General features: G+C 45.7%; 56 protein-coding genes (1 of these 56 running past the window's edge). 7 read left to right on the top strand and 49 right to left on the bottom strand.

Annotated features, from left to right (window positions below; all coding sequences use genetic code 11):
* Positions 1 to 446 carry the 5' portion of a phosphohistidine phosphatase SixA gene (gene sixA / locus R7P74_RS09165; RefSeq protein WP_005380537.1) on the bottom strand. It extends 19 nt beyond the left edge of the window, so only the first 446 of its 465 coding nucleotides appear in the window; its start codon is at positions 444 to 446; its stop codon lies off the left edge, out of view.
* Between the two features lie 374 nt (positions 447 to 820).
* Here sixA and R7P74_RS09160 point away from each other — a divergent pair, with 374 nt between their 5' ends.
* Positions 821 to 3,598, top strand: coding sequence for an insulinase family protein (locus tag R7P74_RS09160; RefSeq protein WP_318122815.1), 2,778 nt, complete (start codon positions 821 to 823; stop codon positions 3,596 to 3,598).
* 167 nt (positions 3,599 to 3,765) lie between these two features.
* Positions 3,766 to 4,020 carry a hypothetical protein gene (locus R7P74_RS09155; RefSeq protein WP_005384444.1) on the top strand — a complete coding sequence of 85 codons (255 nt, stop codon included), beginning with the start codon at positions 3,766 to 3,768 and terminating at the stop codon, positions 4,018 to 4,020.
* A gap of 62 nt (positions 4,021 to 4,082) precedes the next feature.
* Here the strand turns inward: R7P74_RS09155 and fadJ are convergent, their stop codons facing one another.
* Positions 4,083 to 6,194, bottom strand: a complete 2,112-nt coding sequence (fadJ, locus tag R7P74_RS09150) for a fatty acid oxidation complex subunit alpha FadJ (protein WP_318122814.1) — start codon at positions 6,192 to 6,194, stop codon at positions 4,083 to 4,085.
* Positions 6,194 to 7,501 carry an acetyl-CoA C-acyltransferase FadI gene (fadI, locus tag R7P74_RS09145; RefSeq protein ID WP_005384447.1) on the bottom strand — a complete coding sequence of 436 codons (1,308 nt, stop codon included), beginning with the start codon at positions 7,499 to 7,501 and terminating at the stop codon, positions 6,194 to 6,196. The genes fadJ and fadI overlap by 1 nt, the downstream gene beginning before the upstream one ends.
* 723 nt (positions 7,502 to 8,224) lie before the next feature.
* Between fadI and R7P74_RS09140 the strand changes: the two genes are divergently transcribed.
* The 4 genes from R7P74_RS09140 to R7P74_RS09125 all read left to right on the top strand — a co-directional run bounded on the left by R7P74_RS09140 (position 8,225) and on the right by R7P74_RS09125 (position 12,725).
* On the top strand, positions 8,225 to 8,800 hold the full coding sequence (locus R7P74_RS09140) for a sigma-70 family RNA polymerase sigma factor (RefSeq protein ID WP_005380528.1): 576 nt from the start codon (positions 8,225 to 8,227) through the stop codon (positions 8,798 to 8,800).
* Positions 8,793 to 9,524 carry a DUF3379 domain-containing protein gene (locus R7P74_RS09135; RefSeq protein ID WP_005380527.1) on the top strand — a complete coding sequence of 244 codons (732 nt, stop codon included), beginning with the start codon at positions 8,793 to 8,795 and terminating at the stop codon, positions 9,522 to 9,524. Before R7P74_RS09140 ends, R7P74_RS09135 begins: the two co-directional genes overlap by 8 nt.
* Positions 9,525 to 9,821: 297 nt before the next feature.
* Positions 9,822 to 11,099, top strand: a complete 1,278-nt coding sequence (locus R7P74_RS09130) for an outer membrane protein transport protein (protein ID WP_149192451.1) — start codon at positions 9,822 to 9,824, stop codon at positions 11,097 to 11,099.
* 309 nt (positions 11,100 to 11,408) lie between these two features.
* A complete protein-coding gene (locus tag R7P74_RS09125; protein WP_054576273.1) occupies positions 11,409 to 12,725 on the top strand; it encodes an outer membrane protein transport protein in 1,317 nt (438 codons plus the stop codon).
* Between the two features lie 74 nt (positions 12,726 to 12,799).
* Here the strand turns inward: R7P74_RS09125 and R7P74_RS09120 are convergent, their stop codons facing one another.
* The 31 genes from R7P74_RS09120 to R7P74_RS08970 all read right to left on the bottom strand — a co-directional run bounded on the left by R7P74_RS09120 (position 12,800) and on the right by R7P74_RS08970 (position 41,637).
* Complete coding sequence (locus R7P74_RS09120) at positions 12,800 to 13,573, bottom strand: MlaA family lipoprotein (RefSeq protein WP_005380523.1); 774 nt, start codon at positions 13,571 to 13,573, stop codon at positions 12,800 to 12,802.
* A 216-nt stretch (positions 13,574 to 13,789) separates the two neighbouring features.
* Positions 13,790 to 15,004, bottom strand: coding sequence for a c-type cytochrome biogenesis protein CcmI (gene ccmI, locus R7P74_RS09115; RefSeq protein WP_318122813.1), 1,215 nt, complete (start codon positions 15,002 to 15,004; stop codon positions 13,790 to 13,792).
* Complete coding sequence (locus R7P74_RS09110) at positions 15,004 to 15,489, bottom strand: cytochrome c-type biogenesis protein (RefSeq protein WP_005380519.1); 486 nt, start codon at positions 15,487 to 15,489, stop codon at positions 15,004 to 15,006. The genes ccmI and R7P74_RS09110 overlap by 1 nt, the downstream gene beginning before the upstream one ends.
* Positions 15,486 to 16,040, bottom strand: coding sequence for a DsbE family thiol:disulfide interchange protein (locus R7P74_RS09105; protein WP_005380518.1), 555 nt, complete (start codon positions 16,038 to 16,040; stop codon positions 15,486 to 15,488). The genes R7P74_RS09110 and R7P74_RS09105 overlap by 4 nt, the downstream gene beginning before the upstream one ends.
* A gap of 1 nt (position 16,041) precedes the next feature.
* Positions 16,042 to 18,018 (bottom strand): heme lyase CcmF/NrfE family subunit, encoded by a 1,977-nt coding sequence (locus tag R7P74_RS09100; protein ID WP_017635943.1) that lies wholly within the window; start codon positions 18,016 to 18,018, stop codon positions 16,042 to 16,044.
* Entirely contained in the window at positions 18,015 to 18,500 is a 486-nt protein-coding gene (gene ccmE, locus R7P74_RS09095) for a cytochrome c maturation protein CcmE (protein ID WP_005380516.1), read from the bottom strand. The genes R7P74_RS09100 and ccmE overlap by 4 nt, the downstream gene beginning before the upstream one ends.
* Positions 18,497 to 18,703 carry a heme exporter protein CcmD gene (ccmD, locus tag R7P74_RS09090; RefSeq protein WP_005380515.1) on the bottom strand — a complete coding sequence of 69 codons (207 nt, stop codon included), beginning with the start codon at positions 18,701 to 18,703 and terminating at the stop codon, positions 18,497 to 18,499. The genes ccmE and ccmD overlap by 4 nt, the downstream gene beginning before the upstream one ends.
* A gap of 11 nt (positions 18,704 to 18,714) precedes the next feature.
* Positions 18,715 to 19,458: a heme ABC transporter permease gene (locus R7P74_RS09085; RefSeq protein ID WP_005380513.1), complete on the bottom strand. Its 744-nt coding sequence runs from the start codon at positions 19,456 to 19,458 to the stop codon at positions 18,715 to 18,717.
* A 109-nt stretch (positions 19,459 to 19,567) separates the two neighbouring features.
* Positions 19,568 to 20,236: a heme exporter protein CcmB gene (ccmB, locus tag R7P74_RS09080; RefSeq protein ID WP_005380512.1), complete on the bottom strand. Its 669-nt coding sequence runs from the start codon at positions 20,234 to 20,236 to the stop codon at positions 19,568 to 19,570.
* A gap of 1 nt (position 20,237) precedes the next feature.
* A complete protein-coding gene (ccmA, locus tag R7P74_RS09075) occupies positions 20,238 to 20,855 on the bottom strand; it encodes a cytochrome c biogenesis heme-transporting ATPase CcmA (RefSeq protein ID WP_005380511.1) in 618 nt (205 codons plus the stop codon).
* 290 nt (positions 20,856 to 21,145) lie between these two features.
* Positions 21,146 to 21,640, bottom strand: a complete 495-nt coding sequence (locus R7P74_RS09070) for a DUF2802 domain-containing protein (protein ID WP_031777229.1) — start codon at positions 21,638 to 21,640, stop codon at positions 21,146 to 21,148.
* 13 nt (positions 21,641 to 21,653) lie between these two features.
* Positions 21,654 to 22,148, bottom strand: a complete 495-nt coding sequence (locus R7P74_RS09065) for a chemotaxis protein CheW (RefSeq protein WP_005380507.1) — start codon at positions 22,146 to 22,148, stop codon at positions 21,654 to 21,656.
* Between the two features lie 35 nt (positions 22,149 to 22,183).
* A complete protein-coding gene (locus tag R7P74_RS09060; protein ID WP_318072773.1) occupies positions 22,184 to 23,260 on the bottom strand; it encodes a chemotaxis protein CheW in 1,077 nt (358 codons plus the stop codon).
* Positions 23,250 to 24,029, bottom strand: a complete 780-nt coding sequence (locus tag R7P74_RS09055) for a ParA family protein (protein WP_005380505.1) — start codon at positions 24,027 to 24,029, stop codon at positions 23,250 to 23,252. The genes R7P74_RS09060 and R7P74_RS09055 overlap by 11 nt, the downstream gene beginning before the upstream one ends.
* Before the next feature lie 8 nt (positions 24,030 to 24,037).
* A complete protein-coding gene (locus R7P74_RS09050) occupies positions 24,038 to 25,150 on the bottom strand; it encodes a protein-glutamate methylesterase/protein-glutamine glutaminase (protein ID WP_005380504.1) in 1,113 nt (370 codons plus the stop codon).
* 29 nt (positions 25,151 to 25,179) lie between these two features.
* Entirely contained in the window at positions 25,180 to 27,414 is a 2,235-nt protein-coding gene (locus tag R7P74_RS09045) for a chemotaxis protein CheA (protein ID WP_262681168.1), read from the bottom strand.
* A 9-nt stretch (positions 27,415 to 27,423) separates the two neighbouring features.
* Positions 27,424 to 28,164, bottom strand: a complete 741-nt coding sequence (locus tag R7P74_RS09040; protein WP_005380502.1) for a protein phosphatase CheZ — start codon at positions 28,162 to 28,164, stop codon at positions 27,424 to 27,426.
* Positions 28,165 to 28,282: 118 nt separating this feature from the next.
* Positions 28,283 to 28,651 carry a chemotaxis response regulator CheY gene (gene cheY / locus R7P74_RS09035; protein ID WP_017635949.1) on the bottom strand — a complete coding sequence of 123 codons (369 nt, stop codon included), beginning with the start codon at positions 28,649 to 28,651 and terminating at the stop codon, positions 28,283 to 28,285.
* Between the two features lie 45 nt (positions 28,652 to 28,696).
* Complete coding sequence (locus R7P74_RS09030; protein ID WP_005380499.1) at positions 28,697 to 29,431, bottom strand: RNA polymerase sigma factor FliA; 735 nt, start codon at positions 29,429 to 29,431, stop codon at positions 28,697 to 28,699.
* Positions 29,424 to 30,311 (bottom strand): MinD/ParA family protein, encoded by an 888-nt coding sequence (locus tag R7P74_RS09025; protein WP_005380498.1) that lies wholly within the window; start codon positions 30,309 to 30,311, stop codon positions 29,424 to 29,426. The genes R7P74_RS09030 and R7P74_RS09025 overlap by 8 nt, the downstream gene beginning before the upstream one ends.
* 14 nt (positions 30,312 to 30,325) lie before the next feature.
* Complete coding sequence (gene flhF / locus R7P74_RS09020; protein WP_033907111.1) at positions 30,326 to 31,843, bottom strand: flagellar biosynthesis protein FlhF; 1,518 nt, start codon at positions 31,841 to 31,843, stop codon at positions 30,326 to 30,328.
* A gap of 28 nt (positions 31,844 to 31,871) precedes the next feature.
* Positions 31,872 to 33,971, bottom strand: a complete 2,100-nt coding sequence (gene flhA / locus R7P74_RS09015; protein ID WP_025998722.1) for a flagellar biosynthesis protein FlhA — start codon at positions 33,969 to 33,971, stop codon at positions 31,872 to 31,874.
* A gap of 210 nt (positions 33,972 to 34,181) precedes the next feature.
* On the bottom strand, positions 34,182 to 35,312 hold the full coding sequence (gene flhB / locus R7P74_RS09010) for a flagellar biosynthesis protein FlhB (RefSeq protein ID WP_005380490.1): 1,131 nt from the start codon (positions 35,310 to 35,312) through the stop codon (positions 34,182 to 34,184).
* Positions 35,313 to 35,315: 3 nt separating this feature from the next.
* On the bottom strand, positions 35,316 to 36,098 hold the full coding sequence (gene fliR / locus R7P74_RS09005; RefSeq protein ID WP_005384463.1) for a flagellar biosynthetic protein FliR: 783 nt from the start codon (positions 36,096 to 36,098) through the stop codon (positions 35,316 to 35,318).
* 8 nt (positions 36,099 to 36,106) lie between these two features.
* Positions 36,107 to 36,376, bottom strand: a complete 270-nt coding sequence (gene fliQ, locus R7P74_RS09000; protein WP_005380488.1) for a flagellar biosynthesis protein FliQ — start codon at positions 36,374 to 36,376, stop codon at positions 36,107 to 36,109.
* 24 nt (positions 36,377 to 36,400) lie between these two features.
* Positions 36,401 to 37,270: a flagellar type III secretion system pore protein FliP gene (gene fliP, locus R7P74_RS08995; RefSeq protein ID WP_005394311.1), complete on the bottom strand. Its 870-nt coding sequence runs from the start codon at positions 37,268 to 37,270 to the stop codon at positions 36,401 to 36,403.
* Entirely contained in the window at positions 37,257 to 37,670 is a 414-nt protein-coding gene (fliO, locus tag R7P74_RS08990) for a flagellar biosynthetic protein FliO (RefSeq protein ID WP_005380480.1), read from the bottom strand. Before fliO ends, fliP begins: the two co-directional genes overlap by 14 nt.
* Before the next feature lies 1 nt (position 37,671).
* The gene (fliN, locus tag R7P74_RS08985) at positions 37,672 to 38,082 is read right to left on the bottom strand and encodes a flagellar motor switch protein FliN (protein WP_005380479.1); all 411 of its coding nucleotides are present in this window, start codon (positions 38,080 to 38,082) and stop codon (positions 37,672 to 37,674) included.
* A 58-nt stretch (positions 38,083 to 38,140) separates the two neighbouring features.
* Positions 38,141 to 39,187, bottom strand: a complete 1,047-nt coding sequence (gene fliM, locus R7P74_RS08980) for a flagellar motor switch protein FliM (protein ID WP_005380478.1) — start codon at positions 39,185 to 39,187, stop codon at positions 38,141 to 38,143.
* A 7-nt stretch (positions 39,188 to 39,194) separates the two neighbouring features.
* A complete protein-coding gene (gene fliL, locus R7P74_RS08975) occupies positions 39,195 to 39,698 on the bottom strand; it encodes a flagellar basal body-associated protein FliL (protein ID WP_005380477.1) in 504 nt (167 codons plus the stop codon).
* An 85-nt stretch (positions 39,699 to 39,783) separates the two neighbouring features.
* Positions 39,784 to 41,637: a flagellar hook-length control protein FliK gene (locus tag R7P74_RS08970; protein ID WP_213868026.1), complete on the bottom strand. Its 1,854-nt coding sequence runs from the start codon at positions 41,635 to 41,637 to the stop codon at positions 39,784 to 39,786.
* Positions 41,638 to 41,917: 280 nt separating this feature from the next.
* Between R7P74_RS08970 and R7P74_RS08965 the strand changes: the two genes are divergently transcribed.
* Positions 41,918 to 42,232 (top strand): NIPSNAP family protein, encoded by a 315-nt coding sequence (locus tag R7P74_RS08965; protein ID WP_213868025.1) that lies wholly within the window; start codon positions 41,918 to 41,920, stop codon positions 42,230 to 42,232.
* A 40-nt stretch (positions 42,233 to 42,272) separates the two neighbouring features.
* Here the strand turns inward: R7P74_RS08965 and fliJ are convergent, their stop codons facing one another.
* The 15 genes from fliJ to R7P74_RS08890 all read right to left on the bottom strand — a co-directional run.
* Positions 42,273 to 42,716, bottom strand: a complete 444-nt coding sequence (gene fliJ / locus R7P74_RS08960; RefSeq protein ID WP_005380474.1) for a flagellar export protein FliJ — start codon at positions 42,714 to 42,716, stop codon at positions 42,273 to 42,275.
* 6 nt (positions 42,717 to 42,722) lie between these two features.
* A complete protein-coding gene (gene fliI / locus R7P74_RS08955; RefSeq protein WP_213868024.1) occupies positions 42,723 to 44,042 on the bottom strand; it encodes a flagellar protein export ATPase FliI in 1,320 nt (439 codons plus the stop codon).
* Positions 44,043 to 44,045: 3 nt separating this feature from the next.
* On the bottom strand, positions 44,046 to 44,846 hold the full coding sequence (fliH, locus tag R7P74_RS08950; RefSeq protein WP_005394317.1) for a flagellar assembly protein FliH: 801 nt from the start codon (positions 44,844 to 44,846) through the stop codon (positions 44,046 to 44,048).
* 71 nt (positions 44,847 to 44,917) lie between these two features.
* A complete protein-coding gene (gene fliG, locus R7P74_RS08945) occupies positions 44,918 to 45,973 on the bottom strand; it encodes a flagellar motor switch protein FliG (RefSeq protein WP_262657874.1) in 1,056 nt (351 codons plus the stop codon).
* The gene (gene fliF / locus R7P74_RS08940; protein WP_005380462.1) at positions 45,966 to 47,708 is read right to left on the bottom strand and encodes a flagellar basal-body MS-ring/collar protein FliF; all 1,743 of its coding nucleotides are present in this window, start codon (positions 47,706 to 47,708) and stop codon (positions 45,966 to 45,968) included. Before fliF ends, fliG begins: the two co-directional genes overlap by 8 nt.
* A gap of 14 nt (positions 47,709 to 47,722) precedes the next feature.
* Complete coding sequence (gene fliE / locus R7P74_RS08935) at positions 47,723 to 48,034, bottom strand: flagellar hook-basal body complex protein FliE (RefSeq protein WP_005384482.1); 312 nt, start codon at positions 48,032 to 48,034, stop codon at positions 47,723 to 47,725.
* Between the two features lie 122 nt (positions 48,035 to 48,156).
* Entirely contained in the window at positions 48,157 to 49,566 is a 1,410-nt protein-coding gene (locus R7P74_RS08930) for a sigma-54-dependent transcriptional regulator (RefSeq protein ID WP_005380460.1), read from the bottom strand.
* Positions 49,567 to 49,602: 36 nt separating this feature from the next.
* Positions 49,603 to 50,634: a sensor histidine kinase gene (locus R7P74_RS08925; protein ID WP_171344359.1), complete on the bottom strand. Its 1,032-nt coding sequence runs from the start codon at positions 50,632 to 50,634 to the stop codon at positions 49,603 to 49,605.
* Positions 50,635 to 50,833: 199 nt separating this feature from the next.
* Positions 50,834 to 52,300, bottom strand: a complete 1,467-nt coding sequence (locus tag R7P74_RS08920; protein ID WP_005384490.1) for a sigma-54 dependent transcriptional regulator — start codon at positions 52,298 to 52,300, stop codon at positions 50,834 to 50,836.
* 287 nt (positions 52,301 to 52,587) lie between these two features.
* Positions 52,588 to 52,998, bottom strand: coding sequence for a flagellar export chaperone FliS (fliS, locus tag R7P74_RS08915; protein WP_005380457.1), 411 nt, complete (start codon positions 52,996 to 52,998; stop codon positions 52,588 to 52,590).
* A gap of 12 nt (positions 52,999 to 53,010) precedes the next feature.
* Complete coding sequence (locus tag R7P74_RS08910) at positions 53,011 to 53,316, bottom strand: flagellar protein FliT (RefSeq protein WP_005380456.1); 306 nt, start codon at positions 53,314 to 53,316, stop codon at positions 53,011 to 53,013.
* A 3-nt stretch (positions 53,317 to 53,319) separates the two neighbouring features.
* On the bottom strand, positions 53,320 to 55,314 hold the full coding sequence (gene fliD, locus R7P74_RS08905; RefSeq protein ID WP_213905641.1) for a flagellar filament capping protein FliD: 1,995 nt from the start codon (positions 55,312 to 55,314) through the stop codon (positions 53,320 to 53,322).
* A 21-nt stretch (positions 55,315 to 55,335) separates the two neighbouring features.
* On the bottom strand, positions 55,336 to 55,770 hold the full coding sequence (flaG, locus tag R7P74_RS08900; protein WP_158174118.1) for a flagellar protein FlaG: 435 nt from the start codon (positions 55,768 to 55,770) through the stop codon (positions 55,336 to 55,338).
* 92 nt (positions 55,771 to 55,862) lie between these two features.
* Positions 55,863 to 56,993, bottom strand: coding sequence for a flagellin (locus R7P74_RS08895; protein ID WP_005380449.1), 1,131 nt, complete (start codon positions 56,991 to 56,993; stop codon positions 55,863 to 55,865).
* 288 nt (positions 56,994 to 57,281) lie between these two features.
* Positions 57,282 to 57,671, bottom strand: a 390-nt coding sequence (locus tag R7P74_RS08890) for a flagellin (RefSeq protein WP_318122812.1), incomplete at its 5' end; no start/stop codon positions are given.

Raw genomic sequence — 57,671 nt, 5'->3', positions numbered from 1 at the left:
AGCACTTCACCATTTTGTGTTTGTAAATCATATTCAATGCACACTAGGCCTGATGTAGGAAACATCGGAGGTGTCATGTCTTTTACAAACTCTGAAGTCAGATAACCGACCAAAGGCAAATGCGATACGAACAAAAGCGAGTCCAATTGTTCGACTTCGATTAACGCACTTGCGAAATCGAAGACATGCTCGGACTGGCCATAAGGTGTAATATCTTCACAAGTTTCAATGCTTTTTGCAGAGAAATACGCACTGATCTCTTGCCAAGTTTGTTGAGCTCTAATGTACGGACTCACCAACACTTTATCGAATTGCGCAAAACCCTGTTCTTTACAGGCTCTCGCAACCGCTTCTGATTCGACTCTGCCTCTTGGGGTCAATTGTCGTGCTGCGTCTGAATCTGCAAAATGCTCGGCTTCACCGTGACGCATGATGAATATTTTCATGTTATTTCCTAGGGATAGCTAACGCTACCAAAAGGTTGACTGCTATCTTTATTAGATAGACGGGGCTAACTTTAACAATGACGAAACAAAAATACTGATATAATTATCTGTTCATTATACCAATTCGCTTGTTAAAGATAGCGACTTTCTTAACAATCTATTAAAAGAATGTACTCAGTTCATCACACTATTTAACTGTGCAATGAGTTCAGAGCATTCACTCAAACAGTTCTTCCCCATACGCAAACGCGATGGGCCTGTGCAGAAGTCTACGAATAACAAAAATACGGCAAGCAGTATTTGTCGAAACGCAAACTTTGCGCCCCCCGCGAGGGGAGCCTAAATTACTGTAATGCGAAATCTGGAGACGCATCGTGCATCTAAGTCCTAACGATTCAAATCAATACCGCTACATTACCTTGAGCAATGAACTGCGTGTACTGCTGATTCATTCCGATACAGCTCAACAGTCGGCAGCTGCTCTGGCAGTGAACGTTGGACACTTCGACGACCCAAACGATCGCCAAGGTCTGGCACACTATTTAGAACACATGCTTTTTTTGGGTACGGAAAAATACCCTAAAGTGGGCGAGTTTCAAAGCTATATTAGCCAACACGGTGGAACAAACAACGCTTGGACTGGTACAGAGCACACTTGTTTCTTTTTCAATATTGCTCCAAATGCCTTTGAAAGTGCCTTAGATCGATTTAGCCAATTTTTTACCGCACCTTTGTTTAACGAAGAAGCATTAGACAAAGAACGCCAGGCTGTCGACTCCGAATACAAGCTCAAACTCAATGATGATTCTCGTCGCCTGTATCAAGTTAACAAAGAAGTCATCAATCCAGAGCACCCGTTTTCAAAATTCTCTGTCGGAAACTTAGATACTCTTGGCGACCGAGATGGTAAATCCATCCGCGACGAAATTGTGGAGTTTCACCACTCTCAGTATTCCGCCGATTTGATGACACTGACTCTATTTGGGCCACAGTCGCTCGATGAACAGCAAGCTTGGGTAGAAACCATGTTTGCTGACATCCCAAATCACCACCTTCGTGGAAAATCGATTGATGTACCGATAGGCACTGAGGAAAGCACGGGCATTTTGGTTCAAGTCGAGCCGCTCAAAGAGTTCCGTAAACTGATTCTCACATTCCCCATGTCGGGAATGGATGCGCATTATAGCGTGAAGCCACTCTCCTACTTTGCTCACCTGTTGGGTTATGAAGGAGAAGGCAGTTTGATGCTTCAACTCAAAGAAAAAGGCTGGATTACCTCTCTCTCAGCGGGCGGCGGCGCGAGTGGCAGTAACTACCGAGACTTTACCGTAAGCTGCACCCTGACGCCAAACGGCTTAGATCATGTTGATGATATCGTTCAAGCGGTTTTTCAATACCTCTCGATGATCAAACAAGACGGGTTAGATGAATGGCGCTATCTCGAAAAACAAGCGGTATTAGAATCGGCTTTCCGCTTCCAAGAGCCATCGCGCCCAATGGATCTCGTCAGCCATCTGGTGATCAACATGCAGCACTATCAACCGGAAGACACGGTTTATGGTGACTACAAAATGGCGGGCTACGATGAGGAGTTACAGCGTTCATTGCTGCGATACTTAACCATCGATAATGTACGCGTCACTTTGATTGCTAAAGGCCTGGAATACAACCGTACTGCCGAATGGTACTTTACCCCGTACTCCGTCACACCTTTTAGTGAAGACCAACGTCGTTTCTATCAACAAATCGACCCAAGCTGGCAATTCGTCTTACCGGAAAAGAACCCTTATATTTGCTACGATCTCGACCCCATGCCACTCGAAAATGGTGATTCACTGCCAGAGTTGATTGAGGATCTCGAAGGGTTTCGGCTGTGGCATTTGCAAGATGACGAATTTCGCGTGCCTAAAGGTGTCGTTTATGTCGCTATCGACAGCTCTCATGCCGTTGCATCACCAAAGAACATCGTCAAAACGCGCTTATGTGTAGAGATGTTCCTCGATTCGCTAGCAAAAGAAACCTATCAAGCAGAAATCGCAGGGATGGGTTACAACATGTACGCTCACCAAGGTGGCGTGACCTTAACCCTCTCAGGGTTCAGTCAAAAGCTGCCTCAGTTGCTAGAAATGATTCTGCACCGTTTTGCTTCTCGAGATTTCAGCCCTGCTCGCTTTGAAACCATCAAACAACAACTGTTACGAAACTGGAGAAATGCTTCACAAGATCGCCCTATTTCGCAGCTGTTTAACGCACTTACTGGGTTACTTCAACCCAATAACCCGCCTTTCGCAACCTTAGTCGAAGCGCTAGAAGAAATCGAAGTCGATGAACTCTCGGTATTCGTAGAATCCATTCTTGCAGAACTGCACGTTGAAATGTTTGTTTACGGAGACTGGCAACGCCAGCAAGCCCATGACATGGCAACGACTTTAAAAGATGCTCTAAGAGTTAACGAGCAACGTTATGAAGAAGCACTTCGTCCGCTCATTATGCTAGGTAAAAATGGCAGTTTTCAACGTGAGGTGCATTGTAATCAGCAAGATTCCGCGGTCGTTATTTACCACCAGTGCGAGGATATTGAGCCTCGCAGTATCGCGCTATACTCATTGGCCAATCACCTTATGTCGGCAACGTTTTTCCACGAAATCCGTACCAAGCAGCAATTAGGTTACATGGTAGGCACTGGCAATATGCCGCTAAATCGTCACCCTGGTATTGTACTGTATGTGCAGTCACCTAATGCAGCACCTGCCGAGCTGGTTACCTCAATCGATGAGTTTTTAAATGCCTTTTATATGGTGCTGTTAGAGTTAAACGATTACCAATGGCACAGCAGTAAGCGCGGCTTGTGGAACCAAATAGCAACGCCGGACACCACACTTCGAGGTCGGGCTCAACGTCTTTGGGTTGCGATAGGAAACAAAGACACTGAGTTTAACCAACGTGACAAGGTACTGGCGGAGTTGAAGAAGCTGACGCGCGCAGACATGATTCGCTTCGTTGTGAACGAATTGAAACCTCGTACTGCAAATCGTTTGATCATGCACTCTCAAGGTCAAGCGCATTCGGAGGCTCCGCGCATCCATCTAGGACAAGAAATAGGATCGATTGAAGAGTTCCAACTTCGGCCAAAAGATTGCGGCTTGGGGTGATCTAGTTGCGCAGAAATAAAATTGTCGATTACTAGAATGAACCTACAAACCCATGAGGTTGTCGGTCTCATAGATTGAATCGGCACCATAATTGGCAGAAAATTGAAATTACGCCATTGCGGCTTATGCTCTAATTACCGCACTAAAAATAACTTAATGAGGTAATCATGAAAAAAGCACTTTTACTTGTGGCTCTTATACTGCCATTGGCATCTGCTCACGCTGAAATCTCAGTCAAAGGCGATGGTTTCGAACTAAGTGACGACTGTGTGCGCCTTAGCGGAGACAATGTATCCATCAAATCAGATGATTGCTCTTCAAAACAATGGAATGATAAAGACAAAAAAGGTAATAGCAGCGTTCATGGGGACGACAACCCTGGTAAAGGCCACAATAAAGATAAGAAAGACAAGAAGAAGTAACCATTTCTTATTTATGAAAAAGGCTTGCCACTGGCAAGCCTTTTTCTCTACCGAAGCAACGTTTAATAAAACGTTGTCCCTTCACCAGCTCGAGTAAGCAAACCATCACACGGCGCGTAACGATCGCCATATTTCGATGCAAACTCATTCATTTTCTCTACGAGCTCTTTAATACCAAATTGGTCCATGTAACGGAACGGACCACCCAAGAACGGTGGGAAACCAATACCAAATATCGCGCCAATATCACCGTCACGTGGCGAGCGAATGATGCCATCATCCAAACAACGTACCGCTTCATTCAGCATTGGCAGCACACAGCGCAACGCAATATCGTTATCGCTTAGCTTAGATTCAGGATCGAGCTTAAGCAGTTTGTAAACCGATTTGTCGACATCTTTCTTCTTGCCCTTGTAAGTGTAAAACCCCTTACCACTCTTGCGTCCTTTACGTCCATCATTTAACAAGATATCAAACACATCCGGGCCTTTGAATCGGTCACCTAACTCATTAACCAGAATCGGCATAATTTTCGCGCCAATGTCGACACCGACTTCATCCAGTAAGGTAATCGGGCCGACAGGGAAACCAAAGTCAAGCAACGCCGTATCAATCTTTTCGATCGGTTCGTTAGCCAGCAGAATATGCGCCGCTTCGTTCATGTATGGCGCAAGAATGCGGTTCACGTAAAAGCCCGCTTTGTCTTTCACTACGATCGGGGTTTTACCTTGCTTCTTAGCAAGTGCAACAACTGTTGAAACGGTTTCATCTGACGTCGTTTCATGCGGAATCACTTCCACCAAAGGCATTTTTTCTACTGGGCTGAAGTAATGCAAACCCACTACGTTTTCTGGACGCTCTGCTTTTTCTGCAATTTTGTGGATAGGCAACGAAGAAGTATTGGTCGCAAAGATAGTTTCTGACTTAGCGTTCGCTTCAATGTCCGCCACCATTTTTTGCTTAAGATCTAAGTCTTCAAAAACGGCTTCAATTACGACATCAATATGATTAAAACTGGTAAAGTCGACACCACCAGACAGTTGCAGCATTTTCGCTTGCAGGTCGGCCTTGGATAGAATGCGACGTTTGCGCTGTTTCTCAAATAACTTGTAGTTGTAGTTGAGCGCGTTTAAAACGCCATCGTTGCTAACGTCTTTGATGCGAACAGGTACTTTTGCTTTTGCAACAGACACATGGCTGATTCCGGCGCCCATCAGACCACCACCAAGCACACCAACTTTATGAACTGGTGCTGGTTTCGCATCCGTGCCATTTTCTTTCTTCATTTCTGTTGTGGCAAAGAAGATCGAACGGAGCGCTTTTGACTCTGAGCTCATCACAAGCTCACCGAAGCGCTTCGCTTCAAGTTCTTGACCTTTAGCGAAGCCTTTCTCTAAACCATGTTGAATAACTTCTAGAATTGCAACCGTTGCTGGATAGTTACCGCGAGTTTTTTGATTCGTTTTCTTCGCAGCTTGCTCAAATACAAACTTGCGCCCTAGCCCGCTACCAGACATCACCTTTTCTTTCGTCGATAGCTTTTTCGTGCCCTTGTTTTTACCTTTGTCGATAAACTGTTTTGCTACGTGGAGCAAAATGGTGTCAGGCACACAGGCGTCCACAACGCCCAATTTTTTAGCTTTCTTCGCACGAAGTTGTTTACCCGTCAGGATCAAGTCCAACGATGGTAACAGGCCAATCAAACGTGGCAGACGCTGAGTACCACCAGAACCTGGCAATAAACCAAGTTGTACTTCTGGCAGACCTAAACGCGTTTTGTCAGAATCCGTACAAACACGATAATCACATGCAAGAGCCAGTTCTAAACCACCGCCCAAACATGGGCCATGAATGGCCGCAACGACAGGATACGGTAAGTCCGATAGCTGCTGGAACAACTCCTGACCCTGCCTTGCTAAGGCTTCCGCTTCACTTGCTGTGGTGCATGCTTCTAGCATTCTAACATCTGCGCCCGCAACAAAATTGTCCGGTTTTAGGGAGTGGATGATCATCCCTTTAATACCACTGGAGTCTTTTAGCTGAGCAAAAATTTCTTTCATTTCGTCAGCAAAAGCCGCCTGCAGCGTATTCATTTTTTCATTAGGAACATCGATGGCTAACCAAGCAATATTTTGCTCATCAACCTTTAGACTAAATGCTTTTTGCTCGCTCATTACTCAACCTCCAGAATCATTGCCGCACCAAGACCACCAGCAGCACATGCGGTATTCAATGCAATACCACCGCCACGGCGTTTTAGCTCTCGTAGGGTTTGCGTCATCATACGCGCACCAGTCGCAGCAAATGGGTGACCATAAGCAATTGATCCGCCAAGCACGTTGAACTTATCCATGTCAATTTCACCAATCGCTTTTGAGCGACCAAGGTTTTCTTGAGCAAACTTATCGGAAGCAAACATCTTCACATTCGCCAATGCTTGAGCAGCAAAGGCCTCGTGCATGTCGATCAACGTCAGGTCTGACAGTTCCAAGCCTGTATTTTCAAGCACTTTCGCTGTGGCATAAGTCGGCCCCATCAGCATGTCCTTTTCCACGCCGATAGCAGAGAATGCATAACCTCGGATGTAACCAAGGATCTCCATTCCGAGCTCTTTCGCTTTACCTTCTCGCATCAACATCACTGCCGCACCACCATCAGTCAATGGCGTACTGTTCGCTGCCGTAACACTGCCATACTGACGATCAAACGCAGGTCGCAATTTCGCGTATCCCTCAACCGTTGAGTCATGACGGATATTGTTGTCTTCCGAAATCCATTTTTTGTATGGTTCAGGGAAAGCCGTCATCACTTCATCTTGGATTTTTCCTTCTTTCCAAGCTTGAGAAGCCAGCGTATGAGAACGATGTGCAAGCGCATCCTGTTCTGCGCGAGAAATACCATGTGTTTTAGCCATTTGCTCTGCAGTTTGTCCCATGGATAAACCCGTAGAGTACTCTGCTACTGCTGGTGGCACTGGCATCAGGTCTTTAAAGCTCAAGTTTTTGAGGATACTAAGCTTCTGACCCATTGTTTTTGTCTTACTAAGAGCAAGCAGATTAGCGGCCAATTTCTTTGATACGCCAATAGGCAGGACGGAAGAAGAGTCTGCACCGCCAGCAATACCAATATCGATGGTTCCCGCCATGATGCTTTCTGCGACATTAACCGCCGCTTGAAAACTCGTTGCACACGCTCGAGTCACACTGTAAGCATCAGTATGGATGTTCATACCGGTGCCTAACACGATTTCTCGTGCGATGTTTGGCGCTTCAGGCATTTGTACTACTTGTCCAAATACCACTTGTTCGATTAGCTTCGGATCAATATCTGTTCGAGCAAGCATTTCGCTTACTACCATTTTCCCTAAATCGACCGCTGGCACTTGGCTAAATTCCGTGCTTTGACGAGCAAAGGGAGTTCGAAGCCCCGCGACAATAGCGACACGCTCACCATTGCGTGTTTTTACTTCCTGCTTGCCCATTGTTTCTCCTTAAATACAAGAGGTCTGACCTGATGCATTGTAATGAATTTGTTAAATTTATCAAACGTGCGTTTAAATAAACGTGAAGCAAGTAGTTCAATTACTCTACTTCTTTGATTCTTATGCGATTACTAATGGTTAACTATAGAGAGTTAAAACGGTAAGAGGTATACGGAAAGTAAAATCGAAGCAAAAAAAAAAAACCACACATAACTGTGTGGTCGGAATATCTATAAAACAATTAACTTACGCCAATTGAAAAGTAATCAGTTTCCTGATTAGGAGAAAGTAAAGTCAGCCTTCAAAAGGAAGTGTCATCTTGCTCAACATGTTAGTCGCAATGACTAACGAGATGACAAGGTGTACTATAACCCCTTCACTGCTTGATATTTTGAAATAGATCAATTTTATAGTGATTTTACGAGTTTTAAGCTCACCTAAAGCGATTATTGATTCAAAACAATTCAAGAATCCACCATCAGAAGTCCCTTTTAATGCTCCATCGAGTGAACTTATCCAAGCCATTGATTACTAATGATGATATTGTTAACAATATATATCAATTCGTGTTCGATGATATCTGACATTTGCGTATACACTTTTAGGTAACCACATGGCTTATTGTGTCAAAGGGGTTGCATGACAAATCCTGCAACCAAAACCGCTAAGCGATGAAGCAAGTAAAGTCATGCTCAGAACAAATAAGAAACTCACAGAGCGAGGATGGAGGCTCCTGTGGCCATATTAAAAATGTTTGGAAAGAAAAATTCCAACAGTCCGGTCAACTCTGATATGGACAAGCAAAGAAAATACGAAGCGCTCGTCCGAGGGTATCATCGTGACTTGTACCGCTACGCATATTGGTTGTGCAAAGATAAAGCGGTCGCGGAAGATCTAGTTCAGGAAACCTGTCTTAGAGCTTGGAAGTCACTCGATAGCCTCCAAGACGAAAAAGCTGCCAAGTCTTGGCTCATCACAATATTGAGACGAGAAAATGCGCGCCGCTTCGAACGTAAACAATTTGATTTAGTTGATATCGATGATTACGGCAATGATGCTAAAGTCAGCGATGACTCACATCATCAGCAAGAATGGCTGCAGGCACAGATCATGAAGCTCGATGTTGAATACCGTGAGCCTTTATTTCTCCAAGTTGTCGGTGGTTTCAGTGGAGAAGAAATTGGCGACATTCTTGATTTAAATAAAAACACAGTGATGACTCGACTATTTCGCGCTCGTAATCAACTTAAAGAGATGTTGGATTCTCAAGATACCAAGAGAGGACAAAAGAATGGATGATTTAGAATTTCGTCGTCGTATTTTGTCGGATCCAAAACAAAAGGATGAAGAGATTCTGCAAGCTTTAGCTGGTAGCGACGCCAACAATAAGTTTGTTGATGACGTTTTGGATCTCGATGTAAAAATTAAACAAGCCATGAATGTGGATGTACCCGAAGATCTCGCAGATAAGATTTTATTTAGCCAGACGTCGAGTGCACTTGATGAAGAGAAGGTCGTCAGACCAAACTTTGTCCGCAAAGCAATGGCACTTGCCGCTTCTATTGCGTTCACCGCAGGGTTATTAGTTGGTCAAGTAAACTGGGGAAATGTTTTGGTGTCTCCAGCACAAGCCAGTTTAGCGGATACCGCGATGAAACACGTAATTCATGAAGAACCGTTTGTTCGTCATCTTGATGAGGATGTACCGAGCTCGCAAATTAATGCGAAAATGTCGCCATTTCATTACCAGTTTAGTGAAAACTTTCCATATCACGTTTACTACCTAAACCACTGCGGTTTTGGTGAATCCAATGCGGTGCATATGGTGTTCCAAGGTCCAAAAGGTAAAGTAACGTTATTTATTACTGGTATTCCAAGCGAACAAAGTACCGACTTTAATAAGGATGGCATGACCGGAATCGTTCAGCCCGTTGGGAGTTCAAGCCTGATTTTAGTCGGGGAAGAAGGTGAAAATATTGATGCTATCGCTACGACTCTTGCATCAATGATTAAGCCGATGTAACAACTTCGACGATTTCCAGCCTTCAAAAGGTTAAATGCCGCTAAATGATCTTATTTAGCGGCATTTTTGTATAAATAGAACGCAAAACATTCACCACCGCTATACCATTTAGAGCTTAAACTCTAAATTATGCATTTTAAGTGCAATTTCCCGTCTTTTAGACATCATTTCTGCAATTTTTATTCAATTTTATCCAATGGTCGGATTTGTCCAAGCAATTATTGATACTACTATCTGCGCCACTGAGCAAAAGCTCAATTTATCGTCCAAAGAGACGAATCTAATAAGGAAAAACAAATGACTCAGAACACGCGTCTGTTTAAAAAGACTCTCCTAGCAGTAACGGTAGCTTTTGCCTCAGGTCAATCGATGGCAGCGGGTTTCCAAATCAACGCTCAATCAGCAACTGGCATCGGCCGTGCATTTGCTGGTGATGCAGTAATCGCAGATAATGCAGCAGTAATGGCTCGTAACCCAGCAGCAATGGCTCTGTTTGATAAAATGGAACTGTCGCTAGGTTTCGAAAGCATTACTTCAATGATTGAAGTGAAAGATGCGAAATATTGTGGTTCAACGTGCCAAGTAGCACCAACACTGTTCAAGCCTGTCGACTCAAACTATGACGACGCTGGCGATACTTCTATTGCACCGAACATTCATCTAATCGTTCCTGTAAATGACAAGTTTGCATGGGGCGTAAACGCATACTCTAATTTCGGTACTAAAACAGAATTCGACAATAGCTTTGCGGCAAAAGAATATGGCGGCTTAACTGATGTTAAGAGCGTAAACTTTGGCCTTGCAGGTTCTTACCGTCTCAATGAACAATGGAGCTTTGGTGCTGGTTTAGATTTAATCTACGGCCAAGGTACAATGAAGCGTGAACATGCTGCAATAGGCACACTCGTCGATGTGGACGAAGCTGATGGTTGGGCTGTAGGTTTCAATGTTGGTACTGTGTACGAGCTAGATGAAAACAATCGATTTGGTCTTGCATACCGTCATAGTCCAGAAATGGAAGCAAAAGACGATAAAGGTCAAAAAATCACACTACCTTTACCAGATATGGCCGAGTTCTCTGGCTTCCACAAAATTCAAGACACTAAGTTTGCTGTACACTACAGCATCCAATACATTGGCTGGGAAACTTTCGATCAAATTGAATTCTCTAACTTAAAAGGCTCTCCTCTTGGCTCATCGTACGATAAACAGTACCAGTGGCAAGATGGGTGGCACTACTCGATTGGTGGTACATATTACCTAAGTAATAACTGGACACTTCGTGCTGGTTACATGTACGACACGAGCGCCCAAGCTGACTTAACGTCTGTTTCCGTTCCTGACTCAGATCGCCAATGGTTCTCTACTGGCTTTACTTATCACATTGATAGTAAATCAAATGTCGACTTTGGCTTTACGTACCTAATGGGTAAAGATGTTGAGGTAAATGAATCAACACCTAACCCAATGTACAACCCAAGTGACGCTCAAAGCCCTCAAAATATCTCGAGCTTGTCAGCAACAACACGCGCTGATGCTATTCTATTCGGCTTACAATACAGCCGTAGCTTCTAAACGCTTCGCTGTTAGTTAGTAGAAAAATACTTTATATAAAAGGCTGGATTTCCAGCCTTTTTTCATATCTGCGATTTATTGCCCACTCAATTTGAGTGAACACGTGTATCTAAATCTCACAATTAGGACGCACAGCTGTTCGCTGAATTCCGTTTACAAGCCTTTCACAGTTAGATTATTAAACCGCACAAATAACATTTAAAAGCATAATATTCCAAATGACCACTTACGCTGGATTTTCATTTCTAAAGTAAAAACTCTACCTTTAAACTTTTGTCCCACGTTATAAACAAATCAGCGAACATTCGAATGAAAACCAACAAGACTCTTCTATCAACAGCAGTGGCATTAAGCCTACTTGGCGCAACGGGCATGGCTAACGCAGCAGGTTTCCAACTTGCTGAATATTCTGCAACAGGCCTAGGTCGAGCATATGCTGGTGAAGCAGCAATGGCTGACAACGCAAGTGCACAATGGCGTAACCCAGCAATGCTAACTTATTTGGAAGGCACTCAAGTGTCCGTTGGTGCAATCTATGTGAACCCAAATATTGATATTGAAGGTGATGTAAACTTCCACGGTAGCACTTCTTCTGCATCTTCAGATGACTTCGCACATGATGCAATCATTCCAAACTTCTACCTATCACACCAATATAATGAGAAATTCGCGATTGGTTTGGCATTTGGCACCAACTACGGCATGGAAACCGATTTAGGTAAAGGCTTTGGTGCCTCGCACTTCGGTAACGAAGCAAGCGTAACGACAATGGAAGCGAACTTGAACGCAGCTTACAAAGTCAATGAATCAATCAGCGTTGGTGGTGGTATCCGTTACATCATCGGCGAAGGCAGCTTTGGCGCAGCAGCTCCTAAGAATAACGTTGTAGGGTTAAATCCTGAAACTAATCAACCAATCAGTGTTCCTCAAGGTACTGCTCTAAAATACATGGAAGGTGACGATACCGCTTGGGGCTGGCAAGTTGGTACAGCATGGCAGATCAATGAAAATAACCGTATCGGCTTCGCGTACAAATCTGAAGTTGAACTAAAGCTTGAAGGCCATGCTGAAGGTCTTGGTTTTGGCTTCGGTACTTCTGAACGCGACAACGGCTACATGTATCTAAACCTGCCTGCAACGGCTGAATTGGCAAGCTTCCACCAAGTAACAGACCAACTTGCGTTACACGCAAGCGTTAACTGGACGGATTGGAGCTCTTTCGAGAAATTGGAAGCACGTCTAAATACTGCTGGCACGCATATGGTTAAAGTAGAAAACTGGGAAGACAACTATCGCTTTGCTGTTGGTGCTACTTACCAGCTTGATCCTAAGCTAGCGCTACGCACTGGTATTGCATACGATACTTCAGCGGTAAGCGACAAAAACCGCACGATTACTATTCCAGAAACTGACCGCACTTGGCTAAGTATTGGCGCAACGTACGATTGGACGAAAGACTTCAGCCTAGACGCTGGCTTCACCTATATTTTTGCGAAAGACGCACCAATCGTTGAGTCTCGTGGTTACAAGTCAGACGACACTGCAGAACAAGTCGGCGGCCAATTCGTAGGCGAAACTACGGGTAATGTTTGGCTAATCGGTGTTCAAGCAAACTACCGTTTCTAACCAAGCTGCAAAATACAAAAAAGGCTTAGTATCAGCTAAGCCTTTTTTCATTTCTCGATTATGAAGAACAACGCTTAAAAGTCTTCTAGATATTCATCTAAATACTCTTCTTCTTCGATGTTAACTTCTTCTACCGTTTCAACTTCTGCTTTAAAGTTTTGACGCTGTATATAAACATCGCGAGTTAGAATATATGGATCCGGCGACGAGTCTAGCTGCGCTTCTTGCGGTACTAATAAAGCACGCTTCTCCATTCCTTCAAACGCCCACTTACCCAAACTCGCCCAGAAGTTGAGATAAGAGAGGGGTAAATACGTACTATCTACGGTATCTGTCACTTCACGTAAGGTATACGGACCATAACCTGGAACCATGAAGTAAGGACCATTTCCAACACCATAGTGGCCTACTGCATCACTGAACGCTTTCTCGTCGTACTTCGTAATACCCGCGGCACTTGCAATATCGAATAAACCGAAAATACCGAACGTCGAGTTAATCCAAAAACGGTTAAAGTGGTCCACAGCTTTCGTACCATTACCCATGATTAAGTTATTAACCATGCTTGCTGGCTCATCTAAGTTCGATAAGAAGTTAGCGATACCAGAACGAATAGGAACTGGCGTGTATTCTACATACGCAAGTGATACAGGACGAACCAAATACGGATCTAAATATTCGTAGTTGAGTTCCCACATGGTTCGGTTAAAGCCTTCCAACGGGTCATACACATCAGAAGTCGTTTGATTTGTTTCTTGTCCTGTTACTGCTTCATCAGGCGCACTTGAACAGCCAACCAGTCCAACGGCTAACAGCAACAAGAAGGTAGATTTACCCTTGTTATACATTTTATTTTCCATAACGACTATTAATGTACCTAAGTCACCCCGATTAACCATTGTACGTATGTTGAGCAGGATACATAGTAAAGATGACTCAGATATGGGAATAAATAAAGGCCAGCAATCGCTGGCCTTCGGTATTCTACTCGATCGTTTAGAGTCATACCACTAAAGGCAACTGACTCTACCTCGTTGTCATGTTTCAGAGACAGATGTTAACAATTAATACTGCTGATCAATGGTCACTTCTACTGGTGCGCCAAATTCAACGACGTCACTTTCTCCGTGCCAATCTTGATCACGCGTTGCTACGTTACCGTCAGAATCTACACGCACACGGACGATGAGCTTATCGAGTGTAGATAACTTTTGCCCTTGCATCATGGCATTGCCATCATCTAATACGACTGTGCGAGGGAAAGTACCTAGCGGATAACGAGCAGCAGCCACAGGCATTGGGGAGCCATCTGAACGATGTACTGACACAATCAGAACTGCGTTTGGATCCAACTGAGCATTTGGTGCCACATCAATTGTCACAGCTACACTCTTATCCGGTGAAACCGCTTCGCCCATTTGCTTACGAGCACTCTCAATACTGCGTGACAACATCTCGTAGCGACTATCTTCTGGACCAATCATTTGCTGCATGATTCCCCAGTACTTGATGGCTGCCGGGAAGTCTTGACGCTCAAACGCATCGAACGCTAACAAAGAAAACACACGCAGATCGACATAGTCTTGCTGCATCAGCTTGCCGAGTAATGAGCGAGCCGTCGCTTGATCCATTTCCTCTTGAGACAGCATCAGAGCTTGTGCATAACCCAACATCACATCTGGGTCTTTGGGCTCTAGGCGGTACGATTTTTCCATCGCATCGATAGCTGTGGTGACATCACGATTTGCTAACGCAATACGACCTAGCAGTAACCAACCTGTCGAGTCTTCCGGCTGGTAATGTAAGCGAGTTCGAAGGGCAAGGGTCAAATCCGCCATTTCATCGTCACTCAGCGGCTCAGAAGAAGCCGACATCAGCTTTTTCGATAACTCAGGTAGATTTGCAGACACTTCTTGCCATTGAACAATATCGTCTGACGCGCCAAATTTATAATACAAACCATAGCTCAGCACCACCGTCAGAATTACCGATGGAACTAAAACCGCGATTGGAGAAACCTTGGTTTCTTTTTGCGCTTTATCACCAGGGATATCGTCAAGCAGTGATTGCTTTAGATCAGAAATCAGTTCGTCTTCACTTTCAACTAGACCTTCGTCAGTTTCTTCTGCAAGCTCAGATAGTCGATCTTTATAAAATGCCTTGTTAAGCTCATCGCGTAACACATCATCATTGTTCGCTTTTTGTTTAAGCAGCGGCAAAGCCACCAGCGCACAAGCAATAAGCGTGAGAACAACGGTGGAAATCCAAAATAGTGTCATTACTTCTTATCTCCGTTGTTCTCTTCTTCAAGCAATGCTTTTAAACGAGCTTCTTTTTGCTCATCCCATTGCTCGTCACTGCTCGCTTTCGCCTTAACTTTAGATTTACGGCTACGCAGCACAATCAAACCAAAACCACCCAGTACTACAGCGAGTGGCCCTAGCCACAAAATCGCAGTCGCGACCGTAAATGGTGGGTTGTAAGTCACGAAGTTACCGTAACGGGCGATCATGTAATCAACAATCTCATCTTTGGACTTACCTTCTTTGGTCATTTCGTACACCTTATGGCGTAAGTCCTGAGCAAGTTCAGCGTTAGAATCCGAGATCGTGTTGTTCTGACATTTAGGGCAACGGAGCGTATGGCTTAACTCTTTGAACTGCTGTTCTTGTTCCAAATTATCAAACTCGTACACTTCAATGGCCGCATGAGCAGCAAGAGATAATGTCATCGCAGCAAAAACGGCAAGAATTAGCTTTCTCATTGCTTCGCCTCCTCAACCAATTTGTTGTAAAGCGGCTCCAGTGTTTCTGACCAATTACGTGGGTTTACATCCCCTACATGGCGATAGCGAATCACACCATTTGCATCAATAATGAATGTTTCTGGAGCACCATAAACGCCAAGGTCAAGGCCAAGCATACCACTGCCATCAAATAGGCTGATCAAGTACGGGTTGCCGAGATCATTCAGCCAACCTATTGCTTTATTACGATCATCTTTGTAATTCATACCGATGATCTTAACGCCCTTACCCGCCAATTCGTTTAGGTATTTATGCTCTGCATAACACGTTGGGCACCACGTTGCCCAAACGTTCAAGAGCAACGGTTCACCTTTAAAAATTGATTGGTCGTACTGTTTTCCAGGCTCAGCCAGGTCTTCTAAATGAAATTCAGGAACTGGCTTGCCAACCAAAACCGACTCCAATTTAGTTGGATCATCGCCCTCTTGGTTACGCATTAATTGGGTTGCGAAAATGCCCGCTAGAATCATGAAAGCGACAAGCGGAATAAATAAGATTTTCTTATTCATGTTATGCCTCCTGCTCTTTTGACTTCGCGTTTTTCTTCGGCGATTTACGGAAGCGGTAGCGTTTATCAGAAATCGCTAGTGCGCCGCCTAATGCCATAATCAAAGAGCCAGCCCAAATCCATCGAACGAACGGTTTATAGTAAATACGAACAGCCCAAGATCGGTTGTCGTCTAAACGTTCACCCATTGCAATGTATAAGTCGCGGCTAATACCACGGTCAATGGCTGCTTCAGTCATCATAGACTTAGCCGTACGGTAGAAGCGCTTCTCTGCGTGAAGCGTATTCACGTATTTGCCATCGTGTGTGATCTCAAAGTCTGCGATGTAGCCATCGTAGTTTGGACCATCTTTATCACGCAAGCCTGAGAAATAGAAATCATAGCCTTGAATTTGGAAGTGTTCACCAGGTGCTAAACGTACATCACGCTCGATGCTGTAGTTCTGTACCATCGCAATACCGATAACAGATACCGCCAGACCAACATGACCCAACATCATTGCCCAGTGGCTACGTTGCAGCTTGCGAACACCTTCACTAAAGCTATGACGGTGCGTTGCTCGCTCGTACAGTTCAAAGCCATGCATCGCAATAATCCAAATCGCCATCACCCAACCAATGTAAGCCATGGTTGAGAAGAAATCGGCAAACAGGTACACGCATAGCGCGGCCAAGGCGAAAGCAAGCACACCTGAAACGAGCATTGGCTTCACAAGTTTAGATAAATTGTCTCGCTTCCAACGAATAAGAGGGCCAATACCAAGCAGGAAAGCAAATGGCATCATTAACCACGCAAATAGCATGTCAAAGAATGGCGCACCGATAGAGACCGACCCCAAACCAAGCTGCTTGTGTACGAGCGGCAACAGTGTCCCCACTAACACCACAACAAGAGCGGCGATAAGTAATACATTGTTGGCTAAGAGCGCATTTTCACGTGAGACTAAGTCGAAGTTACCTCGTACACGCACTGCTGCCCCTTTTACGGCAAACAGCAATAAAGAGCCGCCGATAACGAAAACGAGGAAGCCTAGAATAAACATACCGCGCGACGGGTCAGACGCGAACGCGTGCACCGATACTAAAATACCGGAACGGACTAAGAAGGTGCCCAACAAACTCAACGAAAATGCAGAGATTGCCAATAGTACCGTCCACGCTTTAAATGTGCCGCGTTTTTCTGTCACGGCAAGAGAGTGCATTAATGCGGTACCCGCTAACCAAGGCATGAATGATGCGTTTTCTACTGGGTCCCAGAACCACCAGCCACCCCAGCCAAGTTCGTAGTAAGCCCACCAAGAACCTAGTGCGATACCAAGTGTTAAAAATACCCATGCTGCGGTTGTCCAAGGACGAGACCAACGAGCCCAAGCCGTATCAAGGCGTCCGGTCATTAGGGATGCGATAGCAAAAGAGAACGCAACCGAGAAACCAACATAGCCCATGTAAAGCATTGGCGGGTGAACAATTAAACCAGGGTCTTGAAGCAGAGGGTTCAAGTCACGTCCGTCAACCGGGAAGAACGGTAACGTACGTAGGAATGGGTTCGACGTTAGGATGATAAACAGTAGGAAACCCACTGAGATCATGCCCATAACAGCAAGTACACGTGCAACCGACTCTTGCGGCATACCACGACTAAACGTCGCTACTGCGACAGTCCAAGCAGCTTGGATTAACACCCATAGCAACAGTGAACCTTCGTGTGCACCCCATACTGCGGTTAAACGGTAGTACCAAGGAAGCTGACTATTCGAGTTGCTCGCTACATACTGTAACGTGAAGTCGTTGGTATAAAATCCCCAACATAAAATGGCGAAAGAGAACAACAGCATCAGGAACATAGACCAAGATAGCGGTCGCGCTGTGTTCATGAGCATGGTGTTATTATTCGATGCTCCCCACAATGGCAATACGCTCAACAGCACTGCCATTGCAAGCGAAAGAATGAGAGCAAAGTGACCGATTTCAGCAATCATTGGCCGCTTCCTTGTTTCTGTTCGGTGCTGTATTGAAGCGGTTCATGCGTTTTCTTCATCGCTTCTGCAATTTCTGGTGGCATGTATTCTTCATCGTGCTTCGCTAGGACCTCAAATGCCTCAACTGTCGTGGCATCTTTCAGTACACCTTGAGCAACAATACCCTGCCCTTCACGGAACAAGTCAGGAAGAATACCGTCATAGGTAATCGTCACTTTCGGACCGACATCGTGCAGGTCAAAACTCACTTTCAAAGAATTAGGATCTCGACGAACTGAGCCCACAACCACCATTCCACCGATACGCAGACGCTGGCCTACTTCTGGCTTGGTGCCATCTGGCTTACCATTAACCAATTCCGTTGGAGTGTAGAAAAGGTCCATATTTTGGTTAAGCGCATAAAGTATCAAACCAATGGTGGCACTAATACCGATAAAGATCGCTAGTACAATACCTAGCCTCTTTTTACGTCTCGGGTTCATAAGGTGTTCTCCATGTTCTTCGCTGCGTCGATACGAGCTTGACGGTCAATTTTTGCTTTCACTTCTTTCAATAATGCATCACCGCGGCGAAGGCTAGTGATCAGAAGAATCAGCATGGATAAGAAAGTAATACCAAACGCACTCCATACGTATGATGCGTAGCCACCCATGGCAAAAAAGTCGCTCAGAGATTCAAAATGCATAATCAGTTACCTCACTGAGTTTGTTCTGTTGCGAGTTTGCGCACCCAAGGGCGGTGACTTTCTTTACTGATGATTTCGTTACGAAAACGGACCATCGTCACGGCACCAAAGAAGAACGCAAAGCCAAAGATGTTCAGCAATAACGGCCAAAGCATGTCGGATGAAATAGAAGGTTGTTCAAATTTCGTGATCGTCGCACCTTGATGAAGCGTGTTCCACCATTCCACGGAAAAGTGAATGATAGGTAGGTTTACTACGCCTACGATCGCTAAAATACCAGCAGCTTTTGCGGCGGTTTTTTGATCGTCAAACGCATGGTAAAGCGCAATCACACCAAGGTAGAGAAATAGAAGAATCAATTCAGATGTAAGACGGGCATCCCATACCCACCAAGTGCCCCACATAGGCTTGCCCCAAACAGCACCTGTAAGTAGAGCAATAAAAGTAAATACTGCACCAATCGGAGCCATCGCAAGTGCCGCCATATCAGATAGGCGAACTTGCCATACTAGGCCAATAAATGCAGCGATCGCCATCGACATATAAACGCCCATAGACCAAATAGCTGATGGGACATGAATGTAGATGATTCGGAAACTGTCACCTTGTTGGTAATCTGAAGGCGCAAATGCAAGCCCCCAAACCGTACCAACCGATAAGCATACGAGGGCCAATACAGAAAACCAAGGCAGAAACTTACCACTCAAACGATAAGCTGCTTCTGGCTTGGCATAAGGATGTAGCCATTTCCACATGTTTTGTTCTCACTCTTACTTCAGGGACACTGTCTAAAGGGTTGAGACCGTAGCAGTGCTTTAATAATAATTCTTTGATCAAGCGCCGCTTCATTGGCACTTTATTGAGTTAGTTAACACTAACTCGTAATGCGGCACTGATGGCAAAAGGCGTTAATGTCATCGCCCCCATTAGCATCGCACCTAAAATCGCTAGTTGACCGTTATACGCCATACCGAGTGCGGCAGCATCAATTGCCGATGTTGCGAAAATCAAAATTGGGATGTAGAGCGGAAGAATAAGCAAACTCAAAAGAACGCCACCCTTTTGCAACCCAACAGTCAACGCCACACCAATGGCGCCAATAAAACTTAGTGTTGGTGTACCGATCATCAAGGTTAATACAACCGATAGCCAAGTATTGAAGTCGAGCGAAAGTAAAACCGCCAATAATGGGCTAATTAAAATCAGAGGTAACCCTGTTAACAACCAATGTGCTATGACCTTTGAAACCACTACAAGTTGCAATGGAATCGGCATTAGCATCATTTGTTCTAGTGCACCGTCTTGAAAATCATCACGAAATAGACGCTCTAATGATAATAAGGCGGACAGCAATGCGGCAACCCAAACGATGCCCGCTGCAATACGTGCTAACAAATTAGGCTCTGGTCCAATACTCAGAGGAAAGAGAGTAATGACAATAATAAAGAACCACAGCGGGTTCAGAATGTCTGCCTGACGGCGAAATGCGATTAGGAGCTCACGACGAATGATGGTGGTCATCGAGGAAATCATATCAGTCACCCAGCTTTATTTTTCTAAGTTTCGGGCTGTCCGCAAACATATCTTGATGCGTCGTCAACACAACAATACCGCCATTATCAGCATGACTTGCGAACAAAGATTCAAGCACCTTGACACCTTGCTTATCAATGGCAGTCAACGGCTCATCTAAGATCCATAAAATTTGCTTACTGAGCCATAACCTTGCCAATGCGACTCGTCGTTGCTGACCTGCGGAAAGTTGTGCTACAGGCACATCTTCTCTACCAGCTAATCCTACTTGAGTCAAAGCGATAAAGATTTCTTCGTCTGAAGAGCGATTATTTTGAATAGATTGATAAAAACGTAAGTTTTCTAATGCGGTAAGCTCTCGTTTCACTCCTGTTTGATGTCCTAAGAAAAGCAGATCTTGATGGAAAACATCACGAGATTTTTCAACCTCTTCGCCTTTCCATTTAATGACACCTTCTTCTCTATCACCTAACCCTGTCACAATCCGTAGCAATGTAGTTTTACCAGTACCATTACGCCCTTCGATCTGGACCAATTCACCAGGCTTAATTTCAAACTGCAGGTTTTCAAACAGAACCCTTTCATCACGGATTGCTGTCAGGTTAGACACTTCTAACATAGAGCTTCAACTAAAAAATGAACGAGCCGCTATATTAGCACAGCTTAGTTATGACAAAACAGGATAAGAGGGCTAGGTTACATGTAAGTTCATGTATTTTTGTTAATTAATCATCACACTTTAATAAAATTAACTATAAGTAGTTATAAGCGCTCATTTTGAATTTGAGAGGCCAGAGCTAAGAGCAAGATCGACTGAAGTTTATCTAGGGTTGTATTCAAGAAGAGCATTAGCGGCTAAAAACAAAAAAAGAGGCGTAATAACGCCTCTTTTTTATCGCTTGATAACCTTTAGCGTCGACGACGTCCACGCGTTGGATATTCTGCGTCATCTGATGGCTGACCACTTAATGGTGGAATCTTCTCTTTCCCCGCCAGTTTCTTCTGCAGTGAAAGCATCAACTCAGCTTCGGCTTTTGGTAGTTCGCACTCTTCAATCAGCTCGTTGATATCAGCGCCAAGCTGTACCATTTTAGAAGCGCGACTGTACAAGCGACCATCAGTATCAGCGTGTTCGAGTTCGCGAATTCTCTCGTTTAAGTGCTGAATAATGTCCTGTTGCTCCGTCACTTTTTGCCCAAGACCAACGACAACCGAGCGCACTTCGAGTAACTGCTTACTCAACTTTTGCACTTCTTTATCTGCGTGTCGAGATTGAGCTCGTTGTTGGTCTAACTGCTTTTGTAACCCCGAGCGAATCCGCAGTTGCAAAACAACCAATACTAACACGATAAAAGCGACGCCACCCGCAAGGAATGGAGCAGATAAAAGAGTCTCTTCAGCCATCATCATTCAGCCATTAAAGGTGAGCCATCTCGTCCCACTCGTCATCTGTTAGCAGCTTGTTCAAATCCACAAGGATAAGAAGCTTGCCGTCACGGTTGCTCACACCCTGGATGAACTTCGCACTCTCGTCGGTACCAACTGAAGGCGTCGTATCAATTTCAGAAGAACGCAGATAAACGACTTCTGCCACGCTATCTACTAAGATACCAATCACTTGACGCTCAGACTCGATCACAATAATACGAGTGTTGTCAGTGACTTCGCCTTCCATCAGGCCAAAACGTGAACGTGTATCGATAACAGTAACTACATTACCGCGTAGGTTGATGATACCAAGTACATAATCTGGTGCACCTGGAACAGGGGCAATTTCAGTATAACGAAGTACTTCACGAACTTGCATTACGTTGATGCCGTACGTTTCTTCTTCTAGCTGGAACGTCACCCACTGAAGAACTTCGTCATTCGATGCATCTTTCTTCACTTCTACTTCAAAAGCTTGAGACATAGTTAATCCTCGTTAATGTCGTTCCCGACTTAAATCTAATTCAGTGATTTGACATCTAAACCGGCGTTTAGCATGTCAATGAGCGCCTGGACATGAATTAAGGCACACATTTTTTCTTTTACCATGCCCGCTAGCCAAGGGCGTTTACCCGCCTGCTCACGCCAGCGAACCTTGTCGATATTAAGCGTTTCAGTCCCCATTAATTGGTTACTGGCCAACCCCCACATGCTCTCACCAAGCATGACGACATATTGGTAGTTATCTTTATAGCTATCATCACGAAGCTTATCTGCCATCACCCATTTCGCGGTATCGACGACATCAAACTGTTGCTCGCGATTTGTTTGTAGCCCCAAATACCAGGCGGGTTTTCCTATCAAATGGTTAAGCTCGCTAATGCGATGAATACCACCTAACTCATCAAGAGGTACAGCAAACGTGACACCATTCACATCAAAGTAAAGAACTTGGAAGTCCTCACTTCGCTTCGTACTCTCCCAGGCCGTTGGTATATCGGAATCTGCTTGTGTTTCGAGTTCAGTATCGACGTTCGATTCTATATTGATACTTTGTTCGATCACTGCGTGAGGTTCATCCACCTCTGGTTGAGCTTCCTCAAAAACTGGCTCATCAATCACCCAGTCCTGTATTTCCTCAACACCCTGAAGCTCAGGCACCTCACTAAAGGTTTGTACCTCAGGCTCAGCCGCTTTTATCTCTGCTGCAATATCAATCGTATTTTGTTCAAGAATACTATCAATATCCAACTCAGCCACTGGGTTGCTTGCTTCAAGCTGACTTAATAGCCTTTGAACATCTTCCAGGTTTGGAGCTTCCAACTCTGGCGGATATGTTTCTTGAAACTGGTACGTTTCTGGCTCCGAGTATTGTAGCTGCAATTCTGGCTCTGGCTCTGGCTCTGGCTCTGGCTCTGGCTCTGGCTCTGGCTCTGGCTCTGGCTCTGGCTCTGGCTCTGGCTCTGCAGATGATACCTCTTGAGCCAACAGGTCAAGGTCTTCCTCAAGAGTCGTTATTTCAGTTTCATCATCCAGTAATGCATTAAAGTAGTCATCAAGTGCTTGTTCACTGGACAGCACATCATTACTGCTCATCGAACGCCAACCTCTCCAGGTAAATCAGTAGCTGTTTATAGGCAAACACACCACGGCTACCAGATGCAAAATGCGAAGCTGGCAAGTGCTTTAAACTGGCATCGCGGAACTTGGTATCAATAGGCACCGCTGAGGTCCACACTTGATTTGGGTAATCTTTTTTCAGTTGCATCAATGTCTGCAATGACGCTTTCGTGCGCTTATCGTACATGGTTGGGACGATAGTCACTTTGAAACCGCCCGGGCGAGATTTTTGCATAATGGTTAGCGTACGCATCATGCGCTCTAGACCTTTCATTGCCAAAAACTCTGTTTGAACAGGAATCAAAATTCGGTCACTGGCTGCCAACGCGTTCACCATCATCACGCCAAGGATTGGCGGACAGTCAATCAACACATAGTCATAGTCTTGTGAGACAGTTTGCAGCGCCCGTTTTAAGATTAATCCCATACCACTGCGATTACCCATTACGCGATCAAGCGTGGCAAGGGACATATGCGCGGGAATGATATCCATTCCTTCCAGCTCTGTTTCTAAAATCAACGGCTTAACCGTCTCACGAGAAAACGTCTTCAACTGGAATAAATCAAATAGGCTCGAAGTTACTGCATCAGGATCATAACCGAGATAAGTAGTCAGTGAGGCGTGAGGATCAGTATCAACCATCAATACTCGATGGCCTTTCTGGCTCAATAAGCCCGCCAATGTCACTGTTGAGGTGGTTTTACCCACGCCTCCTTTCTGGTTAGCTACACTCCAAACAATCATGATGAATCCTAAGCTAGGCCAACTTCCACCAACATGCGTTCAGCAATGCGGTCAAGCGGTAAATCTTCTGAAGAAATGCCTGCTTTAGCAACCGCTTGGGGCATGCCATAAACAACACAACTTTCTTCATCTTGTGCCCAAATTGTTGAGCCTGAAGACTTCAACATGCGAGCGCCCTCACGACCGTCTGCACCCATGCCTGTCAACACTAAAGAGAGCACTTTGTCGCCATATACTTTTGCGGCAGAACCAAAAGTCACATCCACACATGGTTTGTAGTTCATGCGATCGCCGCCATCAATAATGCGAAGACGAGCAGCGCCCGCTCGTCCATCCACCATCATTTGTTTCCCACCTGGTGCAAGGTATGCCACACCGGGCTGTAACACATCGCCATCTTGTGCTTCTTTCACTTGAATCTTACACAAGGTGTTCAAACGACTGGCAAACGCAGCAGTAAACGTTGCTGGCATGTGTTGAATCAATACAATCGGATGCGGATAGTTCATCGGCAAGCGCGTCAGAATTTTTTGTAGAGCAACGGGGCCACCTGTTGATGTGCCAATTGCCGTCAGTTGATACTTCTTACCAGAAGCACGGTACTTTGTCGCAGCAGGTCGAGTTGGTGTTGGAGTCACAGGTGAAGCCGTTCTTGAACCTAATGATCGAGTAGTCGTGCTGGTACTCGCTGTTGGGCGAGCGATAGGTCGACGCATGAAAGCGCGCTTCGAGGCAATCTGAATCACACGCTGTTGAAGTAATGACACCGCTTCTTCACGGTTACGCGCAATGTCCTCAAACTTTTTCGGTAAGAAGTCCAATGCGCCCGCATCTAGCGCATCAAGCGTAGCTTTCGCCCCGTCGTGGGTCAGGGACGAAAACATTAGAATTGGCGTTGGAGCAGCGGCCATTATTTCACGTACAGCTGTAATGCCATCCATCACTGGCATTTCAATATCCATCGTGATGACGTCAGGTTTGAGAGATTTGGCTTTCTCAACCGCCTCTCTACCATTTACCGCAACGTCAATCACTTCTAGGCGCGATTCTGAGTTGATGATTTCGCTCACGCGACGTCGGAAAAAACTCGAATCATCAACGACTAGTACTTTAATCGCCATCTTATTCCTTTTAATAACGTCAGCTTTGCTTAAAGGCGTGAAGCCGCAGCATATCGCTTAAGTAAATCAGGCACATCTAGAATTAATGCAATATGGCCATCGCTAGTAATTGTCGCACCAGCCATACCTGGAGTGCCCTGTAATAGATTATCGAGTGGCTTAATAACCACTTCTTCTTGACCAATAAGCGTATCCACAACAAAACCAACGCGCTGGTTACCAATCTGTACAATCACCACGTGACCGTGACCAGTACGCTCTTGGACGTTTTGCGATTTGGATGCCAACCAGTTTTGTAAGTAAAATAGTGGGATAGATTTCTCACGCACAATAATCGTCAGCTGACCATCTACCACGTTTGTACGACTAAGATCCAAGTGGAAAATTTCACTCACCGAAGCCAGTGGTAGAGCAAAAGGGTGACCGCCAACACCAACCATCAGAGTCGGTAAAATCGCTAACGTTAGTGGTACTTTGATCGTAATCTTAGTGCCCTTGCCTAGCTCAGAATCGATATCGATTGAACCGTTTAAGGTATTGATCGCCGTCTTAACCACGTCCATACCCACACCACGACCAGAAATGTCAGAAATTTTATCTTTACTTGAGAAACCAGGTGCGAAGATAAGGTTGAAGCACTCTTTATCTGTTAAACGTGCCGCCGCATCTTCATCCATCATGCCACGCTTCACCGCGATGCCACGCAGTTTGTTCGGGTCCATACCGCCACCATCATCTACGATGGATAGTTCAATATGGTCCCCTTCTTGCGATGCTGACAAAATCACTTTACCTGTGCGTGATTTGCCTGCCTTCGCGCGTGCGTCTGGCATTTCAATACCGTGATCAACCGAGTTACGCACCAAGTGAATCAACGGATCGGCCAATGCTTCTACAAGGTTTTTATCGAGATCGGTTTCTTCACCGCGCATTTCTAGCACGATGTCTTTATTTAGGTTACGAGCCAAGTCACGAACAACGCGTGGGAAGCGGCCAAACACTTTCTTAATTGGCTGCATACGCGTTTTCATTACCGCGCCTTGTAGATCCGCAGTTACCACGTCAAGGTTAGCGACCGCTTTGGACATCTCTTCGTTGTCGCTATTCAAACCAAGGCTTAATAGGCGGTTTCGAACCAATACGAGCTCACCCACCATGTTCATGATGGTATCAAGTGTCGAGGTATCAACACGAACGGTTGCTTCAGCCTGAGGTTTTTTAACCGCTGGTGCTTTGGCTTCTTCTTTTACCGCGACTGGTTTAGATTCTGGCTTTGGTGCTGGCGCTGCTTGAACGGGTGCTGGCTTAGCAACAGGCTCAGGTTTCGCAGGGCTTTGCTCTACGTTTGCTGACGCTGGCTTCGTTGCCATATCCAATTCTTCTAGCGTTGGACCTTTACCTGAACCATGTAGCTCATCGAGTAACTTTTCGAACTCTTCGTCCGTCATTAAGTCACTGTCTTGATTTGATGAAGATGACACTGGAGCGGAAGGCTCTGCCGCTTTAGGTGGCTCTACTGGTACAGATGCAGCAGCCTCTGCCGTAGAAGGGCTTTTTCCTACACCGTGCAGTTCATCGAGTAAGCGTTCAAACTCATCATCAGTGATATCACCACTTTCAACTGATGGTGCACTCGATTGAGGCGGTTCAGATGGCGTTGTAGGTGTCGCAGACATTGAGTTGCCTGGCGCTGAACCTTTACCATGAAGCTCATCCAGTAGCTTTTCGAATTCGTCTTGGGTAATTTCATCAACAGAGCCGACACTTGATGGTGCTGACGGCGCAGCAGGTTCTTCGATGATAGGCTCGGGAATAATAGGCTCTGGAGTAGCCACTGGTTCTTCAACTACGGTTGCCGCTACTTCATCTTCTGACTCAGGTTTGCATAGACGATGAAGTTCTTCAAGAAGCTCAGGGTCCGCAGCTTCTAACGGCTCACGATCTTGAACAGCCTGGAACTGGGTATTAACCGTATCCAAGGCTTTTAGCATCGTATCCATTAAGTTTTGCGTTACCGTGCGTTGACCGTTTCGTAAAACGTCGAACACGTTCTCCGCACCATGACAAGTATCGACTAGCTCTGCCAATGAAAGGAAGCCGGCACCGCCTTTTACGGTATGAAACCCGCGGAAAATAGCATTAAGTAAGTCTTTGTCTTCTGGGTTATTTTCCAATTCAACCAACTGCTCAGAAAGCAGCTCGAGAATTTCCCCAGCCTCAATGAGAAAGTCCTGAAGAATATCTTCGTCTAAATCGTAGCTCATACGTTACCTTTAAAATCCAAGACTGGACAACAAGTCATCGACTTCGTCCTGCGATGAAACCGCATCTTCTCTCAGTTCTGGATGAAGAATCGGGCCTTCGGCTTCGCTTGTTTGTGTATTCTTTTTATCTGCCGGTTCTGACAAAACTTGAATGTGTTCTTCAAGTTTATTTCCAGAGAATACGGTTAGGATTTCCACTAAGCGGCCTTCGACTTCATTAACCAACGTAATTACGCGGCGAATGATTTGGCCAGTTAGGTCTTGGAAGTCTTGCGCCATGAGAATTTCGGTCAACTGGCCGCGCAATTCAGTGCTGTCACCTTCGACTTGCACTAATAGCCCGTCGATTCGGTGGCACAGTGCTTTAAATTCGCTTAATTCTATGCGCCCGTGCATGAGTTCATTCCATTGAGGACGAACTTTTAGAAGGCAATCATGCAGGTTGTCAGCGATAGGAAGGCAGCAGTCGACCGCATCCATTGTTTTGTTGGCTGCAAGCTCTGTCTTCTCGATCACATAATTGAGACGATCCCTAGCGTTAGGGATTTCGTCTTTCGCAATTTCGGTCATGCGCTGATCGAGACTGAACTGCTTGAGTGATTCGTGAAGGTCTCGAGTTAACGCTCCAATTTCTTGCAGCATTGGGTTATCGGCACCTTCGTAGATCGAGGCAACAAGCATATTGGCTTGGTCTTGTTCCCCGTTTTCTAGCATTTGAACGAGTGACTTCGCCTGCTCTAGTGAGATCATTCTGAATAGACCCTTTTACGTTTAGTTCTTCTTATCACTTTGAAAACGCTAAACGAGTCATTTAATAGGTATTTAATAATTGGTATGAATGACTCGAATAACAAAGAGAAAGAGAGAGTTATAAACGCTCGAAAATTTTATCTAATTTTTCTTTTAATGTTGCAGCAGTAAATGGCTTAACAATGTAGCCGTTTACACCTGCTTGAGCAGCTTCAATGATCTGCTCACGCTTCGCTTCAGCCGTGATCATTAGAACTGGCAGATGCTTAAGTTCTGCATCCGCGCGGATGTGTTTAAGCAAATCGATGCCTTGCATACCTGGCATGTTCCAGTCAGTTACAACAAAATCGAAGTCACCTTTTTTCAGCATTGGTAATGCGGTTAAACCATCGTCCGCTTCTTGAGTGTTATTGAAACCCAAGTCACGAAGCAGGTTTTTAACAATACGGCGCATTGTTGAGAAATCATCAACAATAAGGATCTTCATGTTTTTATTCAAAATTGCCTCCACTGAATCGTAAAATCAGTGTTTTTAGTCATTTTGTGTCCACGCACTGAGCTTGGTACGTAAACGTTGCATCGCTTGACTCAGTATTTGACTTACGCGAGATTCGCTTACGCCTAACACATCGCCAATTTCTTTCAAATTGAGTTCTTCATCATAATAAAGCGAAAGAACCAAAGCTTCACGCTCTGGAAGCTGTTTTATTGATTCAACCAGTGCTTTTCGAAATGATTCATCAACTACCCCTTTGAATGGGTTGCTGTCATCGGTTTCATCCGCCGGTGAAATCACATCATCAGAAACGCCTAAATCTTCAATACCGACTAATTTTGAGCAGTTGATATCGGTAAGAGCACTATGATATTGATCCAGTGTCATACCGAGATGCGTGGCTACTTCAGAATCAGTAGGATCTCGATTTAATTCGCCTTCCAGCTCCGCAATCGCTTGGTTAATCTCTCGATTATTTTTATGAACAGAACGCGGTACCCAATCGCCTTTACGCATGTCATCTAACATTGCGCCACGAATACGGATACCTGCATAAGTTTCAAAGCTCGCACCTTTAGAACCATCATAATTCTGCTGAGCTTCGATAAGACCGATCATGCCGGCCTGAATTAAATCCTCTACCTGAACACTCGGCGGTAAACGGCCTAGTAGGTGGTGAGCAATGCGCTTAACCAACACTGAATAACGTTCAATGAACGCCTGCTGGCTATTAAATTTGCCATGTTGGTCATAGGTTATCGCTTTATTCACCAAAAGGGTCCTCTGCGAATTCGGTACGATTTAGCAACCTTTCCACAAAAAATTCCAAGTGTCCACTTGGTGTTTTCGGTAGTGGCCACGTCAACGCTTTGTTTGCTAGTGAGCTGATAGCTAAAGCGGCAGGCGAGCGTGGGAACGCATCAACGACAATTTTTTGTCTTTTTACAGCCTGTCGTACTTTATCATCTAATGGAATACATGCTACGAGTTCAAGGCTAACATTCAAGAATCGCTCTGTGACTAGTGTCAACTTTGCAAACAATTCTCGCCCTTCACGGTAGCTTCTGACCATATTTGCTACAACTTTAAAGCGTTGAACTTGGTGTTCTTTACTCAACAGCTTGATTAATGCATAGGCATCTGTGATTGACGTCGGTTCATCACACACAACTACAACCACATCTTGAGCTGCTCGCGAAAAACTGATTACCATGTCAGAGATACCAGCAGCGGTATCAATCAGCAGGACATCCATTTCGTCTTCAAGACTACCAAATGCTCGGATGAGTCCGGCATGCTGAGCGTGAGAAAGCTCTGTCATACTCTGTGTGCCAGAAGTTGCAGGAATTATCTTTATACCATAAGGCCCTTCGACAATCGCATCTTTTAGCTCACATTCACCCGCTAAGACATGTCCTAGATTACGTTTTGCACGAATTCCGAGCATCACGTCCACATTGGCCAGACCTAAATCAGCGTCGAGAACCATCACCTTCTTGCCTTGGCGAGCCATACAAATCGCCAGACCCAGTGTTACGTTTGATTTCCCCACACCACCTTTGCCGCCAGTAACAGCAATCACTTTGGTCAACGATGGTTGTGTTAAGCGACGGAGGCCGCTTGCTTGATCGTGTATCATATTCTCAGTCATAGTAGTCCGCCGCCTTAGAGTCCTTCACTGTCACTGTTCCAAAAGTGAGGTTCGTTCTCTGTCGACTTCTCTAACAGTTCATTTGCTTTCGCAAGCATATATTTTGGTTGCGCTATCACAATGTCTTCTGGTACGCGCTGACCATTAGCGATGTAAGCTACTGGCATTGCGTTTTGAATCACTACACTGATGAATTCGCCTAGGCTTAATGACTCATCAAGCTTCGTCATAATACAACCCGAAAGTGGTATACGTCGGAAGTGATCCAGCGTTTCTTGTAGAACACGACGTTGTGCGGTAGCCGGCAAAACAAGGTAGCTGTGAATCACTTCTCCGCTCTCTTGCATTAGAGTGTCGAGCTGCTCGGAAAGCCTCACATCTCGTTGCCCCATCCCTGCCGTATCGACCAAAATCAGTCTTCTGTTTCTTAGCTGATATATAACATCGGCTAACTCGTTAGAATCTTTAGCAACTCTTACGGGACAACCCATGATTCTTCCATAAATTGAGAGCTGCTCATGTGCACCTATGCGATATGTATCTGTTGTCACAAGGGCCACATTGTCGGCACCGTATTCCATGGCTGCGCGTGCTGCGAGTTTCGCTACGGTCGTTGTTTTCCCAACCCCCGTCGGACCCAACAATGCGACTACGCCACCACGTTTTAAAATGTCCTGTTTAGGAATATTGATTTGATCCGCCACCAGCGACAATAACGCTTTCCACGCTCGCGCTGGCTTTGTATCTTCCGGGATGTAACAGGCCATCTGGTCTGCTAACTCCGGAGAAACGCCCATTCGCTCTAAGCGCTTAATCAGCATTGCTCTTAGCGGCTCACGGCGTTCTACTTCTTGCCACATCAGGCCAGAAACTTGGTGCTCCAACAGACGACGAATTGACGTCATCTCTTCGCGCATGCTTTCTAGCTCATCGGCCGATTCGTCACGCTCATCACTTGGGCGACGTCGGTCATATCGCGTCGGGTCCAGCTTGGGCGTCGGACGTTCAAATCGATTGTCCTGTGCGATTAGCTTCGCCAAAGGTGAATCTGGTTGATATGGCGCTGGCTTTTCTTGGTTGTAGCCGTCGCGATGCTTATTTTGGCGTTGCAGCAAAGCAGAGAGCGAATCTTCATTTTCCGCTACATGGTCGTCAGCATCTGCTGCACCACCGCTATATTGCTTAAGCATATTAGCGAATCGCTGCGTCATTGAGCCTGTTTTTTCATTGTTACTGTTATTACTGTTCAGGCTAATTTTATCTTCATCTAAATGACGATCTTGGTAACGATCAGCAGAAGACGATGACATTTGACGATGTTCGTTATAGCGATTCGATTGAGAAGCACCGCGATTTTGCTGTGACGCTGCGCTTGCTTGAGACGGATTAGATTCACTATCTATCGCCGCAACAATCGCTACTCCACCAGCCACTTTCTTGTTTGACATGATCACCGCTTCCGCGCCTAACTCCTCTTTCACTTGGAGCAGCGCCGTTCTCATGTCTTTGGCAAAAAATCGCTTTATTTTCAAACTATGAATCCATTAATGATGCGTGAGATCAGTTACCCACGGCTTGCACAATTCTGATCTGTTTTTCATCCGGGATTTCTTGGTAAGACAGTACCCGGAGATTAGGTATTGTGTTCTTCACAAATTTCGCCAACGTCGAGCGTAATACACCAGAAGTAAGCAGAACGGCAGGTTCGCCTTTCAGTTCTTGTTCCTGTGTCGCTTGGCTTAGTGAAGATTGCAATCGCTCAGCGAGTCCCGGTTCAATCCCCGCGGATTCGCCTCCTGATGCTTGCATAGTTTGATGCAATATTTGTTCCAGTTCGGGGATCAAAGTAATCACTGGTAACTCAGGCTCTATACCATTGATTTCTTGAACAATTAGACGTTTAAGACTAATTCGAACTGCTGCCGTCAATATGTCAGCTTCTTGACTCTTACTTGAGTACTCAGCCAAAGTTTGAACAATCGTGCGAATATCGCGGATTGGAATGGCCTCGTTTAACAAGTTTTGTAGGACTTTCACCACCACACCTAATGGTAATTGGTCAGGAACAAAGTTCTCGACCAACTTAGGCGCGCTGCGTCCCAACATTTCTAATAAATTCTCTACTTCTTCATGGCCAATTAGCTGTGATGCGTTGTTGGTCAATAGCTGGCTTAGGTGCGTCGCTAATACCGTTGATGAATCAACAACCGTATAACCTAAGGCCTGCGCGTGCTCACGCTGATCTTCTCGGATCCATACGGCTTCCAGTCCAAAAGCAGGGTCAATGGTTGGCTCACCATCAATCATGCCATACACCTGACCTGGGTTAATCGCTAGCTCTTGATCAGGACGAATCTCTGCTTCGCCCACCGCAACCCCCATCAATGTAATTCGGTAACTGTTTGGGGTCAGCTCAAGATTGTCACGAATATGAACCGCTGGAATTAGGAACCCAAAATCTTGCGATAACTTTTTACGCACACCTTTTACGCGCTCTAACAGTTCCCCACCTTGGTCTCTGTCCACCAAAGGGATTAAGCGATAACCGACTTCCAAGCCAATAATATCGACTGGCTGGACGTCATCCCAAGACAGTTCGCGCTGTGAGGAAGGTTCTGTACCTTCGTCTGCTGTTGCTGGTAAAGCGGGCTCTTTCGCTTTCTGCTTTTGCCGTTTGTCGATGAAATATGCCGCTGCACCGGCCGCGACTGCCAGGCTCAAAAACGCAAAGTGTGGCATGCCCGGTACGATGCCCATCACACCAAGAATAGCCGCAGTAATCATCAGCGCTTTTGGGTTGTCGAACATCTGGAAGACCAGTTGTTCACCCATGTCTTCATCGGTGTTTTGGCGTGTCACCATCATTGCCGCTGCAATTGACAGCAATAGCGATGGGATTTGTGCGACCAAACCATCACCGATTGTCAGTAAGGTATAGATTTCAATCGCTTCACCGAAACCCAATCCATACTGCGCCATACCGATCGACAGGCCGCCGACGATGTTGATAAACAGAATCAAAATACCGGCAATCGCGTCACCTTTTACGAACTTCGAGGCACCATCCATCGAGCCATAGAAATCCGCTTCTTTGGTCACTTCAAAACGACGAACTCTTGCCTGCTCTTGGTCTATCAATCCGGCATTCAAGTCGGCATCAATCGCCATTTGCTTACCCGGCAACGCATCAAGCGTAAAGCGAGCACTTACCTCAGAGATACGACCCGCACCTTTGGTCACCACCATAAAGTTGATGATCATTAAGATGAGGAAAACCACTAGGCCGACCGCGTAGTTACCACCAATAACGACGTTACCGAACGCCTCAATTACGTTACCTGCCGCATTACCGCCTTCATGACCATGCAGTAAGACGACACGAGTCGAGGCAACGTTCAAAGCCAAGCGGAGCAACGTGGCGATCAGCAATACCGTTGGAAAAGCAGCGAAGTCCAAAGGGCGACGTGTGTAAACGGTCACTAACAACACCACCATCGACAGCGCGATGTTAAAGGTGAAGAACATATCCAGCAAAAATGCTGGAATCGGCAGTACCACCATCGCTAGGGTGGCCAAAACCATCACCGGAGCACCAATAGCTGGCATTTCACGTTGAGGGATTCGTGGCAATTTATCTGCAAACGGCAGGCTTAACTTCATACTGCGAGAGATCTCAATCGATTGAAGCGTCACGTAAGCTCTTACTATTAATACGCGACCGCTTTAGCCTAAAAGTTTAGGTAGGGTTGATAATTAAAGCGTTTTAAGCAATCTATGTACCATAATTAGCGCCAAAATAATGACTAAACACTCAAATAGAGCTTAGCTTTTGATCAAACGAGCTTTTTTAAGGCTTTACCGCTTTTCGTATCAATGACGGTGCTCGGGCGGGATTGGCAAATCATAATCTTGAATTTTCGGGCGCTGTCCACCTCGTTTTCGGTATTGCTTCAATTGGAATACAAATGCCAAAACCTGAGCGACGGCAGTAAATAACCCATCGGGGATCTCTTGCTCGAGCTCTGTCGTGTGGTACAACGCACGAGCCAAAGGTGGTGCGGGCACAATCGTAATGTCATGTTCGCGGGCGACTTCTCGAATCTTCATCGCCATGTGGTCAGTACCTTTAGCGATCACGACTGGCGCACGGTCTGTCTTCTGCTTATAACGAAGCGCTACCGAGAAGTGCTCAGGGTTAGTAACAATAACATCAGCTTGAGGAACATCCGCCATCATTCGACGTTGAGCCGCTTCCCTTTGCAACATACGAATACGGCCTTTCACTTCCGGCTTACCTTCAGTCTCTTTGTATTCGTCTTTGACTTCTTGCTTGGTCATTTTTAACTGATCGGCGTGCTGCCAGATTTGAAATGGAATATCGATGGCAACCACAATCAATAGCGAGCAACTGATCAGCAAAATAAAGTTCAGCAAAATATCTAAAGCATGGAAGATGTTTTGCGGATACACATCCATGCTCAATTGAATCAGATCGGCCTGCGATGCTTGGATCAAATAGATGGCGACACCAGTGACCAGAACCACTTTAAGGATTGATTTGATCAACTCTACCCAGCTTTGCATTCCAACCATTCGCTTTAAGCCGCTAAGCGGATTCATTTTCGACAGCTTGGGCATGGCTGCTTGGGCAGAAAAACTGATTCCTCCCACACCTGCTGCTCCAATCATGGCGGCGGTAAACAATGTCGCTAACACCAAAAATAGTGGGAACAACAAATCACTCATCGCGCCCAAAGCGATATCAAACAGTTTTGCAGTATCGAAAATCTCTTCTCGTTGAAGATCAAATAAACGGCTCATGATGGAAAACAATGAACGTGCTAACGCCTCTCCAAACCACATCAATGAAATGGCGCCAACGATCAGCACAGATGCTGATGCGAGCTCTTTAGATCGAGCGACCTGCCCCTTTTCTCTGGCTTGTTGTAACCGTCGGGGCGTGGCTTCTTCGGTGCGTTCCTGACCGTCTGATTCTGCCAAATCTTAGCACTCCAAGCGAATAAGCCGACAAATCTGCGCCTCACCCACTGTCCAGAACATTTCATAATGACTGTATAGACCAGCCAGTATGTACCAACAAAGTAATAGACCCACCATCAAAGCAAAAGCAAAACCAAGCGAGAAGATATTCAGCTGTGGTGCGGCACGGGTCATTACACCAAACGACAAGTTAATGGTCAGTAGCGCAATAATGCCAGATAGAGACATACTCAGTGCCGTTTGGAACATAATACCAAGCCAGCCTGCCATTTCACGGAAATCAACCGCGTTGAGCGAGCCGGAGCCAATCGGCAAAGTTTTAAAACTGAACACCACCAATTGCAGCATTTTTAAGTGTCCATCGGTGGCAAGGAAAAACATTGTCGTTAAGAACATGAATAACTGGCCAAGCAATGGCGTGTTCTGACCATTTGCGGGATCAACCATAGAAGCAAAGCCCAAACTTGATTGCATACCCAATATTTGACCAAGTAGGACAAAGGTTTGAATCATAAATTGAGTAACCATACCCATCGCTATGCCGATGATCATTTGCTCGGCAATGGTCATGAAGCCACGAAACGAGAGTAGCTCAATGTCTTGAGGTACGGCGGGGATGGCTGGCATGACAGCGAAAGTGATGGCTAAACCGAGGTAAAGGCGGATTCTTGGCGAAACAAATCGGGCCCCGGTTACTGTCATCACCATCAACATGGATGAGATACGAACATAGGGCCAGAAGTAGTTTGCGATCCAATCTAAGACAACGCTAGTGGGGTACTCCATAGGCGCCTCTAATAAAGCACCTGAGGTAAGCGTTCAATCAAGCCATAGAAATATTCCATCAACATTTGCGTCATCCAATGCCCAAACAGCATCAGGGCCAAAAGCGTGACAATCAAACGCGGTAAGAAGCTCAATGTTTGTTCGTTGATGGATGTCGCAGCTTGAAAAATCGCGACTACAAGGCCGATAAGCAAGCTTGGGATGATAATGGCGCAGACCATGATAAGCACCATCCAAAGTGCTTCACGGAAAAGCTCGACAAACATTTCTGGTGTCATGTCTTATCCTCTATCTGCGCTTAACTAAAGGGCAAAGCTGCCCGCGAGTGTCGAGAGTATCAAGTTCCAACCATCGACCAATACGAACAACATCAACTTGAACGGCAACGAAACAATCATTGGTGACAACATCATCATACCCATTGCCATCAGTACCGAAGCGACTACAAGGTCAATAATCAAAAACGGCAAGAAGAGCATAAAGCCAATTTGGAATGCAGTTTTTAGCTCTGAGGTGATAAAAGCCGGAATCAACACCGCCATCGACACATCTTCTGGATTCTCGACTTGCTCTCCTGACATGGTTACGAACGTCTCCAAATCTTTGATTCGGGTCTGCTTAAGCATAAATGCTTTCATTGGCGCTTGTGCAGCATCAAACGCTTCTCGCGCCGTAACTTGCTCGTTCAAATAAGGCTGAACAGCTTTGTCGTTGATTTCGTTCAGGACAGGAGACATAACAAAAAAGGTCAAAAACAGCGCAATACCAATAATAACCTGATTAGAAGGCGTTTGTTGCAAACCCATTGCCTGACGCAATATCGACATCACCACCACAATTCGAGTGAACGAGGTCATCAGAATCACCATGGCAGGCAAGAAGCCAAGCATGGTCATTAACGCTAAAATTTGTAGTGTAACCGAGTAGTCTTCACTGCCATCAGGGTTCGTGGTCATGGTGAATGCTGGAATACCACCGCCACTAGAAACGGACATAGCACGGCTAGCACCAGTATCACTTTGCATAGCCTGAACTGTAACACCACTTCCATCGGCTAAGTTATCTGGCAGCGCTGACTCCTCTGCTTCAGCAAAGGTAAATGAAGAAAACAGCACGCCGACAAAAAGTAACAACGTACTCAGGAGCAAACGAATTGGATTACCCTTTGTCATGTTTTTTGATCAGCTGGCTAAATTGAGTCGCAAAAGCATTGGTCGCCAACTCTTCCTCTTTCAGTGGCTTATCTAACTTGGCTAAAGTTTGGATCGATTGGCTAGTAATCCCAACCAAAAACTGTTCTTCACCCACTTGAACTACTGCGATTCTTTCTTTTGTACCCACTGGCAACTGACTCACTATACGCAAGCCCTTTTGTTGTCCCATCGCTGGCACTTGCATACGTTTCAGCAACCAAGCCAGCAAAAGAATCACGCCGATTACAAGCACAAGCGAGCCAAGTGTCGTCGCAAGATCCAGATTATTTGGTGCGGCAGCAAATGCATAAGGAGCACTTAGCATTAAGCTCAGTGCTCCAGTGATTTGCTTCAATCGCATTTTGATTGAACGACTCATCTTAACGCAGCTTCTTAATTCGTTCAGTTTGGCTGATCACATCCGTCAAACGGATACCAAACTTATCGTTGACGACCACGACTTCGCCGTGAGCAATCAAAGTACCGTTAACCAATACGTCGAGCGACTCACCGGCTAGACGATCCAACTCAACAACCGAACCTTGGTTAAGCTGCAACAGGTTCCGAATGCTAATTTGAGAACGACCGACTTCCATCGAAATCGTCACCGGGATATCCATAATAGTGTCGAGTTTACGACGCTCATCTTCGCTAATTGGGCTTGAAGTGTCTTTTAGCTCTTCCAGTGGCGCAGCCAATACTTCATCTACGTCTACAGAAGGGGCAGACGGGTCTTCGCCAAGAGCGGCTGCCCATTCGTCTGCTAGCTTTTGATCGTCACTTGGTTCCATTTTTCTATCCTGTGTTACGCCTTACTCATGCCATAGCATGTCTATTTAATAAGGTATCTTAATGGTCTATATCGTCTTCACTCTCAAGCTCGGACATGATGTCTTTACCTAAGAAAGCTAAATCTGTTTTGACGACATGTGGGCGCTCAATTTCCTCAGAAATTTGCACCGCTAATTTGTCTTCCGAACGACCCATTTTTACGCGATAGGTCGGTAGGTCTTCTACAAACATCGTCGCATGTTCTGGCATTTCAATCGGGATGATATCGCCAGGTTGCAGCTCCATGAGGTCACGCAAAGAAATGTCTTTTTCGAGCAAGTTCACGCGGAAGTTAACCGGACAATCCATGATCTCTTCACGTAGTGCTGAGCTCCAGCGAACGTCCGTTTCCATCTTGTCGGACTGAACACCTGCATCCAATAGTTCACGGATAGGCTCAACCATGGAGTAAGGCATAACGACATGAAAATCGCCGCCACCGCCGTCAACTTCTATATGGAAGGAACTCACGACAATCACTTCTGTCGGGCTGACAATGTTTGCCATACTTGGGTTTACTTCAGAGTCGAGATATTCGAACTCTACCCCCATCACTGGCGACCACGCTTCTTTATAATCTTCAAATACAATTTTCAGTAACAACTGAATGATGCGGCGTTCCGTTGGGGTAAATTCACGGCCTTCGATTTTGGCGTGGAATCGACCATCACCGCCAAAGAAGTTTTCTACCAGAATAAAGACTAAACGAGCCTCCATGGTGATCAACGCAGTGCCTTTTAACGGACGAAAACGCACCATGTTCAAACTGGTTGGCACGTACAATGTGTTCTGGTATTCACCAAACTTCATCATCTGCACGCCATTGATCGACACCTCTGCCGTTTTACGCAGCATATTAAACAGACTAATACGCATGTGCCGTGCAAAGCGCTCGTTGATAAGTTCGAGCGTCGGCATTCGACCACGTACGATCCTGTCTTGCGACGAGAAATCAAAATTGACGGCACCCTCAGTGTCGTTTTCTATCGGTTCATCGACGTCATCAACATCGTCAACCCCATGCAATAGCGCATCAATTTCGTCTTGGCTTAATAGATCGGTCACGTTTTACCTATTGAATAACAAAATCTGTAAACAGTACTTTTTCAATCACTGGCTTACCGACCGCAGCATTCAGCGCTGCTTTGATATCTTCGGAAGCACGATCGCGCAATTCCACTCGTCCTGTAGGAGAGCGCAATTGATCAACCGTCGCGGAAGCAAACGTTGATAGCATAGAGCTTTCAATCAGTGGCGAATGATACCGCGCCAACTCTTCATTTTCTGCACCGCGAACCATTAACTGCGCTTTAATTTGAACCAACCTATCGCGGCTATCCCCAGTAACGTTAAATACAAATGCCTGAGGAAGATTCACATACGCGATGGGCGCAGCATCCGATGCCTTCACTTGAGCCTGTTGAGACGATTCAGCCTGAGCAGGTTCATCAGAGCCCATTAGAAAAAATGCCGCTGCCCCGCCACCAAGTAGTAATACTACAACAGCGATGATGATGATAAGTAACTTGCTTTTTCCTTTCGGCGCATCGGCCCCTTGTAACTGTTCTTCTGCCATTCTTGTCTCTTATTGTTCTTTTGAGATACCAAGACGTTTTAGTGAGTTGCTTGGTAACCGTATGCCATTGCCGTTAAACGGCCTTTTATGCGTAAAAACTAATTCCATCACGCTTTGAAGCGACATTCAAATCCAGATTGACATCAGATTCAAAACCCTCTTCGGACTGTCCAGAGAAACCGCCACTTTGCGCGCTTTGAGCATGTTGTTCAGCAGTATACCTACCTTGCTGTTGCCCACTGCTTTGTTGTTGGACGGAAGAATCAGCCAGCTGCATACCTTGTTGCGCTAGCATTTCTCTCAAACGAGGGAGCGTCTGTTCAATAATGTCACGAGCTTGCGGGTTGTTCACTGTAAAATGTACATTGGCAACGTCATTATTCATGGTCATACGAATTTGCATACGACCTAACTCTGGTGGATCAAGACGAATATCGAGATTTTTCAGATTCTTCGACATCATCATTTGCACTTTTTCCGCAACTTGCTCGTTGGCTAGCTCTTTAGTTAGTTGCAACGGAAGCTGAGCTTGTTGTGCAGCATCAATACGCGTTTGTTGCTGCACATTAATTCCTTGCTGACCTGCCATAGCTTGAAGCTGTCCAGCGAAGCCATGTTGGAGGTCCGACTTATCTTGTTTATCCACAGTCGCCTTTAGCGCACCAGTCGCCAATGCTGCGTTCATCACTTTCTGGCTAATCTCTCCGTCTTTCACACCTTGAAGCGACGTCGGCACTTGCGCGGCTATCAACATATCGGGCGTTGGAGATAATGCGACTTTTTCTCCACTATGAGCAGTTTGTGGCTGGAGTACTTGAGCCGCTGTATGCTGGATTTGCTGAGACACTGCCATAGGTCCAGCCTGGCGAGTTAAATTATGTTGTACTTGTTGCTCTGCGAGAATCTGTTTAATGTCATTAGGGAGCGCAACAAATTGGGCAAGGTCTTGCTCAGGAATATCCGCCGTGATCCTTCCTTGTTTCAAACCTTCAATGATCTGAGCTTCTTGCTGAGTCAGTGCTTTTCCTTGCGCCAACTTAGTATCTATAACTTCAAGTTCATCCAAGGAGACTCGTGGAAGCGCGTCGATGTTGGAACCATCAACGTCTGTTAACAACGGCGACAGATCATTAGCTACTTCACCACTGACTGCGCTCTTAGCCGTCGGATGGCTGGCTTGTTTCGCTAGCTCTTGCCAAGCAGCAAACTCAGGCGAAAGTTTGTCGACATCGATAGGTTGACCATTCTTATCTAAAATTGGCTCTAAGTCTTGTCCTGGGATCATCTGTGCTTGTTCAAGCGAATGAACTGATGGCGTTTCATTCAAAGCCAGCTCATCAAGGTGTGTCGAAACGGTTGCTTGCTCGTGGAACGAATGCACTAAATTCGCGCTCTGAGGCAAAACTTTGCCACTATCGATGGATGCATTACTCGCATTCAGGGTTTGATTCGCTTGTTCAATTCGACCAAGAAGCTGTTGTCCTTCGCCCATCGTGCTTTTTACGTCCATTGTATTTGATGGGTTGCTCGTATCGATTGATGTTGATTTCACTTTTTCAATAGCTTCAACATCATTCTCCAAAGGTGTGCTGTTACTCGCCTTTTGTAAACTTGCTTCTTCACTTAAGGTTGCATTCGGTTTGTTTGCTGATATTTCATCAAAACCATGGGTCTCGTCACTGACGGATTCTTGGCTTTCTTGCGCCAACAATTCGTCCGAGACGTTAGCAGAAGAAGTACTGCCTACATCCGCTCTTTCTTTTTCTTCAACCACTGTCGATTCTGTTGCTACTTTTTCGGGCTTTTGTTTACCAGCAAACGCATCGGTTAACGTTTCTAAAAATCCCTTGCTCTCAGTGCTCTCTGCGGACGCTTTAGCGGACACATCAGAAACTGGCGTCTTGGTAGTCGCAGATACATGGGACAAATTCACACTCATTTAGAAACTCTCGTTCTCGTGGCTCTGAGCGTATCGCTGACAGACAGCAATACTGGCGGCAAACAAAGGTCAAAAAGACCCGACACTGACAGCTAAAATGCAAAAATCACACCACAATATTGAGTCAATTCTCGGTAAGCTAATAGATGGCATGTTTATGGAACAAACATCAACAGTACTATCCGAGAACCTGGTTCCTAACATGATGTACAGCTACTTGATTGACTTTGAAAAACGATAAGCGTAAACAGACACTTTGCTTAACAATTAAGGAATCACTTTGAAGATCACAGAATTACGCCAATATAGAATCAAAGCAGGCAAAACAAAGCAATGGCTAAGTTGGATGAAGGAAGAACTGTTGCCCTATCAACGCTCACAAGGCATGCGTGTACTGAATACTTACGTCCACACTGGTGATGATGGACATGACTATTTTGTTTGGCTTAGAGAGTTCGACAATGAACAAGCACGCCAGACTCTCTACGAAAAAACATACAACGAGTGGTGGGTTTGCGAGATTCGACCGAAGGTGTTTGAGTTAATTGAACAAGACTCAATCAAAGTTACCTTACTTGAATCGGTAGAGATGTAGTCAGCTGCAACACCGTAATGAAATATCGAACCAATAACCTTTAGAAACGATGTGGTTTTCGACTGTAAAGTAAGGTGGAAAACTCGTCCATTTGCTTTTGTTCGCGCTTAGCTTCAGCAAGTTGTTTCTCTTTTTCGCGTTTGTCTATCATCCACTCATAGGATTTGCGTTCTTTACGCACGGTTAACCAATATTCTTTACAGTTTTCAACCTGCTCTTTGAAATGACTTTCTGCTTGCTTTTGCTTAGATAAAGTCTCATCTAGCTGGGTAAGGAATCGATTTAAGTGTCCATATTGACTTGCCGTTAGGCCCGCCTGACCACGGTCGACGAGTTGCTGGCAATAATCAAGCCGATACTTTTCAATTTGTTCAACCTGACGGTAATAATCTTCGAGTTCAGAACGCGCTTTGTTCAGTGCAAGCACAGCTTGGTCTTCACGATCCTTAGTTTGCTCAAGTAGAAACTCCATCGCATTATTCATGCGCTATCACCCACCCAAAATGTTTCTAAGCATATTGACGCACATATCATATGGCACTGATTCTTTCATGCTCTGCTGCAAGTATTCGTCTAACTTCGGTTTCAAAGTAAATGCGCCATCAATAGCAGGATCGGTACCCGGTTTGTACGCTCCAATCGAGACCAAATCTTGATTCTTGCGACAAATAGACAAGACCTGTCGCACCGCTTTTGACATCAGAACGTGCTCTTCGGTCGTGATTTGCGGCATAACACGGCTCACCGACTTCTCGACATCAATCGCCGGATAATGGCCTGCATCCGCCATTTCACGAGAAAGTACAATATGGCCATCAAGAATGGCTCGCGATGCGTCCGCTATCGGATCTTGCAAATCATCCCCTTCGGTCAACACGGTAAAGAACGCCGTAATCGAGCCTTGCTCGGCACTTCCATTACCCGCTCGCTCAACCAGCGCTGGCAGCTTGGCAAATACAGAAGGCGGGTAACCTTTCGTCGCTGGCGGCTCACCAACAGAAAGTGCGATTTCACGCTGTGCTTGTGCAAAACGAGTCAACGAGTCCATCAATAGCAGAACATCTAACCCTTGGTCCCGGAAGTATTCAGCAATCGTTAATGCCGTTTGGCACCCCTTTAAGCGCATTAGAGGTGAAGCATCGGCAGGCGCCGCGACCACCACTGAGCGGCGACGACCGTCCTCACCCAAGATCTCTTCGATGAATTCTTTAACTTCACGTCCACGCTCACCTATCAGGCCGACGACCACAACCTGTGCGGTGGTGCCTCGCGTCATCATGCCAAGCGTGACCGATTTACCCACACCAGAACCTGCAAACAGACCGATACGCTGACCTTTACCAACCGTCAACAAACCATTGATGGCTTTTAGGCCAACATCGAGCGGTTCAGAAATTGGCTTTCGAGCCAACGGGTTGATTGGTTCGGCATTAAAAGAGGCACGGTGATCGGTATACAAAGGGCCAAGTCCATCAAGTGGATTCCCAACCCCGTCTATCACGCGCCCAAGTAACTCCATGCCGACAGGCAAACCAGCGTCACTGGTTAAAGGGGTGACTCTCGCTCCAGGTAAAATGCCCGTAATTTGTTCGCTTGGCATTAAAAATAGGTTGTCACCTGAAAAGCCGACAACCTCGGCTTCCATCTGACCTGACATGGTTTCCACTAAGCATAAACTGCCAATTGGTGCGCGACAGCCGGTCGCTTCCAACGTTAACCCAACCACACGCACCAGTTTGCCAGAGGCGACAGGACGCGTCGTAAGGCCTTCAACTTTGTAGCTTTTTAAGCGGTCAGAGAGTGCTTGCATGGATTACTCGCCCTCTTGATGACGGTTTGCGCCACAAAAGCTGTGCAATACGCTTTTGACGCGTTCTTCCATGCGATAATTAATGCTTGATTCACCGGCTTCAATCTGGACGTCACCTCGATTGAGCGATGGCTCAGCAACTAACGTCCAGTTGCGACAATTAAGGTCTTCTTCACCATAAGCTGAACGAATAATCGCGACATCTTCTGGATTCAGGTGCAAGGTAATAGGGTGGCCTGATATTGGTAGCGCTTCAACCGACTGCTTCACTGTATCTAAAATAATTTGAGGGTTGGTTTGTACTTCAACGTGCACCACTTCTTTAACTAAACAGAGCACCATATCCACCAGCTGCTTTTCAACCTGAGCATTCATCAACTCCAAAGGTTGAGCAAACTGATTGGCCAAGTTCATAAAAGTTTCAACTTGCTGCTGAATGTATTCTTGCCCTGCAGTTACCCCTTCAGCTTTTCCGAGCTCGAGACCTTCAGCATGGCCGGCTTGCAACCCTTCTTCTTTACCTTTGTCGTAACCTTGCTTAAAGCCAGCTTCCTGACCTTGATGTAAGCCTTCTTGATAAGCACCTTGCTTAATCAGTTCAATTTGTTCTTCGGTGAGCGCAAGTGGCTGCTCTTCTTCAGGCTCATCAAAATTCGGCACCCATCCCGGGTCATAGTTGAACGCGGTTTGTTTTGCTTGTTTGGCTTTAGGCTCGCCATAATCAGGCAGCCCCCAACGTTGAGGTTCGATCATCGAATCATCTTCATCAGGACGGATAAATCCACGTTTTCTATCGCCAGCCATGGGTTACCTATTGTGTGTTCGATTAAGAAGTGAGGGTGCTCCGCAATAGGATAATTGCGAAGCAATAGAAATTATAAGAATTCGTCAGCACCGCCAGATAGCATGAGCTCACCAGCATCCGCCATTCGACGGGCAATTGCTAAGATTTCTTTCTGAGCGGCTTCTACATCTGCCACTCGTACTGGCGGCATCGCTTCTATATCATCACGCATCATATCAGCAGCACGTTTAGACATATTCTTGAAGACTTTCTCACGTAACGAGTCATCTGCACCTTTGAGTGCTTTTTGCAACACGTCTTGTGGTACGTCACGCAGCAACTTCTGAATACCTTGGTCGTCCACTTCGACTAAGTTTTCGAAGACAAACATTAGGTCTTGGATTTGCGTCGCCATGTCTTCGTCCTGATCGCGAATTTGTTCCATCAACAAACCTTCGACGTTGTTGTCTAGGTAGTTCATGATCTCCGCTGCTGCTTTCAGGCCGCCAATTTTGGCTGCTTGTGCACCCGCTTGACCCGCGAACTGTTTCTCCATGATTTCGTTCAGCTCTGCCAATGCTGATGGCTGAACTTCTTCAAGGTTGGCAATACGCATCATCAGATCCAAACGCACGCGCTCAGGAAACTGAGACAAAATCTCTGCAGATTGGTCTGCTTCTAAATAAGACAATACGATAGTTTGAATCTGTGGGTGTTCATTGACAATAATGCTCGCCACTTGGCGTGGGTCCATCCATTTCAAAGAATCCAAGCCTTTTGAGCCCGTACCAAGTAGGATCTGGTCAACTAAGTTGTTGGCTTTGTCTTCACCAAGAGCGGCAACCAGTGCATTACGCATAAAGTCTTCGCTGCCCATACCAATGTTGGTGTATTTCTGGATATCCTCCAAAAACGCACGATGAACAGCAGATACCTTGTCTTGGCTGAGATCCTTCGCGCGAGCCATCGCACTACCAACACGCTGAACCTGTTTTGGTTCTAGGTGACGGATAATGCCAGCTGCATCTTGTTCATTAAGGCTCAGTAGCAAAATTGCCGCTTTTTCTTCGCCAGTAATGGTTGAAACATCCAGCTCTACTGGCATTCCCGCGGCGTTGCCATCTTGAGGTACGATATCGTTAGCCATTGTCATTCATCCAGTTTTTCACTACTTGAGCAGCCAGTTCAGGTTCATTCGCAACCAGAGCGCGAACCGCTTTCAATACATCTTCATCTTTATGAAGGTTTGGCAAATCAATACTTGAGCCAAACTCGAACAGTTCGCTGCTTTCGATGTCACTGCCAATCAAGCTAGTTTCACCATCCGCACCAATCGGCAAGCCGTCTGGTCCGTACATTTCATCTTCATCATCGCTGGTAGGGTTAAGCAATTTCTTCATTGCTGGGCGAACCAGAACCAACACAACCACAATAATCACTAATGCACTTGCGAACCAACGAACCCAATCACTGAAGTTAGGGTGCTCCCAAATTGGTGGTTCTTCTAGCTGCTCAGCCTCTGGCTCAGCAAACTTTACACTCAATACATTCAGTAAATCGCCACGACCTTGATCAAAGCCAACGGTACCAATTAATACTTGGCGAATGGCATTGATTTCAGATTCGGACATTGGGGTATAAGTCACTTCACCCGTATCAGGGTTAACTTGACGACGGTCTTTAATCGCAACAGAAACGGTCTGACGAGCCACCGTCCCGGTCTGCTTTCGCTCGTGGCTGATGGTGGTATCTAGCTCAAAGTTACGCGTGGACTCTTTACGAACTGAACCCTGCCCCATGACAGAACCATCTTTCATTTGAGCCACATCTTGCGGAATTGAGGCATCCGCTGGAGGCTGATTACTCAACGCACCCGGAATACCCGCTACCATGTTACCGTTATTGTAATCTTCGAGTGCGTACTCACTGCGGGTCGCAGGGGTGTTCGGATCAAAGCGTTTGCGAGTTTGTTCAACCGCACTGAAATCCATTTGGATATCAACCTGCGCCGTATAGTTGCCATAACCTAAAATGGGTAATAGTACGGAATCAATTTTTTCGCGCAGCGCTTGCTCTTGGCTGCGTTCTAATTCTTGTTCTTTGCGTCGCGCCGCAGAAGCGGGATCTTGGGAGCCTGAGCTGAGTAAGCGGCCATGCTGATCTGTGACGGTAATTCGAGAAGTTTTCATTCCCGGCACGGCACTCGCTACCATGTCGACAATAGAATCCACTTCTTGCTGCTTAAGGTTCGTGCCTGTCGACAATGTCAAAAATACCGACGCAGAAGCTTCTTGGTTATGACGCACAAACACGCTGTGCTTTGGCAGTGCCAATAACACTCGTGCTTTGCGAACTTGCTTCATTTCTTCAATTGCTTGAGCCAATTGGCGCTCTCGACTGAGTTTGAGACGCTCTTGCTCGAGACGTTGTGAAACACCAAAACCCATGTCTTGCAGCAAAATATCATCGCCCGCTTCTGTAGCTTGGTTAACGCCGGAACGAACCATGCCAAGTTTGATCGAGTTGTACTCACTCGATTCAACAGAAACAGTATTGCCATCAAGCTTATAATTGATTTTCTGCTGGTCCAGATAATCCAGAACGGGGATCAATTCTTCGGTCTCATACGCACCAAGTGGGCGCATCTCCGGTTCTTTGACCCAAAAGAACAGCATCACGATCAATGCAACACAGATGGATATCGACAGCACAAGCACAACCTGACGAAGTAAATCGAGGTCGCCTACTGCCATATCGAATTTTGACGCACTACGCTCCTCTAGATCTGGATTTTGACTCTCCACATCCACATCGGAACTTGCTACCAGTGCACCATCTGAGCCGCCTTCAGTGACGGTTAAATCTGTAGACTTGTCTGCCACACTTATTACCTAAATTACACTGGCATGTTCATGAGATCTTTATATGCCTCAACGAGTTTATTGCGAATTTGAACCGTCGCATCAAAAGCGACACTAGACTTGTTACGAGCGATCATAACGTCAGAAAGGGATACATCGGCATCACCACGATCAAAACGGGTTTGTAAATCACCAGATGCTTTTTGAAGTGTGTTCACGTTATTGATGGCTTTAGTTAGGAGATCGTTAAAATCCGCTCCAACTTTCGCCCCACTTGCAGTAGGAGCCGTATTGGTTGCTTCTACCATCATGGCGCGCATTTCTGCCTGAATACCATCAATTTTCATTAGCACCTCTAAGCCAAAAGATTGACTATTAACAAAACTGATTATTGACACAGCAATTAACGTGCCATAAGACATTAGCAATCAATTTACTTACACTTTTCGTCTTATGGCCGTTGTCTGTGTTAATTCGGGATATCTATACCAGCATCACGCATTTTGGCAAGCTTATAGCGCAAGGTTCGAGGGCTTATACCCAGTTTCTCCGCCATTTCTTTGCGTCGACCATTACACTCAACCAAAGTCTCCAAAATAATGGCGTATTCTTGATCGCGCAGCTCGCTGCCTAAGCCTTCTCCACCAGTTACTGGGCGGCTGACACTCTCAGCTTGCGCAACTGGCTTAACATTGGGCACGACCATATCTGCGTTTTGCACCACGTGTTGCAAGCTATTGGCATCTTGCCAATCTACGCCCTCAAGCAAAATGTGCTCTGCATCGATGTCGCCATTTTCACTTAATATCAGCGCTCGTTGAACCACGTTATCCAACTCACGAACATTACCCGGCCAAGGGTATTGCAATAGTTTTTCTAACGCAACGGTCGAGAATTGAGGCACTGGCATGCCCATTTTGCTGCAATGACGCTCAGCAAGATGCTTGGCAAGCGGTGCAATATCGCCTTTACGTTCTTTAAGTGCAGGCCACGCAATTGGGAATACATTCAGGCGGTAATATAAGTCCTCTCTGAAGTTTCCTTCTGACACGTATTGCTTAAGATCACGGTTACTAGTCGCTAACACACGAACATCTAACTTGATGCTTTTGCGACTGCCTAGGCGCTCTACTTCTCGCTCTTGCAAAACACGCAACAACTTCGCTTGCAGGTTCAAGTCCATTTCGCTGATTTCATCAAGCAAGATTGTGCCACCTTGCGCTTGTTCAAACTTTCCTGGGCATGCCTGAACAGCACCAGTAAATGCGCCCTTTTCATAGCCAAACAGTGTTGCTTCGAGCATATTGTCAGGAATCGCGGCACAGTTAATTGCGACAAAAGGACCATTTTTACGATTTGACGCGTTGTGAATATAACGCGACATCACTTCTTTACCTGAGCCACTCGGACCTAGCACCATAACATTCGCATCTGTACGCGCCACTTTATCGGCCAACGCGAGTAAGCTCAGACTTTTCTCATCAGCAACGATAGCGTCACCGTTGTCATCACTTTTTATCGGTGCATAACGACTGACCATATTTAGCAACACTTCTGGTGCAAATGGTTTCGCCATGTAGTCAATCGCGCCGTCTTTCATTGCCGACACGGCATCTTCAATATTGGCGTACGCCGTCATTAGCAATACTGGTAAGTTAGGCCAATTCTGCTTGATGCTTTTGAGCAGAGCTAAGCCACCCATACCCGCCATTTGCACATCAGAAACGACGATATCAACCGTATTCGATTTCAGCTTTAACAGTGCATCTTCAGCACAGTCCGCTTCCAACCACTCATACCCTGCCAGAGCCAGAGTATCGACTAGGGCTTCACGAAGACCTTCATCGTCTTCTACGATCAGCACTTTGCTTTGCGCCATTATGATTCTCCAGAAATTGTTATTACCAAAAGCCGCTTATTGCGCTTCTGTTTGCACTCGCTCTAGCGGAATGCACATGGTGAAGCAGGCTCCATCACCCTGCTCTGAAATAAGTTCCAATCGACCGTCATGGGCACGGCAAACCATTTGAACAACTGCCAACCCTAATCCAGTTCCTTGAGAACGTGTGGTAAAAAATGGCTCCATGATTTTGGCTTGCAGTTCTTCGGGCACTCCCGGTCCGCTGTCTTGCACAGAAATGCGTAACTCACCATTTACCGGGCGGAAAAAAATATCGACTTGCGATTCTTTACCAGACATTTGAATCGCATTCATGACCAGATTACTTAATGCGGATGCAATGGCGTTCGCATTGCCTAGTAGCTCAGTTTGTTCTTCTTCCACTTCTAGGCAGTAATCAATACTGTTGTTTTTTAGCGCGGTTTCGACCATCGGCTGATATTCCGCTACCAACTGGGCAATCGTGAATGGCTTAATGACTTTATTATCACCACCTTTAGCAAAAAGCAGCATATCATTAACCTGCTTTTCCAAATCGTGCAGTCGATCCATTAATTTGGTTTGGAAGCGATCTTTTGTCGCTGGAGGAAGATTTGGCGCTCCCAAATTGGATGCATATAACATAGCGCTCGACAGCGGCGTTCTTACTTGGTGAGCAAGCGACGCAACCATACGTCCTAACGACGATAAGCGCTGTAAATCACTGACACGAGCTTGAAGTAAACGGGTTTCGGTTAAATCGGTAATCAGGATCAATTGACCTGTTGTGGACGCCGAGATGGCGAGTCGAACTTTACGGCCATTCCGCAGGGAAACTTCATGGCCATCATCTTCACGTGGGTCAAACACCGCCTGGATAACGTTGAACCATTTTTCGTTAACCAGTGGAATCTCAAGAATTCGGTGCGCTTCTGGATTTGCTTCACGCACTACTCCGTACGTATCGAGCAAAATCACTCCAGCAGGCATCACATCGAGCACCTGTTTGTAGCGCTCAACCTGATTCTCTAAGGAATCTAAATGGGATTGATTGGTGTTGTTATCCATTACTGCCTGTCGAAATATCGCCGCTAAAACTAAAATAGCTTGGTAAGCAATTAGCGTACCAAGCTATTTTTTATATTTATCAGGACGTTAAGCTATCGACAATAAGTTGACACTCAGAGATAACGGTTTCGGATGCCAGAAAAGCGATGTTAACCAACCCAAGTGATTATTCAGATATCGTCTTAAAACTTCACTTTACCTAGCGCTGTAAGTTGTACTTACGCATTTTTTCCACCAGCGTAGTACGTCGCATACCCAGCATGTCGGCCGCTCTTGCAACAACGCCACCCTGCGCTTCTAATGCTTGGCTGATCATATTAACTTCTAAATCAGCCAGCAGCTCTTTCAAATTAACCCCTTCCGGTGGCAGCGCTTGCGGGGCGTTCATGCTGTGATCAAGGTCGTCTTGATCTTCAAAGCTAAAATCTTCAGAGAAGATATCTTGGAATACATCACGCTCTTGCTCTTCCACCGAAACAAATGGATTGCTCTCTGGTTGGAACTCTGGGATGTCACTGTAGCGATATTTGGTTGGTAGATGGTTTACATCCACCAAGCTATTTGGATACAGAATAATCATTCGCTCAACAAGATTAGCCAACTCGCGTACGTTGCCCGGCCAGTTATGCTCCATCAGTGAGTTGATTGCACGAGGTGTAAAGCAGATAGGTTGTCCGCCTTCCGCCTCTAAACGTGTCATCAGTTCTTGCAGCAGCAATGGTATATCTTGTTTGCGCTCTTTCAGCGCTGGCATCTCAATTGGAAACACGTTCAGACGATAGAACAAGTCTTCTCGGAACGTGCCTTCTTCAATCATATTTTCTAGATTACGGTGTGTCGCCGCCACAACTCGAACATTTACCTTGATGGTACTATTGCCACCTACACGTTCAAAGCAGCGTTCTTGCAATACACGAAGCAACTTTACTTGCATCGACATTGGCATATCGCCAATCTCATCAAGAAAGATAGTGCCACCATCTGCGAGCTCAAATCGACCTTTACGGGCAGTTAACGCACCAGTAAACGCGCCTTTTTCGTGACCAAATAATTCGCTTTCTAGGAGCTCAGGCGGTATTGCACCACAGTTAATAGGTACAAATGCGCCATCGCGGTATGAAGAGTGATAGTGGATGTTACGCGCAACAACTTCTTTACCCGTACCGGACTCACCTAAGATCAACACGTTTGCTTCCGTGTTTGATACTTGCTCAATCAGGTGTCGAACTTCTTGAATACCTCTACTTTGACCAACTAAGCTGCGAAAAAGCGTGTTTTTGCGTGCACTAGCAACAACATTCACTCCTTTTCGCCCCAGAAAATCTTTGCAGTGGCGTAACGCTTCACTAAGCTGTGGGTAATTAAGCGGCAGCTCTAGTTCACCAACAAAATTTGGAAGATCATCAACAGGCAAAGGAAAACGGCCCATGACTAGAAGAGGGATGTGGTAAGCGCTGTTTAAATGAGAGATAACCGTACTCGCCGCTTGACCTGCTGGAATATTACCAACAATACAGCACGACCATACGCTAGACCAATCAACATCGCTGAGCTGATCAGAACTGACCGCTTCGCAATTTTCTCCAACAAATTCCAATATATTGCTTAAATTTAAACGACTTGATGCGTCATCATCAATTACAAGCAGCTTTGCCAAACCATGCATAAGTAAGAATGATTGCCTTTATTTTAGGTGCGTTGCGGCCAAACCTTGATTTGCGCAATTGGGTGCTAAAGAAGGCAGAACCACCACACTCAATTTACGATAGACAAAATAGGAAAATCAGCAACAAAAAAGCCATTAGGGCTACTAATGGCTTCTATTTTATTTGAATATAAAAATAAGGCAACCAAGCAATAGAGAGGTGTGAGCTTGATAGAAACTTTGCTACACAACTCGTTGCGCAATTGACAAATATATTCGTCTAGGATCTTAACGCATTGTTTTGACTATTAAATACCAACTTCAGCAGCGGTAAGATTATGAAACTCTGTTGGGATTTGGTCCCAAGCGGACTTGATCTCACGGATAATGTCGATAACGTCGTCGATCAGCTGAGGCTCATTTTGATGGTTAGCAGCAGAAATTTGCGTGATCATAAACTCATACAGTGAATCTAAGTTTGAAGCAATATCACCACCGTCATCCATAGATAGACAGCTGCGTAGCGCGATAATGATGTCTAACGCTTTACCCAAGCGCTCACCTTTTGCTGGAATATTGCCTGCTTGCATGGCTGCTTTACCTTGAATAAGGCGCTCAATCGCACCAGCCATAAGCATTTGAATGACTTTGTGCGGAGAAGCCGCGCTAAGCTGGCTGTCGACTGATACCTTTTTGTATGCTTGCAAAGAACCGCGCATAGTAATCCTCTTTTAAATAAATTTTTTGTACTGCTGAAGTGAACGCTGGCCATAACGAAACTTATGGAGCTCTTTTCCGACCTTTGACGTTTCCGATTGCATCAGCTCGACAATTCTTTTGGTACGAGTTAGCAATGCTTGCCACTCTGCATCCTGCTTAACCAAAGGATTTTGATGAATAATTGGTAACAGGTTTTGCAATAACCGTTCCCTGATATCGACCAAGCGAAGAATTTCTTCAGCATTAAAATCAATTTTTTCTAATTCTTGCGTAATTAGTTGATCTATATCACTAATTTCCATGAGTTCTTTTTGCATTTATTAACCCAACGCACTCATCAAAGCGCCTAACTGGCCTTGCATTTTACCGGTCGCATCTTGCATCGCGGTAAACTTCGCATGAGTACGCTTCTCTAGGCTTTCCATACGGCGATCTAATGCCGCTTGATCGTCACTCAAACGGTAATTTTGTTCTGTGAGACTTTTTTCTCGAGTACGAATACTGCCTGTAATACCTGTGATACCGTGAATCGCATCTTCTACTCGTTTAGCAAAACCTGTGTTGCCACCGAAGAACTTTTCTAACTCGTTGAAGTTATTGTTCAACTGGCGGTCTAGCATGTCATAGTTGATTTCTAGGGTGCCTTGACGTGTGGTCGTAATGCCAAATTCTGTTAAGGACTTTAGGTTTTCAGGTGCTTTATCGATTCGAGTAGAAAAGACCGATTTTAATCGTGAATCTGCACTGCGTACGGTGCTGTCACCTGACAACGGCCCTTTTTGACCAGTTACCGGATCCACACTCGCCAACGCTTGGGAGGTTTGATAAAACGAGTTATACGCTGCCACAAAGTTTTCGATATCGTTGCGTACACTTTGACGGTCGTACTCGACACCAATTTCAGCAGGCGGTTTATTCGGTTCTGATTTGCCTTTTAGTGTTAAATCAACACCTTCGATCGCATCTTCAATCACATTGTTGTGACTAGATAGCTTTGCCACTCCATCAAGCAGAACTTCTGAATCTTGCCCTGCTTGTACTTCTGTCATCCCAAGGTATTGTTCAAAAGCAGATTGTGCCTTTACGATTTTCGCTTCTGCTTCATCAATTTTTTCCAGACGCTCACGTTCTTGAGGATCAAGTTTAGCGCGATGAATTTGCTTAGCTTGCGCTTCGGAAAGTTCACCACGTGCCACTTTTTCGTCTAACGCTTGCTTTTCACTCGCAATTTTTTGCTCGATTTCCGCTTTTTCTTGCTCAAGAAGCTGCTTAGCCTCTTTCGTCGTAACGTAAGAATCGGTTAGGGTGCCCGATGCGGCATTATTCCAGCCTGGTACATCTGGTGCCTTCTCTATTGCCTTTTCGTCGAGTTCAAGCTCTGGTTCTTCATAAGAGTCCAACAAAGTACCTGACGCAGTTTCTGTCCACCCTGGAATTCTGTCTTCAGGGCGTAAGCTCGCGCGTCGGTTGGCTTCATCAATGGCTTCTTGACCAGCTTTGGCTGCTTCTGCACCCGCCGCAGAGATTGGCGCTTGCGATGCATCATCTTGTACATCGTCTGCCGCTTTTTGCTCTTCTGGAGGTAGAGGATTGCCGTTTGCATCCAGCTCTTCTGCTGGTTGTTCCGGAAATTTAAGAGGACCTAAGACATCTTCCGCCGCTGAACGAGCTTCTTCAAGCGCGTTGACGCGGTCTTCAAGTGTTTGGTATTCGAAATATTTAAGAGGGTTGCCTTTTTCTGCCTCCACACTGACTCTGATTTGATGATCCTTACCAGAGAGGTTAGAAGCAAGGATAAGGCGTGGACCTTCGACGTCGTTAATAAGAGATGCACGAACGCCAGGGTTATCTTTAGCGCCATTGATGCCACGTACGACATCGATGAGCTTAGATCGGGAACGAACATCGATATTAAAACGCTCATCACCAAGCGAAATCTGCAGCTTACCAGGGCCAAATTTTGCGTCTTCTGGCAATACGTCAGAAGCGACTTTATGGCTCTGAGCAAGCTGCAACACATCGATAGCATATTTGCCAGCGATAGCATCTGTGGTTGCCGTGGCAGATACGATATTGTCATCGGTCGTTTCGACAGTGCGAACGGCAAATGCTTTCTCCTGACGAAAGTTCGCCATGAGATTTTTCATCGTATCCAATGATTCTCTGAGTCGTCCGTAAGCACTGATACTGGCATTAATTGTCGTGCGTTCGTTGTCGATGCGTTGCTGCTTTGGTACGCGTTCGGCATCCACAATTTTGCTGACCATGGAATTAATATCCATGCCGCCAGACATCCCCAAAGGGCCTAAACTCATCAAATCACCTCTAAAAACGACTTACACTTTTTCAGTCAACAACCCGCTGTTGGCTGTGTGCTCAGCTAGGCGACGCAATACCACTAGCATTTCTTCATCAGGAATTTGACGAATCACGTCACCGGTATTGGCTTCATAAATCGTCACCACATCTCGTCCGGACTCTTCATCCACTCGAAATGCGACTCCTTTGTTTATGGACGTTACAAATTCATTCATTTGTGCGACCAATTTTTCACGCTCTTCTTTGTTCAGTTCTTGACGGCTTTCAGCCATCTCGATCGCAGCTTGAACAGAGAAGTCGTATTCGGTGTTTTTCGCTTTTTGTGGCGAAATCTCACCATTTGAATTTGCTGGGCTAGACGTGCCTAAATCATTGCCATTTTTATTTGCAAACTTTGTGCCATTTGGCGTGCCGTAAGGCTGGATGTTCGATGCGTAGGAGGATATATCCATTACAATCTCCCTTCCACCTTATGGGCTAACGATAGAATCTATCGCTTTGGTGCCCCAGCACTAAGGTGTTGACCTCAGGCTGGGTTTACCACTTAGCCCAACAAGCTTAGCGCTGCAGATGGAGACTGCTTCGCTTGAGCCAGGATTGAAGTACTTGCTTGCTGAAGAATTTGCGACTTAGTCATCGCAGTGGTTTCCTTCGCGTAATCAGTATCTTTAATACGGCTTTTAGACGCATTAACGTTCTCGTTAATGTTGTCTAGGTTGCTGATTGCGTGGTTGAAGCGGTTTTGGAAAGCACCGAGTGAAGCTCGTTGGCTGTCTACGGACTTAAGAGCACCGTCGATAACCGCTACTGCTTCTTGAGAGCCAGCTACTGTGGTTACATCGATGTCTTTCACTGTTACGTCTTTCGGGCCACCAAAGCCGATCTCGTCTGCTAGGTTGCCAGAAAACTCAACATCACCTTCAACTTTTTGAGAAGAAGCAAATACTTGTAGTTTGCCATCTTCGCCAACAGAGGCTTTTACATCATCGTTTTGACCGTTGATGTATGTCGCTAGCTGCTCAATATCATCGCCTTGCTTAGCGCTGATTGATAGCTCTTTCTCTTCACCCTGCTTGTTGGTGTAGCTCATTTTGAACTCTGTTTTCTCACCAACAGTCCAAGATGCGTCTTTACCCTCTTCTGCTGCGTAGCTCTTACCACCCATTGCTGAAGTGTCTGAGCGTAGGTTACCCATAGAAAGCATAACTGCTTCACCTGAGTCCGCACCGATTTGGAAAGATTGAGTACCGTAAGTACCGTTTAGAAGCTTGTTACCACCGAAAGAGGTAGTTTCAGCAATACGGTTTAGCTCGTCGTTTAGCGCTGTTACTTCTTCTTGGATCGCTACACGTTCTGCTTTTGAGTTAGAGCCGTTCGCCGATTGAAGCGAAAGATCACGCATACGTTGTAGGATGTTGGTAGATTCATTCATTGCACCTTCAGCAACCTGTGCAATAGAAATACCGTCGTTTGCGTTTTTCACTGCCATGTCTAGGCCACGGCTTTGTGCATTCAAACGGTTTGAAATCTGTAGACCTGCAGCATCGTCTTTCGCGCTATTGATTTTATAACCCGAAGACAAACGCTCCATTGATTTTTGTTGACCGTCAGCTGCCTGGTTTAGGTAACGCTGTGCAGTCATCGCAGAAACGTTAGTATTAACGTTAATCGCCATAATTGATCTCCTTAAGGCTTTAGTGAATGTACCGTCGTGTCTCTCACCTCACTTAGGTACATCTCATTTCTCTCAGTCCCTTTAACGGCGACCGATGAATATCCTTTAGAAGAAATTTTCAATTTTTTGCGATTATTTTCTTTGGCTTACTGAAATGTGATGAAGCTCTAATGTCGTGATTCGCAGAAATCCTGGGGCCCCAAAAGACAGAAAAAAACCCAGCCGAAGCTGGGTTTACTCGCTCATCTCTCACCACGAGCCAATGAGGTTCTCGTCTTAGGTTTGAAATTAACCTAGCAGACTTAGCGCTGAGTTTGGCGCTTGTTTCGCTTGCGCAAGGATTGAGCTTGACGCTTGCGATAGAATTTGTGACTTGGTCATTGCCGTCGTTTCTTTCGCGAAATCTGTATCTTTGATACGGCTCTTCGACGCATTCACGTTCTCGTTAATGTTGTCCAAGTTGCTGATTGCGTGGTTGAAACGGTTCTGGAATGCACCCAGCTCTGCGCGGTGGCTGTCTACGTATTTCAGTGCTGCATCGATGATAGCAACAGATTCTTGTGCGCCACCAACTGAGGTTACGTCGATAGTATCTACCGTTACTTTTTTACCTTCGCCCAAACCTAGCTCACCAGATAGGCCGCCTGAAAACTCGACTTCGCCTTCGACTTTGTTGTT

Source organism: Vibrio sp. 2033, assembly GCF_033339735.1.
The sequence above is the reverse complement of the archived record's forward strand: the minus strand, read 5'-3'. Positions and strand labels throughout refer to the sequence as shown.

Bases quoted from the DNA above. Each gene is read 5' to 3' on its own strand.
- R7P74_RS09065 (WP_005380507.1), bottom strand. From the start codon at position 22,148: ATGTCTCAAGCTTTTGAAGTAGAAGTGAAGAAAGATGCATCGAATGAC.
- R7P74_RS09070 (WP_031777229.1), bottom strand. From the start codon at position 21,640: ATGGCTGAAGAGACTCTTTTATCTGCTCCATTCCTTGCGGGTGGCGTC.
- fliO (WP_005380480.1), bottom strand. From the start codon at position 37,670: ATGAGTCGTTCAATCAAAATGCGATTGAAGCAAATCACTGGAGCACTG.
- cheY (WP_017635949.1), bottom strand. From the start codon at position 28,651: ATGAAGATCCTTATTGTTGATGATTTCTCAACAATGCGCCGTATTGTT.
- R7P74_RS09120 (WP_005380523.1), bottom strand. From the start codon at position 13,573: ATGTATAACAAGGGTAAATCTACCTTCTTGTTGCTGTTAGCCGTTGGA.
- fadI (WP_005384447.1), bottom strand. From the start codon at position 7,501: ATGGGCAAGCAGGAAGTAAAAACACGCAATGGTGAGCGTGTCGCTATT.
- fliI (WP_213868024.1), bottom strand. From the start codon at position 44,042: ATGCAAGCACTCTCTGACCGCTTAAAAAGCTACAAAGTTGAAGGCCTT.
- R7P74_RS09155 (WP_005384444.1), top strand. From the start codon at position 3,766: ATGAAAAAAGCACTTTTACTTGTGGCTCTTATACTGCCATTGGCATCT.
- R7P74_RS09025 (WP_005380498.1), bottom strand. From the start codon at position 30,311: ATGACTGAGAATATGATACACGATCAAGCAAGCGGCCTCCGTCGCTTA.
- R7P74_RS08930 (WP_005380460.1), bottom strand. From the start codon at position 49,566: ATGGCGCAAAGCAAAGTGCTGATCGTAGAAGACGATGAAGGTCTTCGT.
- R7P74_RS08910 (WP_005380456.1), bottom strand. From the start codon at position 53,316: ATGCAAAAAGAACTCATGGAAATTAGTGATATAGATCAACTAATTACG.
- fadJ (WP_318122814.1), bottom strand. From the start codon at position 6,194: ATGAGCGAGCAAAAAGCATTTAGTCTAAAGGTTGATGAGCAAAATATT.
- R7P74_RS09110 (WP_005380519.1), bottom strand. From the start codon at position 15,489: ATGAGAAAGCTAATTCTTGCCGTTTTTGCTGCGATGACATTATCTCTT.
- fliS (WP_005380457.1), bottom strand. From the start codon at position 52,998: ATGCGCGGTTCTTTGCAAGCATACAAAAAGGTATCAGTCGACAGCCAG.
- R7P74_RS08970 (WP_213868026.1), bottom strand. From the start codon at position 41,637: ATGAGTGTGAATTTGTCCCATGTATCTGCGACTACCAAGACGCCAGTT.
- R7P74_RS08920 (WP_005384490.1), bottom strand. From the start codon at position 52,300: ATGCATGGTTTGGCAAAGCTGCTTGTAATTGATGATGACGCATCAAGT.
- R7P74_RS09135 (WP_005380527.1), top strand. From the start codon at position 8,793: ATGGATGATTTAGAATTTCGTCGTCGTATTTTGTCGGATCCAAAACAA.
- fliR (WP_005384463.1), bottom strand. From the start codon at position 36,098: ATGGAGTACCCCACTAGCGTTGTCTTAGATTGGATCGCAAACTACTTC.
- fliQ (WP_005380488.1), bottom strand. From the start codon at position 36,376: ATGACACCAGAAATGTTTGTCGAGCTTTTCCGTGAAGCACTTTGGATG.
- ccmA (WP_005380511.1), bottom strand. From the start codon at position 20,855: ATGTTAGAAGTGTCTAACCTGACAGCAATCCGTGATGAAAGGGTTCTG.
- R7P74_RS09060 (WP_318072773.1), bottom strand. From the start codon at position 23,260: ATGAGCAGTAATGATGTGCTGTCCAGTGAACAAGCACTTGATGACTAC.
- ccmE (WP_005380516.1), bottom strand. From the start codon at position 18,500: ATGAACCCGAGACGTAAAAAGAGGCTAGGTATTGTACTAGCGATCTTT.
- ccmB (WP_005380512.1), bottom strand. From the start codon at position 20,236: ATGATTTCCTCGATGACCACCATCATTCGTCGTGAGCTCCTAATCGCA.
- ccmI (WP_318122813.1), bottom strand. From the start codon at position 15,004: ATGACACTATTTTGGATTTCCACCGTTGTTCTCACGCTTATTGCTTGT.
- ccmD (WP_005380515.1), bottom strand. From the start codon at position 18,703: ATGCATTTTGAATCTCTGAGCGACTTTTTTGCCATGGGTGGCTACGCA.
- fliJ (WP_005380474.1), bottom strand. From the start codon at position 42,716: ATGAATAATGCGATGGAGTTTCTACTTGAGCAAACTAAGGATCGTGAA.
- R7P74_RS08925 (WP_171344359.1), bottom strand. From the start codon at position 50,634: ATGGATAACAACACCAATCAATCCCATTTAGATTCCTTAGAGAATCAG.
- R7P74_RS09100 (WP_017635943.1), bottom strand. From the start codon at position 18,018: ATGATTGCTGAAATCGGTCACTTTGCTCTCATTCTTTCGCTTGCAATG.
- R7P74_RS09045 (WP_262681168.1), bottom strand. From the start codon at position 27,414: ATGAGCTACGATTTAGACGAAGATATTCTTCAGGACTTTCTCATTGAG.
- R7P74_RS09125 (WP_054576273.1), top strand. From the start codon at position 11,409: ATGAAAACCAACAAGACTCTTCTATCAACAGCAGTGGCATTAAGCCTA.
- R7P74_RS09055 (WP_005380505.1), bottom strand. From the start codon at position 24,029: ATGATTGTTTGGAGTGTAGCTAACCAGAAAGGAGGCGTGGGTAAAACC.
- fliN (WP_005380479.1), bottom strand. From the start codon at position 38,082: ATGGAACCAAGTGACGATCAAAAGCTAGCAGACGAATGGGCAGCCGCT.
- R7P74_RS08895 (WP_005380449.1), bottom strand. From the start codon at position 56,993: ATGGCGATTAACGTTAATACTAACGTTTCTGCGATGACTGCACAGCGT.
- fliL (WP_005380477.1), bottom strand. From the start codon at position 39,698: ATGGCAGAAGAACAGTTACAAGGGGCCGATGCGCCGAAAGGAAAAAGC.
- fliG (WP_262657874.1), bottom strand. From the start codon at position 45,973: ATGGCTAACGATATCGTACCTCAAGATGGCAACGCCGCGGGAATGCCA.
- fliP (WP_005394311.1), bottom strand. From the start codon at position 37,270: ATGACAAAGGGTAATCCAATTCGTTTGCTCCTGAGTACGTTGTTACTT.
- fliE (WP_005384482.1), bottom strand. From the start codon at position 48,034: ATGAAAATTGATGGTATTCAGGCAGAAATGCGCGCCATGATGGTAGAA.
- fliH (WP_005394317.1), bottom strand. From the start codon at position 44,846: ATGGCTGGCGATAGAAAACGTGGATTTATCCGTCCTGATGAAGATGAT.
- R7P74_RS09085 (WP_005380513.1), bottom strand. From the start codon at position 19,458: ATGTGGAAATGGCTACATCCTTATGCCAAGCCAGAAGCAGCTTATCGT.
- R7P74_RS09130 (WP_149192451.1), top strand. From the start codon at position 9,822: ATGACTCAGAACACGCGTCTGTTTAAAAAGACTCTCCTAGCAGTAACG.
- flaG (WP_158174118.1), bottom strand. From the start codon at position 55,770: ATGGATATATCCTCCTACGCATCGAACATCCAGCCTTACGGCACGCCA.
- R7P74_RS09050 (WP_005380504.1), bottom strand. From the start codon at position 25,150: ATGGCGATTAAAGTACTAGTCGTTGATGATTCGAGTTTTTTCCGACGT.
- R7P74_RS09040 (WP_005380502.1), bottom strand. From the start codon at position 28,164: ATGATCTCACTAGAGCAGGCGAAGTCACTCGTTCAAATGCTAGAAAAC.
- flhA (WP_025998722.1), bottom strand. From the start codon at position 33,971: ATGAAGTTAAGCCTGCCGTTTGCAGATAAATTGCCACGAATCCCTCAA.
- R7P74_RS09105 (WP_005380518.1), bottom strand. From the start codon at position 16,040: ATGAATAAGAAAATCTTATTTATTCCGCTTGTCGCTTTCATGATTCTA.
- fliD (WP_213905641.1), bottom strand. From the start codon at position 55,314: ATGAGTTTAGGCCCTTTGGGGATGTCTGGCGGCATGGATATTAATTCC.
- R7P74_RS09140 (WP_005380528.1), top strand. From the start codon at position 8,225: ATGGAGGCTCCTGTGGCCATATTAAAAATGTTTGGAAAGAAAAATTCC.